Below are 53,493 nucleotides of genomic sequence, written 5' to 3'. Positions count from 1 at the left end.
GCCCCACCGGGCAGGCGCTTTGGCAACGCCCGCGCAAACCTCGAAGGTCGTCCGGACGTGACATCCATAAACCGCACCCGATCCACCGGCGCGGCACCTCCCCGCCGGTCCGGCGTGCGCCCGGCACATCGCTTGAAATCACCCGTCCCGGGCTTGACCCGAGACCTCGCCTAACCCGACCAAACCCTCCAAAAAAAACGCGGCCCCGACCGGGACCGCGTCACATCATACCAAAGCCGATTGGCTTCAGACGAGTTCCAGGTTCACTGCGCTCTCGCGACCGTCACGGCCGGATTCGAGGTCGTAGGTCACTTTCTGGTTGTCGGCGAGGCCGGTCAGGCCCGAACGCTCGACTGCAGAGATGTGCACGAACACGTCCTTGCCGCCTGCATCCGGCTGAATGAAGCCGAAGCCTTTGGTGGAGTTGAACCATTTCACGGTGCCATTGGCCATCCGTCTATTCCTTGTATTTATGCCGCTCGCAGCATGCAGCGGCCCGGCGAAGGCGCGTCTTGATCGAGTGACTGCGTGCCGGTGAAGGAAGACAGGTATCGAAGAGAAGGACTTAGCAAAGTCTCAATCGCAGATCTCGGACGCTCTGGCAAGGATTTCGTGACGAACCGGCGGGGCTTCGCCTCTTTCCCGATCAGGCAAGCCATGCCATGTTGGCGCTATCAGACCGGAACCAGGCCGGAGCCAGACAATGCCCCTCACCGCCTTCGATCACGTCAATGTCCGTACTGCGAACCTCGATGCCATGATCCGCTGGTACGGAGAGGTTCTGGACCTTCATCCCGGTCCGCGCCCGCCGTTCACGGTCGGCGGGGCCTGGCTCTACCTGGGCGACAGGCCCTATGTTCACCTGGTGGACATCCCGGGTCAGCGTGAAGCGGTCCGCGACAACACGCTGGAACATTTCGCCTTTCGCGCCACCGGCATGGCGGGCTTCCTGGCCCGCCTGGACGAGTGGCACGTTCCCTACAGCCTCGACGAGGTGCCGGAATTCCCCATCGTCCAGGTCAATTTCCGCGACCCGGACGGCAACCACATCCATGTCGATTTCGACAAGGCCGAGCTGCCGACCTAGGTAGGCTCAGCTCTCACCACCCGCCACGGTCAGCCCCAGCATCCGCCAGCCCTGCATCCCCCAGCGGTAATAGCTGATCTTGTCGGCGGGATAGCCTGCCTCGATCATGCGGCGGATGGCGGTGGGGGATTGTCCGCACCAGGGGCCGTTGCAGAACAGGACCACCTCGCGCACCGACTCCGGCTCGCAGACGAATCCCTCAAAGTCGATCTCGCAGCCGAGCTCGCCGAGGCGGTCCACCATCTCGGTGTAGGGGATCGAGACCGAGCCGGGGATGGTGCCTGTTTCCCAGTCGGGACGCACGCGGCTGTCGATCACCATGACGTCCGGGTCCTGCAGCGCGGCCAGCAACTCCAGCTCGCCCACGGTGGTGACACCCTCGGCAGGCGAAACGGGCTGGATGCAGAAACTGGGACAGGGGCGGGCGATGCGGGCGAAACCGCCCTCGATCACCGCGTCCGGGTCCTGCACGCGGGAAATCGTGACCTCGCCGCCAGAGGGTGTCGGCACGGTGACAGAGGCCATCCCGCGCGAGATGGCGACCTCATCGGCGCCGGCCGGCACGGCCAGGGCCAAGGCGAATACGGACGATACCAGGTGTTTCATGAACTCCTCCCGAGGCAACATTGGAACCACGCAGAGCCTAGCGCCCGCCCCGGGGGCCGTCAGTCGAAATCGAACAACTCGTCGAGAAAGCCCCGGCGTTTCTTCTTGCGATAACGCCCGTCATCCTCGTGGCGGGCGGACTCGGCGCTCCGAGCCTGTTGTGGCGGCGGGGCCATCTGTTCGGCGCTCCGGTCGATGATCTTGTCCAGCTCTCCACGGTCCAGCCAGACACCCCGGCACTTGGGACAATAGTCGATCTCGACCCCGGCGCGATCCGTGATGACCAACTCGTTTCCGTCGATCGGGCATTTCATGGGCGCTCTCCTCTGCTGCAGGTTCATATCCAGATAGGGGCCGCGCGGCAGGATTTCACCGGGACGATCCTGCGGATTTCCCGACCTGACGATGCCGGGATGAGACGATATCCAGTAAAGAACACCGCCGCCGCAGGGGGCGCGGCCACGCTCCGGCGCCCTTGGCCGCACCGCAACAACCGACCGGAAACGTTCCGGTCACGGGAAAACCGCGCTATGATGCGGGCAATCGCATAAGACAGGGATAATTCATGGCACGCTTCGGATTGATCTTGGCCTTTCTCGTACCTTTTCTGCCCGCCGCCGTCGCGGCGCAGGATTACGACACGCGTACCCTGATGCAGCACCGGCAATGGCAGGTCGACGTGACCTACAGCCAGAGCAGCGACAGCTACTGGTGCACGGCCGGGGTCGAGAACGGCAGCACGCAGAAATTCAACCTGGTCGCCTACCAGAATGAGGCTTTCGCTCTCTTCATCTTCGATCCGCGCTGGAATCTCGAGGCGCGCCCGGTGAGTTTTGTCGTCGATGTCGACCGGAACCGCTGGAACATGGACGGCAGCGGAGAGGGAACCGGCATCGCGCTGAGCATGACCGACGCCGAGAAGGCGGCCAAGTTCCTTGTCCAGCTCAAGCGCGGAAATTCTGTCTACGTCTACAACGATAAACAGCAGCGACAGGCGACCTTCTCGCTCAGCGGGTCGTCGCGCGCCATCGACGCGCTGTTTGAATGCTGGGACACGATCGTCGGATCGCAGGATCCGTTCTGACCGATTGAGCAAGACACCCGAATAACAGGCGCCTCCCAACGGGAAAGCGCCTGCCATCTTGTTCTCAGCCGCGCACCCAGCCGACGATCTGACCGGCAGGCATGGCGCCGGACTGGCGCTTGCGCTCGCGGCCCCCGGCAAAGCTCACCATCGTCGGGATTCCCCGGATGCCATGTTGGGAACCGGCCTGCGGGAAATCCTCCGTGTTCAGCTTGACCAGCCGCGCCTCGCCGTTCAGGGCTGTGGCCGCCTTGCCGAATTCCGGGGCCATCATCCGGCATGGGCCGCACCAGGGGGCCCAGAAATCCACCACCAGCGGCACCTCGTCGGTGCGGGCGGCCTTGGCCAGGGTCGCGGCATCCACCTCGACCGCCTTGCCCGGCATGAGCGCGGCACCACAGGTCCCACATTTCGGCCCGGCACCCAGTTTCTCGGCCGGAACGCGGTTCACCTGGCCACAGTCCAGACAGGTCAGTTTCTTGCCCGGCATCGGAGATCCTCCATTTCACATTCGTATTTTTATATGTGATCAGGCATTGCCCGCATCAAGCGTCCTGATGCAAAAATCCGCACCCGAAGGAAGAGAGAGGATTAGAGGGTCGCCATGACCGAAACCAACCCGTTCCGTCCGGTGGATGCGGAGGCACGCGCGCTGGCGCGGCGCCTGATCGAAGAGGCCAGTTTTGCCGCGCTGGCCGTCACCCAGCCGGACACTGGCACGCCCTCTGTCACCCGCATTGCCCTGACCACCGATCCCGATGGTGCGCCGCTGTCGCTGGTCTCGACCCTCTCGGCCCATACGGCTGCGCTTGTCGCCAACCCGGCCTGTGCGTTGCTGGTCGGAGAGCCGGAGGACAGGGGCGATCCCCTGACTCACCCGCGCCTGACCCTGCATGTGACCGCCGAACTGGTACCCCGCGACGCGCCCGGACATGCGGCCTTGCGCGATCACTACCTGTCGCAGCGGCCCAAGGCCAAGCTCTACATCGATTTCGGCGACTTCCACCTGCTGCGCTTTCGCGTGACGGACGCGCTGATGAATGGCGGGTTCGGCAAGGCCTATCACCTGACCGCCAGCGATCTTGCCCCAGCCCGGTCGCAACGGGGCTAGGCGCCGCAATCGCTATTCCAGCCCCTGCGCGCCGTGTTTGAGCAGGATCGGCACGATCAGGTCTTCCTCGTCGTCCAGGTGACGCAGCAAAAGCGCCTCGAACCCCGCGACATGGCTCTGGAAGGTCCCCGCCTCCACCTTGCCCTGAAGAACGCCGTTCGCAGCATCGCTGAACTGCTGCAACAACCCGTCCATCGCGTGATGATCCCGATCCAGGATCTCGAACCCGCGGGCAAGCGACGCCTCGCGGTCGATCAGCTTGGGGAAATAGTGCATGTCCTCGATCTGGTGGTGGCCATGCAGCTGCTGCAACAACATGCTGCCATAGCGGACAAGCCGCTGCTGCATCTGGCGCGGGTCCATGCTGCCGTCCGACGCGGCCTCGGCATCCTGCCGCAGCGCCTCGCAAAGGCGCCGGAACATCACATGGCGGTCCATCCAGAAGGCCACCAGCCCACCAAAGTTGTCATGGCTTTGCCACGCCTCGCGCGGGTAGTCCTCGCGCAGGGCATACAAGGCGTCCGGCAGGCGGTCACGGCGGGAGAGGTCGATTTCACTGGTCATGGCCCGCAGATTGATGCGGGCCAGTACAAAGTCAACGCAGCACGTGCACAGCACATTGCGCGTGGCGCACAACCTTGGCCGCGGTGGACCCAAGCAACAGGTCCTGCATCCCCGGTCGGTGCGAGGCGATGACGATCAGGTCAGTGTCGTTGTCCGACGCCCAGTCCAGGATGGTCCGCCCGGAATGGCCCGAGACCACCAGGCCGACACCGCCCGGAACCGTTGCGGCCATGTCGTTCAACTCGTCCTCGACCACCTTGCGCGCCTGCGCGGCATAGTCGGCGGGCAGGTAGCTGGCGACATAGCCCGGCACCTGTTCAAGCACGTGCAGAAAGGTGATCCGCGCGCCCTCTGCCGCGAGCCGCCGGGCCACCGAGGTCGCCGCGCCGATCCGCGTGTCGCTTTCCTCGTCGAAGGCGATGGGAACCAGGATGTTCTTGTACATGATGTGTCTCCTCCCGTGTCGCCAAACATGGGACCACAGGGCGCCGATTTCCTTGATACAGGTCATGTGCCAAACGGCGGACATCGCTCGGTCATAATCCCACCACAATCCCCCCATACAACCATAAGCCGGTGTCAGAACGCGCCGCAGACAGGTCCTTTTGCCGTTGCCAGAACGGTCAGGCAGGACCGGAGTGCCAAGTTTGGCGGAGCCGAGGGTGGCCCGCCCGTCTCGTATGGCAAGGAGTTTGCGACGTGCGTTACCTGATCGCCGAAACCAGTTGGTCCCTCATTGCGCTTGCCAAGGAACTGACCAACACCGGGGTGTTGCTGACCCGGACGGACCGGCCCGAAGACATTCCACACTACCTGCGGATGACAGAGGCAGACCTGCTGATCCTCGACGCCGAGGAACTAGCCCTCACCGGCCTGTCCCTGCCTCACCTGCGCCGCAGCCATCCCGACCTGCCCATTGCACTGATGGCGCGGGACGCTTCGCACGGGCAGATCGTCCGCTGGCTGGAAGCAGGGGCCGACACGGTCCTGGACGCATCCGCCCCGCCCGAGGAGGCGGTCATGATCCTCTCTGCCATCGCGCGACGCGCACATGGTCTTGCGCAACCGATGCTGAGCTATGGCCCGCTTGCCGTCGACCTGTTGCGCCGCAAGGCCTACCTGCAGGATTGCCCGGTCAAGCTGAGCCCGAAACTTTACGAACTTCTGGAGTACATCGCGTTGAGACCGCGCCGGCTGGTCAGCCGCGCGGCCCTGCTGGGCCATATCTACGGGCTCGAGGATGAACCGGACCCGCGGGTGTTCGACGTTTACGTCTGCAACCTGCGCGCCTGCCTCGAAGCCTCGGACGGCGCCGTGGACATCGAGACAGTACGCGGGTCGGGTTATCGTTTCACCGCGGCCTGTCTCGACGGGGCCATCGCCGCCTGACCGTCGATCAATAGGTGGCGGCCACCTCGTAGAGCACCGGCTCGAAGCTCCGGCAGAGCGCGTTCAACTCCTTGTTGCGCGCGCGCATCTCGGATGACCGCAACATGGCCAGGAAATCATCCCGGCTTTCCCATTGCGAGTAGTTGGCAATCCGGGTCTGGGCGTCGTTGACGTGCAGGCCCGCGGCGATGAACCCCGGCTGTTTCGAGATGAACTCGGCATAAGCGGCCTGCAGCGCATCCAGCAGGTCCTGGCATTGGCCCGGGCTGGTCTCGAAGGTGGTGATGACGGTCTGGGCGTCAGAGGTCACGGAAATCTTGGGCATGGGCGCTCCTCCTTGTGGTCCGAGTTTGGCACGGATCGCGGGCGTGGCCAAACCCGCGCGATCAGGGAAAGACAGGTTTTGCGCGGGGCGGATTTCCTTGACAGCAAAGGGCGCGACGGGCGACACAGTGCCAATCGCGCGAAAAAACAAGCGCCCAAGCGCAGCACGAGCAGGACAATAGGCCCATGAGCAGCACCCAGCGTATCGAGGAATCCATCCGCGATTCGATCATCTCGCGTCCCGACATCATCCTCGACGACAAGGACCTGATGCAGGCCCTGATCGCCGCGAACGAACGTGCGATGGGCGGCAATATCATCGACCTGCGCGGCATCGCGATGGAACGGCTCGAGGCGCGGCTTGACCGGCTCGAGGACACCCACCGCAGCGTCATTGCCGCGGCCTATGAAAACCTTGCCGGAACCAACCAGATTCACCGCGCCGTCCTGCGCATGCTGGACCCGGTAGAGTTTGAGCCTTTCCTCCACGACCTGGGTGGCGAGGTCGCGCAGATCCTGCGCGTCGATCACATCCGCCTTGTCCTGGAAACCGCGCAGGAGGACGACGATCCGGTGGTCAGCCGCCTGGGCGACGTGCTTTCGGTGGCGGAGCCGGGTTTCGTGGAAACCTATGTCGGCGAGGGCCGCGAAGCACCGCTGCGCCAAGTGGTCCTGCGCCAGCTTCAGCGCGGCAATGAGGCGATCTTTGGCGAACGCGCCGAATGGATCCGCTCCGAGGCCTGCCTGCGGCTGGATTTCGGCCCGGGTCGCCTGCCCGGCCTGCTGGTCATGGGGTCCGAGGACCCGCACCAGTTCACACCGCAACAGGGCACCGACCTTTTGTCCTTCTTCGGCGGCGTCTTCGAACGCGCGATGCGGAGATGGCTGGCCTGAGGCCCGGCATGAGCCTGGACATCTCACCCGCCGCGCGCGACGCCCTGGCCAACTGGCTGGAGGCATGCAAGGCGCTGGACGGGGCGGCGGAAAACACGCTGAACGCCTACCGCGCGGATGTGCTGGATTTCATCGCCTTCCTGACGGCGCATCACGCGGAACCGCAGGGGCTGGCCCCCTTGTCGGCTGTCACCACCACCGACATGCGGTCCTGGATGGCCCATCTGCGACGGCGCGAGGTCGGCGCACGCTCGGTCGCGCGCAAGCTGTCCGCGGTCAAGAGCTTTTACCGCTGGCTGGCCCGTCGCGAAGGGTTCGAAGCCACCGCCGTGCTGTCGGCCCGTGCCCCCAAGTTCCAGAAGAAACTGCCCCGCCCCCTGACCGAAGACGCCGCGCGCGCCATGATCGACACGGTCGAGATGCAAAGCACCGACAGCTGGCAGGGTGCCCGCGATGCCGCGGTGGTCACGCTGCTCTATGGCTGCGGCCTGCGGATTTCCGAGGCGCTGGGGCTGAAGGGGCGCGACCTTCCGTTGGGCAGCACCCTGCGAATCCTCGGAAAGGGTGGCAAGGAACGGTTGGTTCCGGTGCTGCCAGTGGCGATCAAGGCCGTCGACAGCTACCTGGCATTGTGCCCCTATCCCGTCGAACCGGACCAGGCATTGTTCCGGGGGGCACGGGGCGGGCCGTTGAACCCGCGCATCGTCACCAAGGTCACGGAAAAGGCGCGGATGCAGCTGGGCCTGCCCGCCAGCGCGACGCCCCACGCCATGCGCCACAGCTTTGCCACCCATCTGCTGGCTGCCGGCGGCGACCTGCGCGCGATCCAGGAATTGCTGGGCCATGCCTCGCTGTCGACGACCCAGGCCTATACCGCCGTCGACGAGGTGCACCTGATGAAGGTCTACGCGGCAACGCACCCCAAGGCGTGACACCCACGCCCGCAAGTGCTTTGCTGTGCGCAACACGATCAACCACATCCGGATACCCGTCATGCAGCTACTTCAATCGCCGGCCTCGCCCTTTGTCCGCAAGGTGCTGGTCACGCTTCACGAAACCGGGCAGCTGGACGATGTCGAGATGGCGGACATCGCCACCACGCCCATCACGCCCGATCCGGCGCTGATCTCGGCCAACCCGCTGGGCAAGATCCCCGCCCTGATGCGTTCGGACGGTCCCACGCTCTATGACAGCCGGGTGATCTGCCGGTTCCTGGATGCCCGCGCGCAGGCGGGCCTCTATCCGGACAGCCGGGTCTGGGACACGCTGACGCTGGAGGCAACGGGCGATGCGATCATGGAGGCGGCCGTCCTGATCGTCTACGAGGAACGCTTTCGCCCGCCCGAAAAGGTGTCGATGGACTGGATCGAAGGCCAATGGGCCAAGGTGTCCCGCGCGCTGGATGCGCTTGGCACCCGTTGGATGAGCCACCTGCACGGCCGCATGGACATGGGCCATATCGCGATCGGCTGCGCGCTTGGCTACCTGGATTTCCGCCACGAGGCCCGGTCCTGGCGCACCGGCCGCGATACGCTGGCCGCCTGGTACGCCGAGTTTTCCCAGCGCCCTGCCATGATCGCCACCACGCCCAGCGGCTGAACATGAAAAAGGGCGGACCCCGGTCCGCCCTCACGCATGTCCAAAGGCCGGGCTTGCGATCCGGCACCTGACTTAGAAGTGCATCGAAAGCCCGACGTTCAGCGCATTGGTCTTGATGTCGGTCTTGAAGGTGCCGCCGTTCTCGAATGTGCCCTCGTTCACCGAATAGGTGAACTGATACTCGCCGAAGACAGAGAATCGGTCGTTGATCTGGTAGCTGGTGCCAGCCGTCAGGCGCATCGCGGGGCCGGTCAGCTGGAACCCGTAGGTCCGCGATCCGCTGGCGTGATCCGCGTCCACATGCGGAAAGGCGATGCCCAGGCCACCCCCGACATAGGGCGTGAACTGGCCCCACTGGTTTTTCCAGCGCCGCATCACGTTTGCGGTCAGCACGTTGTGCCCGTCGGTGAATTCCAGTTGGGAAAAGCCCAGCGCCTTGAGCGTGCCGTCGTCGGCATAGGCCTTGGTATGTGTATATTCCACGCCAAAGCCCAGCGACTCGCTCCGCCACCAGGTGGCGCGGGCGCCATAATAGGGAGGCATCACAAAGGGTTTGCCCTCCCAGCCGACAAGCTGGTCATAGCTGCCGCCACCATTGGGCAGGTCCCCCGAGATGCGGCTGTGAGGCAGCGTCTGCCAGCCGGTGTAGATCGACAGTTCCATCTCTGCCGCCGCCGGGGCCGCCAGACCGATCAGAATGCCGAGGGAAAGAATCAGTCGCCGCATCGTGCTGCCCCTAACTTTGCTCGCGGGCGAGATAATCACTGCAGAAGGGTGGTTTCAACCGCGACAGATTCGCGCGAGCGTGGAGTGTGAGCCTTTTGCATCCTTTACCCCTTACCGCCTCCCGGCTAGATACCGACCCTGAGCGGGGTCCGGAGTCTTTCGAGGCTCCGGAAACCATGGGTTTTACCGCGGGCCGACGGCCCCTACAGCAATGGAGCGAACCTCGTGTCCCACGCAGAAGACCACGAAGGCACCCGAAGGGATTTCCTCTACTACGCCGCCGCCGGCGCCGGGGTCGTCACGACCGGCGCTGCCGTCTGGCCGATGGTCAACCAGATGAACCCCTCGGCGGACGTGCGTGCACTGTCCACGATCCGGGTCGACGTCTCGGGCGTCGCGCCTGGCACTCAGCTCACGGTCAAGTGGCTGGGCAAGCCGGTCTTCATCCGTCACCGGACCGAGGACGAGATCGCCGAGGCGCAGCAACAGGAAGAGGCATTTGCCGCCGGCCAGAACGTGGTCGACACCAATGCGCGCAACGCCAACCTCGCCGATTCGGCGGCACCGGCCACCGATGCCAACCGTACCCTGCCCTCGCCCGAGGGTCAGCCCGCGCAGGCCTGGCTGGTTCAGATGGGTGTCTGCACCCACCTGGGCTGCGTGCCGCTGGGCAACGCCGGTGACTTTGGCGGCTGGTTCTGCCCCTGCCACGGGTCGCACTACGACCTCGCGGGCCGCATCCGCAAAGGTCCCGCCCCCGAAAACCTGCCTGTCCCGCCCGCCGAGTGGGTCGACGACAGCACCATCCTGCTGGGTTAAGGAGCACAAGACATGGCTGGAATCCCGCACGACCATTACGAGCCGAAGACCGGCGGCGAAAAGTGGCTGCATAGCCGCCTTCCGATCGTCGGCCTGCTCTATGACACGATCATGATCCCCACCCCCAAGAACCTGAACTGGATGTGGGTCTGGGGGATCATCCTGACGTTCTGCCTCGTTTTGCAGATTGCCACCGGGGTCGTCCTGGTGATGCACTACACGCCGCATGTCGACCTGGCCTTTGCCTCGATCGAACACATCATGCGCAACGTGAACGGCGGTCACTTCATCCGCTACCTGCACATGAACGGCGCCTCGCTGTTCTTTGTCGCCGTCTACGCGCACATCTTCCGCGGCCTCTACTACGGCTCGTACAAGGCCCCGCGCGAGGTGACCTGGATCATCGGCATGCTGATCTACCTCTGCATGATGGGCACCGCCTTCATGGGCTACGTTCTGCCCTGGGGTCAGATGTCCTTCTGGGGTGCGACGGTCATCACCGGCCTCTTCGGCGCCATTCCCTTCATCGGTGAGCCGATCCAGACCTGGTTGCTGGGCGGACCGGCGGTGGACAACGCCACGCTGAACCGCTTCTTCTCGCTGCACTACCTGCTGCCGATGGTCATCGCCGCCCTGGTTGCGCTGCACATCTGGGCCTTCCACACCACCGGCAACAACAACCCGACAGGTGTCGAGGTGCGTCGCGGGTCCAAGGCCGAAGCCGAGAAGGACACCGTTCCGTTCTGGCCCTACTACGTGATCAAGGACCTGCTGGCGCTGGCCGTGATCCTGGCGATCTTCTTCGCCATCGTCGGCTTCATGCCGAACTACCTGGGCCACCCGGACAACTACATCGAGGCGAACCCGCTGGCGACGCCCGCGCACATCGTCCCGGAATGGTACTTCCTGCCCTTCTACGCGATCCTGCGCGCCTTCACTTCGGACGTCTGGCTGGTGCAACTGGCTTCCTTCGTGACCGGCGGCATCATCGACGCCAAGTTCTTTGGCGTGCTGGCGATGTTCGGCGCGATCATCGTGATGGCGCTGGCGCCCTGGCTGGACACCTCTTCGGTGCGTTCGGGCCGTTACCGCCCGATGTTCAAGTGGTGGTTCTGGCTGCTGGTCATCGACTTCTTCGCGCTGATGTGGCTGGGTGCCATGCCTGCCGAAGAGCCCTACGCCAGCTTCTCGCTGATCGCCTCGGCCTACTGGTTCGCCTACTTCCTGGTGATCCTGCCGCTGCTGGGTGTCATCGAAAAGCCGCTGGCCCAGCCCGACACCATCGAGGCCGATTTCGACGCGCACTACCCGCCGAAGGATGAGGCCAAGGGCGCAGGCGCTGCGACCCCGGCGGAATAAGACAAGAAGGACCGTAAGAGATGTTCAAGAAACTCACCCTCGCGGCCCTCGTGGCCTTCGGTCTGGCCGGTGGCGCTCATGCCGCCGGCGGCGAGGCCCATGTCGAGGACTTCAAGTTCTCGTTCGAGGGGCCTTTCGGCACCTGGGACCAGAACCAGCTGCAGCGCGGCCTGAAGGTCTACACCGAGATCTGCTCGGCCTGCCACGGCCTGCAGTACGTCCCGCTGCGTGACCTCGAAAAGCTGGGCTACAGCGAAGAGCAGGTCATCGCATACGCCGCCAACTTCGAGGTCTTCGACCCCGAGCTTGACGACTTCCGCACGGCCAAGCCGACCGACCATTTCCCGGCCAACACTGCGGCCGGGGCACCGGACCTTTCGCTGATGGCCAAGGCGCGCGCCGGGTTCCACGGCCCCTACGGCCTGGGCATCAACCAGATGTTCAAGGGCATGGGCGGCGCGGAATACATCGCCTCGCTCCTGACCGGCTACACCGGCGAGGAAAAGACCGAGGCAGGCGCGACTCTCTATGAGAACCACGCTTTCCCGGGCGGCTGGATCTCGATGGCGCCGCCGCTCTACGGCGAAGACACCGAGTTCGACGATGGTCACAGCAACTCGCTGCACCATATCTCGGCTGACGTGGCGGCCTTCCTGATGTGGACCGCGGAACCCAAGATGATGCAGCGCCAGCAGGCGGGCTTTGTCGGGGTGTTCTTCCTGGTGGTGCTCTCGGTGCTGCTGTACCTCGTGAACAAGCGCCTCTGGGCCCCGATCAAGCGCAAGCCGACCGCCTGATCCGGCCAAGCCGAACAAGACAAAGCCCCGCCGATCCGGCGGGGCTTTTCCTTTTGGTCTCGGCGGGTGCGGTGGCCGGGCCTACCCTGCCACGCCGACATAGTCGCGGAAGGCCCGCGGGGGATCGGCAAAGAATGCATCCACCGCCACGGGCGCCTGCGCCTTGCCCTCGGCCACCAGCACGACCTCATGGGCAAACCCCTCTGCGTCGCGCGGATCGTGTGTCACCATGACCACCAATGCCGCCAAGCTGTCTGCAACCTCGCGCACAAGGTCCAGCATCTCGCGTTTCAGGGCTGGACCCAGGGCCGCAAAGGGTTCGTCCAGCAGGATCACCGGACGCGCCATCAAGAGAACCCTGGCCAGGGCTGCGCGCCCCTGCTGGCCACCGGACAGGGTGCCCGGCTTGCGCCCGGCCATGCCGTCCAGCCCCACGCGCCGCAACGCGCCCTCGATACGCGCCCGCGCCTCGGCATCCGGGCGGCGCCCGTCGGGATGCAGGGCAAGGCCCAGGTTTCGCTCCAGCCTCAGGTGCGGGAACAGGTTGCTGTCCTGGAACAGGATCGACACAGGCCGCGCCTGCGGCGGCACATGGGTCAGGTCGCGCCCCTGCCAGGTGACACGACCGCCCGCGACCTCCCTGAAACCGGCGATGGCATCCAGCAGGGTGGATTTCCCGGCTCCGGATGGCCCGACAAGCGCCACCCGGCGTCCCGGCACCAGCGCCATGTCCGCGCGCAGCGTCCCGCTGTCCATCGTCACTTGCAGGTCTTCAAGCTTCAGCACCCAGGCGTCCTCCTCTGTCGAACAGCCAGAACAATCCCAGGCTGGTACACAACAACAGCAGCGCCGCACCGGCCGCCGCCTCCATCTGGTAGGAGCCCATCAGCCGATAGACCTGCAAAGGCAGGGTCGCCCGGTCCGGGTCCGCAAACAATGCGATCACGCCCAGATCTCCCATCGCCAGCGCAGCCGTCAACCCGGCGGCAAAGCCCATCGGGCGCCGCAAGCGGGGCAGCCAAACCAGTCGCAGCCAGGCCAGTGACGTCATCCGCAGGCTTGCCCGCAGCCTCCCATAGTCGCGCGTGACCGCCTCGGCCTCGGGCCGCAGGATGCGCAGGGCAAAGGGCAGCGCCATCAGCGCGTTGACCAGCCCCGTGACCGGCAGCGCCATGTCGAAGGGATTGACGAAGTTGCGCAGGATCAGGAACAGCCCCGTCCCCAGCACCAGCGGCGAAATCGCGATGGCGGGCAGGGCCAGAAACTCGCCCCGCCGCGTTGCCAGCGGCAAGGCCCAGGCCATGCAAAGGGCCGTGGACCCCAGCGCAACCATCAGCGAATGCCCCGCTGCCCGCAGCGTGTCCGGCGTGATCAGCAGAAGGCCCGGCAGACCGCGCAGGACGACCGCCGCCAGTGGCACCAGCAGGAACAGCGCCGCCGCGACGATCCACATGCCATCCCAACCACGCGCCAGGCCACCCTGCCCGTCCCAGCGCGGCAGGATGCGATCACGCCCGGCACCAAATCCGGCCTGTCCCGCAACGCGTAGCGCCACCAGACCAGCCGCCAGCGCCAGGACCAGCTGCATCACCGCCAGCGCCGCCGCGCGTCCAAGATCGAAATCGAACCGCATCGCCTGGTAGATCGCCAGTTCCACCGTCGTCGCCCGTGGCCCGCCCCCCAGCGTCAGCGCCACCGCAAAGCTCGTGAGGCAGATCACGAAAATCACCGTAAACGCCCCCGGCAGCACCCGCAGGATCAGCGGCGCGTCAATCACGCGCCATTGCGCCCGCGGCGACAGGCCAAGGGAGGCCGACAGCCGGAAATGCTCGGCCGGGACCGCCGCCCAGGCGGAAAACAGCATCCTGACCGCCAGCGGCAGGTTGAAAAAGACATGCGCCAGTACGACCCCGTGCAGCCCGTAGATGTCGAGGTTCGGTCCGCCCAGCGCCCCCAACAGCCTGTTCACCAGCCCCGCCTGGCCAAAAACGGCGATCAACCCCATGACCGCCACGATCACCGGCAGGATGAAGGGCGCCCCCAACAGCGTCACCAAGACCCCGCGCCCGGCGAAGCGGCGGCGCGCCAAGGCCTTGGCCACGGGCACAGCCAGGACAACGCTGAACGTGGCCGACAGGAAGGCCTGCCAGAGCGTGAACCGCAATGCCTGCCAATCCCCCGGGCCGAAGGCGCCAAAGCCCCCGGCCCGGGCCAGAACAACGCCCACCGGCCCCAGCGTCAGGACCGCCAGGGCCAGGGCCGCCGCTATTGCGAGAGCGCGCGGCGCCATGCCTCGATCGCCTCGCCACGCAGGGCCGCCGCCTCATCCTCGGAATAGAAAAGCACATTCTCCGGCAGGTCGAGCTTCTGGAAGCCATCCGGCCACTTGTCTCTGTCCAGCGCCGCCGGGATCGACCAGTTGCCCGTGGCGATCATGCCCTGAAAGTCCTCGCTCAAGATGAACTCCATGAAGGCGCCGGACAGTTCGGGCTGGTCGCTGGTGGCCAGCCGGGCGGCAAGTTCGACCATGAAATAATGCCCCTCGGGGAAGATCGCGGCCTTCTTCGTCTCATCTTCTTCGGCGATGATGTGATAGGCGGGCGAGGTCGTGTAGCTCAGCACCATGTCCGCCTCGCCATCGGTGAAGAGGCCGTAGGATTCGGACCAGCCCTTGGTCACGGTGACGATCTTGGGCGCCAGTTTCTCCCAGGCGGCCTGCGCCTCGTCGCCGTAGACCGATTGCACCCAAAGCACCAGCGCCAGCCCCGAGATCGAGGTGCGCGGATCCTGGATCACCAGCCGCAGGTCGTCTGGCGCCTCCAGCAGCGCGTCGAAACTGGCAGGCGGCGCATCCACGCGGGTGCTGTCATAGACAAAGGCAGTGTGCCCGTAGTTGAACGGCAGGAACACCTCGTCCGTCCAGTCGATCGGCAGGGTCAGCGGCGACAGGTCCACCCCGTGTTCGGCGAACAAGCCCGATTCACGGGCCTTCTTCGTCACGTCGGTGTTCAGGCCGATCACGACGTCGGCCTCGGTCCGGTCGCCTTCCAGCAGGATACGGGGCAAGAGGTCGCCGGGCTTGAATTGCAGATCGCAGTCGCAGCGCGCCTCGAACAGCTCTTCGATCCTTGGCCCCGGCCCCCATTCGGAAACGAAGTAGTCGGGCGCATAGACCGTCAGGACAGGCGTTTCGGCCAAGGCAAGGCCGGCGCTCAGACATCCCGCGGCAACAGTGAAGGCAAGTGACTTCATTGAGTCCTCCAATATTGCGGCGCAAGGGCAAGATTGGAGTCCCGTCATCGGGCCCATACCTTCCCTCCGCCGGTGTTAACCGGTTCAGGTTCAACGGGTTGATCCGTGGTACGGAAATCTCAGACGGCTCATGCGCCGCCACCCCGAGGTAGGCCGGACCCTAGTCGCGACGTCACGGAACATCAAGAAAAACCGTGATATTTTCCGTGTATTATGGTAAGGAATGCGTATCCCGAAAATTCAGGAGAAAGGAGGCGCCCTTGGGGAAACGCGTTTGATCATTCTGTGTCTCGAGCTGGGGGTTATCTGGCTCATCTATCTTATTTTCGGCTGGATCGCGGCCTTTGAAATGCCGCTCTGGCTCTCCACCTTCATCGTGATTGCCGTGGACCGGGCGACGGACGCCGTGGGCGATTTGGCCCAGAGGCGGCGCGACGGCCTCGAATAGTCTTGGCATTGTGCCCCGGCTTGCGTATCCCGCGCGGAAACGAAGGGGACGCAGCCATGAGCCTGAACACATTCGGACATCTCTTCCGTGTGACCACCTGGGGCGAAAGCCACGGGCCGGCTCTGGGGGCCACGGTCGATGGCTGCCCGCCGGGAATCGAGATCGACGAGGCGCAGTTGCAGCACTGGCTGGACAGGCGCAAACCGGGGCAGAACAAGTTCACGACACAACGCCGCGAACCGGATGCCGTGCGCATCCTGTCCGGCGTCTTCGAGGGCCGGACCACCGGAACCTCGGTTCAGCTGATGATCGAGAACACCGATCAGCGGTCCAAGGATTATTCCGAGATCGCGCAGAAGTTCCGCCCCGGCCACGCCGACATCACCTATTTCCAGAAATACGGGCTGCGCGACTATCGTGGCGGCGGGCGCTCTTCGGCGCGGGAAACCGCGGCGCGTGTGGCCGCCGGCGGGCTGGCGCGCGCGGCGCTGACGGCGCTGGTGCCGGGGATCGAGATCCGCGGCTACATGGTGCAGATGGGCAGCCACGGCATCGACCGGGCGCGTTTCGACGATGCCCAGATCGATGCCAACCCCTTCTGGTGCCCGGACCCCCAGGCCGCCGAGACCTGGGCCGACTACCTGGATGGGCTGCGCAAGTCGGGCGAGAGCGTGGGCGCGGTGATCGAGGTCGTCGCCCGCAATGCGCCTGCCGGCCTGGGCGCCCCCGTCTATGGCAAGCTCGACACCGACCTTGCGGCCGCGATGATGTCGATCAACGCGGTCAAGGGCGTCGAGATCGGCGAGGGCATGGCCTCGGCGGCGCTGACCGGCAGCCAGAATGCCGACGAGATCTTCATGGGTGAGAACGGCCCGGTCTACAGCTCCAACCACGCCGGCGGCATCCTGGGCGGCATTTCGACCGGACAGGAAATCGTCGTGCGTTTCGCGGTCAAGCCGACCTCGTCCATCCTGACCCCGCGCAAGACCATCACCCTGAGCGGCGAAGAGACCGAGATCGTCACCAAGGGGCGGCACGATCCCTGCGTGGGCATCCGCGCCGTCCCGGTTGGAGAGGCTATGATGGCCTGCGTTCTGCTCGATCACTTGCTGCTGCATCGCGGCCAGGTGGGGGACGCGGGCGGACGCATCGGGGGCTAAGCCCCCTCAGAAATCCTTCCACAGGGCATCGTCACCAACGGCCTTCTTGTAGGCCGGTGCCGGCTCCGGCGCGGTTTGCTCGAAATTGTCGATCTCCTCGACCTCCACTTCGACGGGTGACGGCTCCAGGTCTTCAGCAGCCCAGCTGCCATGCACCAGGGTTTCCGTGTCCGGGATCATGTCACCATAGGCATCGTCCGCATCGTAGGGCGCGGGGTCTTGGTCCTGTTCCAGGACAGGCGCCTCCGGCTCGCCGCTGTCCACCGTGTATGGCTCATCTGCCGGTTCTTCCCAGGTGTTCGCGGCAACGGGCAGATCCCGGACAGAGAACCGCGCCAGGACATCGGACAGGCGCGTGGCCTCGACACGCAGTTGCTGGCTGGCGGCATTGGTCTGGCTGACCATCGCGGCGTTCTGCTGTGTCACCTTGTCCAGTTCACCCACGCCGACATTGATTTCCTGCACGCCGCTGGCCTGGTCACGGGCCGAGGTCGCGATACCAGAGACCATCTCGGACACTTCGGTCACGCTTTGCACGATATGGGTCAGGGTTTCGCTGGTCTCCTGGACCAGCTTTTCACCGTCTTCCACCTGCTTGCTGCTGTTCGTCACCAGTTCCTTGATCTCGCTAGCGGATTCCGAGGCGCGCTGCGCCAGCCCCCGCACCTCGGAGGCAACCACGGAAAAGCCCTTGCCGCTCTCGCCGGCGCGCGCGGCCTCGACCCCCGCGTTCAGGGCCAGCAGGTTGGTCTGAAAGGCGATGTCGTCGATGACGGTGATGATCTGCGAAATCTGGTCAGAGGACTTTGCGATCGACCCCATCGCCTCAAGCGCCCTTGCCATGACCTCGCCGCCTTGTTCCGCCCGGCGACGGCCTTCGACCACCTTGGTATCGACCTCCTGGGCCCGGGCCGAGGCCGACTGCACGCTGGCTGACAATTCGTCGAGCGCAGCGGCCGATTCCTCCAGCGTTGCCGCCTGAACCTCGGAGCGGCGCGACATCTCGTCGGACATGCTGGACAATTCGTTGGCGTTGCTCGCAACCGCGTCGGCGCTTTGCCGCAGCGAGCCGACCAGATCGTCAAGCGTGTCGGCCAGGCTGTTGAAATCGGCGCAAAGCTGCACGTAGCTGTCCCCGAGATCGTGCCATTCACCCTCGTCGATACGATTCTGCAGATCGCCGCCGCGCAATTGGCTCATCGCGGCGCTGAAGGCCTGGAACAGGTCCACCCGTCGGCCATTCTCTGCGACCATTCGCTTTTCGGCGGCGTCCGCAGCCAGCAGCTTGGCCCTCAGATCCTCGAGGTTGCGCGAGATCATCCCCACCTCGTCGGCCCGGGAGGTATCGGAAAGCTCGAACTCGTAGTCGTGCTGGGCAAGGCGCCGGACAGCATCGCGGGCGCGCTGGATCGGCAGGGACAAGGATCTGCCAAAGATGAAAGCCAGGATCAGCGCAACCGCCACCACCAGCCCGTTCCCGAGCAGCTGCTTGATGTCGGAGGCCGCAGCCACGGCAGCCGCCTCGGATTCCAGCTGCGTCACATCGGCGGCCAAGGCGTCGGTCATCGCCAACAGCTCGCTGCGGGTTTCCTCCAGCGAGGGCAGAATGGTCCTGTAGGCAAAGGCCTTGCGGTCGAACAGGGTCAGCCCGGCCAGCGTCTCGACTTCACCGTCCAGGGCGGCCAGCCGTTCGGCCATTTCAGCCAGGCGGGTCGCCATTTCGGGGCGCTGCGCCCCGGACACGCGGGTGTCGGCAAAGCTTGTCCGCACCTCTGCAAAACGGTCGGACATGGCCGTCAACTCGGCCCGCATGTCCGCCATCTTGGCGTCATCGCCGGCAACGAACAGCATCATCGCCAGTTCCGCGCTCTGCATCCTGTTCGTTAGGTCGCCCAGAAGCCGGCTTTGAGAGAACATGTCGGAAGTGTGGTAGAGCTTGGCCGTGAGTTCGGATTTCACCGTCCAGGAAATGACCGAGAGTACCAGCAGTGTCGCGATAAAGGCCGATGCCAGCAGCATCACCTGAATTCGGATCGAAAACCTTCCCATGAATCGCCCTCACATCTGTTTTGCGGGCAAATTGCCCACGCGTCAGAGCGGGTGTAGCGGGGAGCCGGTAAACAAAACTTTCCGCAGCGGCGGAATTTCACATTCAATTCTTGGCAGTTTCGCGGCCGGTGGCGGGGATCTTGGCCAATTGCACCGCCAGGATGCCGGCTGCGATCACCGCCACGCCCAACAGGTCGAGCGGTCGCAACGCCTCTCCCAGGAAGGCTGCGGCGATGGCCACGCCCAGGAACGGGTTGAGAAAGTGGAAGGTCGCGGAACGTACCGCGCCGATGCGGTTGACCAGCAGCACCCAGACAAAGGTCGCCGCCAGGCCAGGCACCAGCGTGGTATAGACAAAGGCCGCGATCAGCGAGGCAGACCAGTCGATCTGCACGGTCTCCAGCGTCAGGGCCGGCACCCAGAGCACGGCACTGCCGATCAGCATCTGCAGGCCAACCACCATCATGAAGTTCCCGCCCGAGGTCGCCCCGCGCAGCGACAGGGTGGCAACGGTCAGCGCGATGACGCCAAGAACACAGAACAGCACACCCACCATGTCCAGCCCGCCGCCGAACCGCGCGCCCATGATGATGGCCACGCCGGCCATGCCGGCGACCAGCCCGAACAGCGCCTGCGGACGCAGGGTCTCTCCCAGGAACAGCCACCCGGCCAGCGCCACCAGCAGCGGCATTGTCGAGGCGATGATGGCCGCCAGAGAGGCCTCGACCGTCTGCATGGCGACGAAGTTCAGCCCCAGGTAGAGCGCGTTCTGGCAGACCCCAAAGACGATCGTCGCACGCCATTGGCCCCGGGTCAGCCGCCAGCTCTGCCCCATCGCCCAGGCGATCGCCACCGCCAACAGGCCCGAGATCAGGAAGCGCAGGGCCAGCGCCGAGAGCGGCGGGGCCGCCGCGACGATGATACGGGCAGAGGTGAAGGCCGAGGACCACATCACCGCGAAGGCGAGGCCCATCAAGATCGCGCGAATATCCATGCCAAAGCATTAGGCGCTTTCGCGGGCGACCGAAAGGCCGCTCTGCGCGTGCCCGCGCTACTCTGCCGCCCGGCTCCCGTCCGCGACGGCAGGCAGGTGGCCGGTCTTGATATAGAGGAGGCAACCGTCGTCCGAAAAAGGCGTGTGGCCGGAACCGTCAGGGCTGCGGATCCAACTGCCAGCCGGATAGCTGCCGTGTTCGTCCTGCAACCGCCCCTCGATCACATAGACCTCTTCCCCGCCGCGGTGCGCATGGGGCCCCAGCCGCGTGCCCGGCGCAAAGCGGACGATCCGCACGCGTTCCCCGGGGACGTCATGGACCAGCAGCTGACTCAGGCCCGGCGCCACGTCCTCGAACGCCGCAGCCCGCGTGGCGACGGCCTTCTGTTCGGTATCGGCGGGATCGAACTGGCACAGCTTGACCAGGATGGTCGCGCCGTCTGGGCCGATATGAGGCGTGTGCGCGGTGCCGATCGGGTTACGAACATAGCTGCCGACCGGGTAGTCCGCGTGTTCGTCAGAGAACACACCCTGCAGCACCAGGAATTCCTCGCCGCCGCCATGCGTATGCGCGTCGAACTGGCTGTTCGGCGCGAAACGGACGATGGTCGTGGCGCGGGCCACCTCGTCGCCGATCCGGTCCAGCATCATCCGCTCTACCCCGTTGGCCGGCGAAGGACGCCACTGGTAATCCTCGGGCCGGATCACCACCCGTTTCGAGAAATCGGCATTCAGTTCCATCTCGCGCCTCCTGCGGCTGATCCCCGTGCAGACCCTGTGCATCCCAGTCTAGCCTGTCCACCCCTGCTGACCAGCCTTGGCGCGCAAATCCCGTTGAGACCCGCCCGCTCCGGGACTAGCGTGGCGCCAGTTTCGTTTAGGTGGAATGGATTGGATGAGTTTCGCCCTGATTTTCGATTGTGAGTTCCTGACGGTCGAGGGGTCCCCCTCGCGTTTCTGGTGCGGGCCCTACGATCCCGACCCCGTCGTCGCCCAGATCGGCGTGGCCAAGTTGGGTCTGGACGGGGACTTCCCGCTGCTCGACACGCTGCGGCTGTATGTGACCCCCCGTGACCGGCAGGGCGCGCCCTGGCAACTGGACTCTTTCTTTACCCGCCTGACCGGGATCACCCAGGAACAGATCGACACAGAGGGCCTTCCCCTGGCCGAAGCCCTAGCCCGGACGCGGGACTTTGCAGAGGACAAGCGGCTGTGGTCCTGGGGCAAGGACGAATTCAACATGGTCGCCATCAGCTGCTACGTCGAAGGCATCCCCGCGCCCCTGCCCGCCTCGCGGTTCGGCAATGCCTGCGACCTGCTGCTGAAGGCCGGGATGCCCTACGAGGATCTGCGGCAGACCCGCAGCGACCGGCTGGCCGATTACTACAAGCTGGATCACCCGCCGCTGCGCGGCCACGATGCCTTGGATGACGCGCTGTCGGTGACCTATGTCCTGCAACACCACCTGCGGGAAAACCGGCTGACCGCATCGGATTTCGGCTGAGGCCAGGACAGAAAAATGCCCCGCCTGCCAAAGGGCAAGCGGGGCCAGTTCGTGCCGCGGGCTATGCGCGGCATCGGCGGTGTTCATGGTGATTTCGGGTAAGGGTCAGTCCTACCGTTCGGCCATTTCAGACCGGATCTGCTGGCGCAGGACGTCGATCGGCACGGTCTTGCCGTCACGCTTGAAGCACCAGTAGGTCCAGCCGTTGCACGAGGGCGCACCTTCGAGCTTGGCCCCCACCTGGTGGATCGAACCCTTGACGTCATTGCCCACCAAGGTTCCATCGGCGCGCACCTTGGCCCTGTGGCGGCCGTTCATGCTCCACAGTTCCTCGCCCGGGCGCAGCATGCCGCGTTCGACCACCTGGCCAAAGGGCACGCGCGGCTCGGCGCGTTTCGAGGCGCTGACCTCCAGCGCGACCTTGTCAAAGGCCCGCACGCTGGCGATGCGCTTTTCCGCGACGTCGCGATAGGCGGCCTCGCGTTCGATCCCGATCCAGTCGCGTCCCAGCATCTTGGCCACGGCGCCGGTCGTGCCGGTGCCAAAGAACGGGTCAAGCACCACGTCACCCGGGTTGGTCGAGCCGATCAGCACACGGTGCAACAGGGAGGTCGGTTTCTGCGTCGGATGCGCCTTGTCGCCGTTGGCGTCCTTGATACGTTCCCCGCCGTTGCAGATCGGCAAAACCCAGTCGCTGCGCATCTGGATGCCTTCGTTCAGCGCCTTCAGCGCCTCATAGTTGAAGGTGTATTTCGCGCCTTCGCCCTTGGACGCCCAGATCATCGTCTCATGCGCGTTGGTGAACCGCTTGCCACGGAAGTTCGGCATCGGGTTGGACTTGCGCCAGACAACATCGTTGAGAATCCAGAATCCGGCGTCCTGCAACGCGGCCCCGACCCGGAAGATGTTGTGATAGGAGCCGATCACCCAGATCGCCCCGTCGGGCTTGAGCAATCGGCGCGCCGCTGCGAGCCAGTCTTGGGTAAACTTGTCGTAGGCGGCAAAACTCGAAAACTGGTCCCAGTGGTCATCTACCGCGTCCACCTGGGAGTTATCCGGTCGATGCAGCGCGCCCTTCAGCTGCAAGTTGTAGGGCGGATCGGCAAAGATCAGGTCCACCGAAGACTCCGGAAGGCTCTGCATCACCTCGATGCAGTCCCCGGACAGGATCGTGTTGATAGGGAGCGCATCTGCGCCCGTTACCTTGGTCATCGTCGTCATTCTCTGCCTCTGTCCCGCGGCGCTTGTGCGCTCATTGGTTGGGCAAAAGATGAGTCAAAGGTGATTCGCGGTCAATTCTATTTTTGAATCAGTCACTTGTGTTTTTCGCTTGCCACAAGATATCGCGCACGGGGGCGAAGGAACGTCTATGATATGGGGTCACCCCCAAATCTCGGAGTGCAGATTTGTGACACTTCGTCGGGTAGCCTGCGTTTGTTTCCCAGCCGTATCCGGGAAACTGTGTCGCGGCCTCCTTCATGACATTATCGCGCCAAGTTTTCGCCACAATTGAGGCCGCCGCAATGGATGGAGAGCGCCCGTCCCCGCCCACGACCGGGGTCGCCGGGCAGGGCAGATCCACCGGAAGGCGATTGCCGTCGATCAAGAGATGGTCGGGCACGACCGGCAGATCCGCCACCGCGCGCCGCATCGCCAGCAGGCTGGCCTGAAGGATGTTGAGCGCGTCGATTTCCTCGACGCTGGCCACGCCAAGCCCCACCTGCGCGCTTTGGCGCAACAGGGGCGTCAGCAGGTCCCGCCGCTTCGCCGTCAGTTTCTTGGAGTCGTTCAGCCCCTCGGGGATCGAGGCGCGGTTCAGGACGACCGCTGCGGCCACCACAGGCCCTGCCAGCGGTCCGCGTCCCACCTCGTCGACCCCGGCCACGCAGGTACATCCACGCGCCCAGAGCGACTCTTCCAGTTCCATCGTCAGTCCCATGTCCCGGTTGAACCCGAAGGCCCGCCCCGAGGCAAGCCCGGGATCAGTCCGCCAGCCGCGACAGGATCGGCAGGCGTTTCGACAAGACCCCGGCGCCTGCCGTCAGGATGGCCATCACGACGATCCAGCCCAAGAAGGGCACGAGTCCGATTACCGCCGTCAGCATGGCCCCGACAAACCCCGCCAGGACCCGAAAGATCCAGGACTTGGGCAGAGAGAATGCGGCACCAATTACTGTGGCGCCCAAGCCGTAGGCGCCCACCACGAGGCCCGCCAGCCCCAGCGCCAGCGCCGCCAGCCAAAAAAACGGCGTCAGCAGGGCGCCGATCAGGGTCAGTGCCACCAGCACGCCACCGCCCAGCAAGACTGAAAGCCCAAGGAACCCCGACAGCACATTGCGGAAGGGGCGCGCAGCCAGGTCATCGGCAAAGCCCCCCATTGCCCTGGGCGCGATCAGCGCCGCCAGCGCGGCGATCAGGCCGATGATGACGCCCCAGGTCAGGTAGTCGGCGGCTTCATCGGCAAAGCTGCGCTTGTCGCCGCCGCCGGGATGCTGGAAGGCGCCGCTGACGCGCTTGAACCGCAGCTTGACACGGGTGATCCGTTCCGCCGGCACCACCTCCTCGGGCACCAGCAGCGTGCCCACCTCTTCCTCGTACAGAGTCAAGGTGCCGTCGATCCGGGCGCCGGGCCCGAAGGTCAGTTCGCGGGTCGAAATCACCGCGTCGCCCGCCACCGGGGCGTCCAGTTCAACGATCTCGCTGTTCAGGATCATGCTTTCGCCGATCGGGGCCGTCACCGACACCTCCGAACCGAAGGCCCGCAGGTCGCCCCCAACCGGGGCATCGACCGTGATCGTGTAGCCCGCCACCGCGGCATCACCGGCCACCGCGCCCTCGATCCGGACACGCTGACCCGCCGCATAGAGGCTTCCGCCCAGGTCGGCCGCGATATCGACCCAGCGTCCCGCCATATGCGCGTTGCCGGTGATCGGCGCGGCCAGTCGGACCCCTTCGCCCGCCAGGAAGGCATCGTCACGGCCGTCCTCCCCCATGCGAACGGACTGGCCCGCCTTGTAGACGTCGTTGCCCAGCACGGCCTCTTCGTCCTGCGCCAGGGCCGGAACGGCCAGCATCAGGCTCAGGATCACCAGCAGATTCTTCAACATGCGCAAACTCCCTGCCGCATCGGGCATCTTCCGGGCGACGCATCACCACAGACACCCTGCGCTGCCTTAAAGCGCGGGTCAGGGAGCAGGCTCAACCCTTTTTGGTATCGGTTGCGGTGGCTTCTTCGTCCAGCAGGGCCGAGATCAGGGACAACACAGCTTCTTCCTCGGACACCTTGCGCGACGAGATCCACATTTCCAGCCGCGCGCGTTCCTCGCAGCTGAGCTGGACAAGGATCGGACGACGGTCACCCGAAGAAACGGTTTTCTCCCAGCCGATCCCGGCATCCAGGGCACGGCGCAGGGTCTGGCGCACTAGATAAGCCAAGGGGACATGCGCCACGGACTGGCGGACAAGCGCCTTGCGCAGGGGCTCCGGCAGCCCCAGGACAAGGGCTTTTCTCGCATCGCGCCGACTCATGGCTTCCTCGTTATCGTATTGAGAGAGTCTAACAGATTGCAGGCCCGCGACGAGCCCCGATCTCGTGAAAGTTGTATGCGCGCCCGGCCTGCGGCGGCAAGTCGGAACGCGCCGGACCCGTTCCCGAATACGGCAAAGCGACGGCAGGGAACAGGGGTGTTGCGGCTTTTCTATTCTTCTCGCTCGGTGGTGAAGGTCAGCGGATAGCCCGCCGACTGGCCTGCATCATTGCCCTGCTGCGCCTTGGTTTCGGCCACTTCACGGGTAAAGACGGCCACCACGCTGGCACCCCGCCGATGCGCGGTCAGCATGACGCCCAGCGCCTCGGACTCGGTCATGCGAAAGATACCCTTCAGCACCGCCACCACGAAATCGCGCGGGGTGAAATCATCGTTCAGCAGGATGACCTTGTAGAGCCTGGGCCGCTCGGTCCGGGTCTTCTTCTCGGTCTTGGGCGGCGCTGCAATCCCGCTCATGGCGCATCTCCCCGGCTGACGGTCGCTGTCAGGCCAGAGTGACAGGTCCCCCTGTCCCGGTCCAGTCCACCCCGGAAACGAACAGGGGCGCCCGAAGGCGCCCCTGCGTGATCTGATGGCGGTGCGGCAGATGGCGTATACCCGCCTGCCGCCCGGCTGGCCTCCCCGAAGGGAAAGCAGCCGTACTACATCATGCCGCCCATGCCGCCCATGTCGGGCATGCCGCCGCCGGCGCCTGCGCCTTCTTTCTGCGGCTTGTCGGCCACCATCGCTTCGGTGGTGATCAGCAGGCCGGCAACCGAGGCTGCGTCTTCCAGAGCGGTGCGGACAACCTTGGCCGGGTCGATGACGCCGAACTTGAACATGTCGCCATATTCATCGGTCTGCGCGTTGTAGCCGAACTTGAGGTCGTCGGATTCGCGGACCTTGCCAGCCACGACCGAACCGTCGACACCGGCGTTCTCTGCGATCTGGCGCAGCGGAGCTTCCAGCGCCTTGCGCACGATCGAGATGCCTGCGTTCTGGTCGCTGTTCGCGCCGGTCAGACCGTCGAGCACCTTGCCACCCTGAACCAGGGCCACGCCGCCGCCGACGACGATGCCTTCCTGCACGGCTGCGCGGGTCGCGTTCAGAGCGTCGTCCACGCGGTCCTTGCGCTCTTTCACTTCGACTTCGGTCATGCCGCCAACGCGGATGACGGCCACACCGCCGGCCAGCTTGGCCACGCGTTCCTGCAGCTTTTCACGGTCGTAGTCGCTGGTGGTTTCTTCGATCTGGGTGCGGATCTGCGAAACGCGCGCTTCGATCTCGGCCTTCTCGCCAGCACCGTCGACGATGGTGGTCTCGTCCTTGGTGATCGTGACCTTCTTGGCGGTGCCAAGCATGTCCATCGTGACGTTTTCCAGCTTCATGCCGAGGTCCTCGGAGATGACCTGGCCGCCGGTCAGGATCGCGATGTCCTGCAGCATGGCCTTGCGGCGGTCGCCGAAGCCCGGTGCCTTGACGGCTGCGATTTTCAGGCCGCCGCGCAGCTTGTTGACCACGAGGGTCGCCAGCGCTTCGCCTTCGACGTCTTCCGCGATGATCAGCAGCGGCTTCTGCGACTGGATCACCGATTCCAGCAGCGGAACCATCGGCTGCAGCGACGAGAGTTTCTTCTCGTGCAGCAGGATCATGCAGTCTTCGAGATCTGCGATCATCTTGTCGGGGTTGGTGACGAAGTAGGGCGACAGGTAGCCACGGTCGAACTGCATGCCTTCGACGACGTCGGTCTCGGTCTCGAGGCCCTTGTTCTCTTCGACGGTGATGACACCTTCGTTGCCGACCTTCTGCATCGCGTCAGCGATCTGGCGGCCGATTTCGGCTTCGCCGTTGGCCGAGATGGTGCCGACCTGCGCAACTTCGTCCGAGTTCTCGACGGTGCGGGCAGCGTTCTTGATCGCGTCCACGACCTTGGCGGTGGCCAGGTCGATGCCGCGCTTGAGGTCCATCGGGTTCATGCCGGCGGCAACCGCCTTCATGCCTTCCTTGACGATGGCCTGGGCCAGAACGGTCGCGGTGGTGGTGCCGTCACCGGCTTCGTCGTTGGTGCGGGAAGCGACTTCCTTCACCATCTGCGCGCCCATGTTCTCGAACTTGTCTTCCAGTTCGATTTCCTTGGCGACAGACACACCGTCCTTGGTGATGCGCGGGGCGCCGAACGACTTGTCCAGAACCACGTTGCGGCCCTTGGGGCCCAGGGTCACCTTGACCGCGTCGGCCAGGATGTTGACACCCTTCAGCATCTTCGTGCGGGCGTCGGTATCGAATTTCACGTCTTTTGCGGACATTTATCTTCTCCAGTAGACAGATGGGGTCATATCAGGGGGCCGTCGGGCCGCCCTCGATCACGACAGGCGTTCAGGCCGCGGCTGCGGCTGCGTCGTCCGTGATGATGCCCAGAATGTCGCTTTCCTTCATGATCAGCAGCTCTTCGCCACCGACGCTGACTTCGGTGCCGGACCACTTGCCGAACAGGACCTTGTCGCCCTCTTTCACGGCCATCTCGATCAGCTCGCCGCTGTCCTTGCGTGCACCTTCGCCACACGCGACAACCACGCCTTCTGCCGGCTTTTCCTTGGCGCTGTCGGGAATGATCAGCCCACCAGCAGTCTTTTCGTCGCTCTCGACGCGACGGACCAGCACGCGGTCATGAAGCGGTTTGAATGCCATCTTCGAGTCTCCTAGCTCAAAGTTACTCCCGTGAGGTCCCCCGTCGTGGGCAGACCCCGTTATCACTCACACCAGGCGAGTGCTAACGGCGCTGAGGTAAGGAATGGCATGGCGCGAGTCAACAAGAGCGTGAGAGAAAATTATCGTCAATCGGCCCTGGCCGGACGGGAACCGGCCCTCCGGCGGCGCAACTTGATCCCCAGCGCCAGCGCAAATGCCGCCGCCACAGCCAGCGCCGAAACCAGCCCGCCCCAGTCGCTGACCACCTCGGCCACGCGGTCGATCTGGGTCCCGAAGGCAAAGCCCAGGCCGACATAGGCCGTCACCCAGATCGTCTCTCCCGCCGTGTCCCAGAGGGCGAACCGCCAGCGCGACAGACCCAGAGACCCGGCAACGAGGTTGACCCAGGGACCAAGCGGCGCCAGCAACCAGGTCGACAGAAAGACACCGACGCCACCCCGCGCTTCGACCACCGCCTCGCCCCGGGCGATCAGCCTGTGCCGCCCGGTGCGACGTGCCATCCATCCCAGGAAAGGCCGACCGCCCCAGCGCCCGACCTGGAACCCGGTGTTGTCGCCGGCCAGCGCGGCCAGCCAGCCCGACAGCCAGACCTGCCACAGCACAAGGTCTCCCGCCGCGGCAAAGGCCCCCGCTGCCAGCATCACCAGCGAGGTCGGCACCGGCACCGCCAGGCAGGACACGAAAGCAGAGCCCGCCACCACCCAGAGCCCCCAGGCGGACACCAGTTCGAAGGCCCAGTCACTCATCCGGATGCGCCATGCGCCAGGCGGCAATGGCCGCTTCCAGGTCGTCGATCAGCACCTGTACCGGAACGCCGCGCTCCGCCGCCATGCGCTCCAACGGCCTCGGCCCTTCGCCGTCCGGCACCATCTGAAGGGCCTCGATCACCACCTCGCGCGGGACGTCCCAGCTCATTGCGACAAAGCGGGGCGACATCCAGGCCGCGATGGGCATGTCCTGATGACGGGGGTCTGCCCAGTACAGCATCCCCGAGACCAGGCGAACGGCAAAGACCGCCGCTACCAGCAGCGCAACGGTCAATCCCGCCGTCAGAAAGGGCGCCTCGCGCCACAACCGTCGCATTCCCCGCCTCCTGCATGATTGCCCACAGCCTAACCCCAACCTGCCGCCTGACGCAGCAGTGACACGCCGCCGCGCGCAGTTTCCGTCGCAGCGTTTGCCCTTTGGGCGGGCGCGTCCCTAGGCTGGCAACAGGTCAACACGGGGGAATCGCGCCATGAAACTGGGAATCATCGGCAGCGGCATGGTCGGCGCCGCCGCCGCCTATGCCTGCACCCTGCGCGGGGCCGCCTCGCGCATCGTGCTGGTCGACATCGACACGGCCCGCGCCCGGGCCGAGGCAGAGGACATCGCCCATGCCGCCCCTTTCGCCGGGGCCACCCAGATCGACGCGGGCGACTACGACGACCTGGCCGGTTCCGGCATCGTGATCCTGGCCTGCGGTGTCGGGCAGAAACCGGGCGAAACCCGGCTGGAACTGCTGAGCCGCAACGCCGCCGTGTTCCGTTCGGTGGTCGGTGAGGTGATGCGCGTCTGCCCCGACGCGATCCTGCTGGTCGCATCGAACCCGGTCGACATCATGGGCCAGATCACGCAGGTGCTCTCGGGCCTGCCACCGGGGCGCGTCATCGCCTCGGGCACGATCCTCGATACCGCGCGCTTTCGCTGGCTCTTGGGCCGTCACCTCGGGATTGCGCCCCGGTCCGTCCATGCCTACGTCCTGGGAGAACATGGCGACAGCGAGGTGCTGGCCTGGTCCGCCGCCCGTGCCGGGTCCGTCTCCGTACAGGGGTTCGCCGAACAGGTCGGCGCGCCGCTGACGCCCGAGGTCCGCGACCGGATCGACAATGGCGTGCGCCGCGCCGCCTATACCATCATCGAGGGCAAGGGCGCGACCTGGTACGGCATCGGCGCCGGTCTGGCCCGGATCGTGTCCGCCATCGCGCAGGACGAGGGCGCGGTGCTGACCGTCTCGACGCTGGGAGACGTCATGGGCGTGCAGGACGTCGCCTGTTCGGTGCCCCGGGTGGTGGGCGCGCAGGGCGTGACAGAGGACCTGGTGCCCGACCTTTCGCCAGCCGAGGCCGACGCCCTGCGCGCCTCGGCCGAGGTGTTGCGCGATACCGCTGCCGCCGTGCCGGTCTGAGCCCCCCTTTCATGTCGCCGCCAAGAGGTCTAGGCTGTCAGGCAATGCGCAAGCCGCGCAGTCCCCAGCCAAGAGCTCCCCATGCCAGCGCCCACCGTCGCGCCCTTGCGCAGTGCCCCGCCGCCGTCGCGATCCGACAACCTACGCGGTATCGTCCTCATGCTGTCAGGCTTTTTTTGCTTTGCCGCCTGCGACGTGCAGGCCAAGTTCCTGACCGACAGCCTGCATCCGGCTCAAGTGGTCTGGTTCCGCCAGATCGGGCTGGCGCTCGGGGTGCTGGTCCTGATCGCACTGCGTGGTCCGCATATCCTGCGCTCGCGGCTGCCGGGCCTTCAGATCATGCGCGGGCTGACGGCGGTCTGCTCTGCCCTCTGTTTCGTCCTTGCGGTCAGCTTCGTGCCACTGGCGGACGTCGTGGCCGTGACGTTCATCGCGCCCTTCGTCGTCACCGTCCTTGGCGCGGTCGTTCTGCGCGAACCCGTGGGCGTCCGGCGCTGGGTCGCTGTGGGCATCGGGTTTGTCGGTATGCTGATCGTGATCCGCCCTGGGATGGGCGTTTTCCATCCCGCCATCGGCTTTGCCGTGGCCGCCGCCGGCTTCTTTTCGCTGCGCCAGGTGCTGTCCCGCAGCCTCAGCGGCACGGATTCGGTGATGACCACGGTCGCCTATACCTCGCTCACCGCGATCACCGTGGTCAGCCTGACCTTGCCCTTCGTCTGGCGCACGCCGGACGGGTTCGGCCTCTGGCTCATCGTGGCGGGCCTCGCCGTCACCGCCGCCCTGGGCGAAATCCTGGTGATCCGTGCCCTCGACATCGCGCAGGCGGTTGTCGTCGCGCCGATGCATTACTCGCTGATCATCTGGGGCACGTTTTATGGCTACGTCGTCTTTTCGGATCTGCCCGACGGCTGGACGCTGCTGGGCTGCGGGATCATCGTCGCCTCGGGGCTGTATACGCTGCACCGGGAACGGCTGGCGGCCAAGCGCGGCACGGACTAACGTCCGACCTCCCAGCTGTAGGCCCAGTGTTTCAACCCCTCGCGGCCGGTCTCGGTCAGGGCGTAGACGCCTTTGCCCTGACGTTCGAACCAGCCATAGTGGTTGTCCCGCATGATCCGCGTGGCCATCGCAACACCGGTGGCGCTGGCCACGTCGCGCCCGCGACAAGCCCCGTGTTCGGCCAGATGCGCCGCACAGGCCAGCGAATCCTGACGATAGCCGGTCACGATGCCGTGCCGCGTCGCCCCGCCCTCGTTCGGATCGCCGCGCAGCCGCTCGAAGGCGCGCAGCAGCTTGGCCGCCTTGGCCTTGTTGCGCCGCGGTACATAGGGGCCGGGATCGCATTGCACCTCGACCGTGCCATCCGCGCGCACGGTGATGAAACCCAGGCCAAGACGGCGGCACATGGCAAGGTTGTCCTTCAACGCCCTTCGCGTGCTGGGCCCGGTCGGGCGCGGCACGGCGATATAGACATGATCGCTGACCGACAGCCGCGCACAGGCCTGGTGATACAGCGACAGGGTGATCCGCAGTTTCAGCTCGACGATGACGGGCGGCTCGTCGCCGCGCAGGGCGACAAGGTCCGCCGCGCCGACCTCTCCCTTGACCGTATAGCCTTGCGTTTCCAGCAAGGCCTTGACCGGCGCATATAAATCGCTCTCCCGTTCCATCCCTGCAGTCTCTGCGCGGGGCTTCCCCTTGTCCAGAACCTGCCCGCCGGACTATGCACAAGGGGCCCAAACCGGAAAGCGAACCCATGCGCCTGATCCTGATCGCCCTGACCCTTCTGGGCCTCTGTACCGCCCCGCTCTACGCCAGTTGCCAGGGGCGCGACCTGATGGGTACGCTGACCGACAGCGAAAGGGCACGCTTCGAGGTTCAGCTTGCCGCGACGCCCTATGCCCAAGGCAACCACTGGCGCGCCACGCGCGGCGACCAGACCCTGCACCTGGTCGGCACGCTGCACCTGGGCGACCCGCGCATGGACGCCCCGGCAGAGCGGCTTGCCCCGCTGGTCGAAGGCGCGGACCTCTTGTTGCTGGAAATGGCGGCGCCGGAAAAAGAGGCGCTGGAAACCGCGCTGAAAACCCGGATGGACATGTTGCTGCTGCCCGACAGCACCCTGCCCGAACTCCTGCCTGAAGACGAATGGAACCGCCTGTCCCAGGCCATGCGCCTGCGCGGGATGCCGCCCTTCATGGCCGCCCGGATGCGGCCCTGGTATGTTTCGATCCTGCTGGCGATCCCGCCCTGCATGACCGCGCAACTGGCCGAGGCCAACGGGCTGGACGCCCGTCTGGAACGCGCGGCGCTGGCCGCCGGCGTGCCGACAGAGTCGCTGGAACCCTATGAAACCGGGTTCGCAGCCTTCTCTGACATGCCCCTGGACACGCAGCTCTTGATGGTCCGGTCCGCCCTCAGCACCCCCGAGGATGGCGAGAACCTGTTCGAGACCATGCTGACCGCCTATTTCGGCGAGGCCCACGCCGCCAGCCAGATCGTGCTGGAGGTGCTGTCGCCCCGGCTGACGCCGCTGACGCCCGCGGAAAACGCCCAGGTCTTCGAAGTGCTGGACGATGCGCTGATTTCCGGCCGCAACCGCGCCTGGATTCCGGTCCTGACAGAGGCACTGGAAAACAGCGAGGGCTATGTCGTCGCCGCCTTCGGCGCCGCGCACCTCGCCGGTGAGCAAGGCGTGCTGAAACTGCTCGAGAACGAGGGCTTTGCGCTGGAGCGGGTGCCGTTCTGACCTGATAGAACCCAGATCAAGGACATCCGTCCTCAGCGCCGTTTACCCTGCCGCCGATCCGAAAAAAGGAGTCGGCAATGAACCTCAGGGCGAAACGAAAGGAATTGCAGGGTGTGAACGGCGCTCTCGGGCTGGTCGCCGGGTTGGGCGGCTACATCGGGAACCTGTATTCCTACGGGCTGGCCACTTTCCTGATGCTGGCCATCTGGATCGTCGGAGCAACCGTGATCAACCTTCTGACCGACCCGCCCGAGAAATGAACAGGGCGCCGCGCGTCGCCGCGCCCCTGCCATGATCAGGCCGCCAGCCCGCGCCCTTTCAGCAGCGCCTCGACCCCCGGCATCCGGCCCCGGAACTGCATGTAAAGGTCTTCGGCCTCCACCGATCCACCACGGGACAGGATGAACCGTTCCAGCTTTTGCGCGGTTTCCGGATCGAAGGCGCTGCCTGCTTCCTCGAAAGCCTCGAAGGCGTCCGCATCCATGACCTCGGACCACATGTAGCTGTAATAGCCAGAGGAATAGCCGTCCCCGGCAAAGACATGGGCGAAATGCGGCGTCGCGTGGCGCATCACGATGGCGCGCGGCATGCCGATGCTTTCCAGCACCTCCGCCTGTTTCTGCATCGGATCGGCAGGCGCCGCGCCGGAATGGAACTCCAGGTCCACCAGCGCCGATGCGACGTATTCGACCGTCTGGAACCCCATGTCGAAATTCGCCGCCTTCAGCACCTTGTCCAGCAGCGCCTTGGGCATCGGCTCTCCGGTCTCGGCATGGGTGGCGAATTCCGCCAGAACCTCCGGCACCTCCAGCCAATGCTCGTACAGCTGCGACGGCAATTCGACGAAATCGCGCGCAACGGACGTCCCGGCAACAGATCCGAATTCCACATCCGACAGCATCTGGTGCAGCGCGTGGCCGAACTCATGGAACAAGGTGCGCGCATCATCATAGGACAAAAGCGCGGGTTTGCCCGCCGACGGCTTGGCGAAGTTGCAGACATTGACCACGATCGGCGTCTTTTCCTGGGGCCGTTTCGCCTGCATCCGAAAGGCCGAACACCAGGCGCCGGAGCGTTTCGAGGACCGCGCGAAATAGTCCCCGATAAAGACCGCAACGTGTTTCCCGTCCCGTGTCACCTCGAAAGCGCGGCAATCGGGATGGTACATAGGCACCTCCAGCGGCGCGAACTCCAGCCCGAACAGGCGGTTGGCGCAGGCAAAGGCCGCCTCGATCATCCGGTCAAGCTGCAGGTAGGGCTTCAGCTCGGCCTCGTCGAGATCATGTTGCGCCTTGCGCCGCTTTTCCGCGTAGTAACGCCAGTCCCAGGGTTCCAGCGGCCCCGGTATGCCATCGGCGTGCAGCATCTGCTCCATCTCGGCGGCATCCTTCAGCGCCGCCGCCTTGGCCGGCTCCCAGACCGCCATCAACAGCTCACGCACCTTGTCGGGCGTGCCCGCCATCTCGGTCTCCAGCTTGAACCCCGCGAAATCGGCATAGCCCAGCAGCTTGGCCCGCTCCTCGCGCAGCTTCAGCACCTCGCCCGCGGTCCCGCGGTTGTCCGTCTCGCCGCCGTTCTCTCCGCGCATCACCCAGGCCCGCCAGGCCTTTTCGCGCAAGGCGCGGCGCGGCGAGAATTGCAGGAAGGGCACAATCAGCGACCGCGACAGGGTCACCACCGGGCCGCCCGTGCCTGCCGCCTCACCGGCGGAACGCGCCGAATCCACGACAAACTCCGGCAGGCCTTCAAGATCATCCTCGGCAAGATCCATCGACCAGGCGGATTCGTCCTTCAGCAGGTTCTGGGTGAACTGCGTCCCCAGAACCGCCAGCCGCGACTTGACCTCTTTCATCCGCTCCGCCGCATCGCCTTCCAGCGCCGCACCCGCACGGACGAAATCGCGGTGCGTCAGGTACAGCACCCGCGCCTCTTCCTCGGAGAGGTCCAGCGCCTCACGCTGGTCCCAAAGATCCCGGATGCGGGCAAAGAGCGCCGCGTTGGAATAGATCGCCGAGGAATGCGCCGACAGCCTGGGGCTGAAATCGCGCTGCAATTCCTGCCGCTTGTCGTTGCTGTCTGCCCCTGCCAAGTTGAAGAAGGTGCCCAGCACCTTGTCCAGCGCTGCGCCCGATCCTTCCATCGCCAGGATGGTGTTGTCGAATGTCGGTGCCTCGGGATTGTCGGCGATCGCCTCGATCTCGGCCAGGTGCGCGGCCAGCGCCTCGTCCAGCGCCGGGGCAAAATCCTCGTCCGAGATATCGGCGAAGGGCGCGATGCCAAAGGGCGTGTCCCAGTCGACAAGCAAGGGGTTGGTCATGAGGCTCTCTCCTGTCTCGATACAGCAAAGCTAGGCGCCCGCGCCGCCCGCTTCAATCGCAACAAGGGTTTCTCCGGACGTGAACCCGCGTAGGGCGGGGTTCACCCCGCCGTCCCGCCACAGACCGGGCAATCCTCGCGGCGCTTCAATGTGATCTTGCGGGTCTCGCTCCAGAGCGCGTCGTAAATCAGCATCTCGCCCCGCAACACGGCCCCCGCGCCGGAGATCAGCTTGATACATTCGACCGCCATCATGCTGCCGACGACGCCCGGCAAGGGCCCCAGCACCCCCGCCACCGCACAGCTCGGCGCCAGCCCCGGCGCCGGGGCCTCGGGGAAGATGCATTGGTAACAGGGCCCGGAATGGGTGGGATCAAAGACCGACACCTGCCCTTCCCACTGGCTCAGCGCGCCGGAAATCAGCGGTTTGCCCGCCGCCACGCAGGCCCGGTTCACCAGGTAACGGGTGTCGAAATTGTCGGTCCCGTCCAGCACCACGTCATACCCTTCCAACAGCGCCGCCGCGCTCTCGTCGTCCAGGCGCCGCCTGTAGGGGCGCACCGCGATATAGGGGTTCAGAGCCTCCATCGCCGCCTGCGCGGAAAAGACCTTGGCCATGCCGATCCGCGCATCGGTGTGGATCACCTGCCGCTGCAGGTTGCCGCTGTCGACCTCGTCATCGTCGATCACGCCGATGGTGCCCACACCCGCCGCCGCCAGGTACAACAGCGCCGGAGAGCCAAGCCCCCCCGCACCGACCACCAGCACCTTCGCCTCTTTCAGCCGTTTCTGCCCCGGACCACCCAGCTCGCGCAGCACGATATGCCGGGCATAGCGTTCCAGCTCCCCTTCGCGGAATTTCGACGGATCGGGCACCGGCGCGTCCGCGGTCGCCTTTTCCACTGCCCGCGCCTTCAACCGGCGGAGGCCCAATGCATAGGCAAATCCCAGCACCACGAAGCCGCCCAGGATCAGCCAGAGCGCCGCGCTGCTACCCGTCGCCTCGCGCAGGGGATGGCCTGGGGGCAGCACCACCTGCACCATCAGAACAACGACATAGAGCAGGCCCAGCATGTAAAAGCGCGCCACTTTCGGCACCTTCATCAGGTGCCCGATGCCCCAGATCACCGCAGCCAGTGCCAGCACGAATACCATCAGCCGCGCCCCGTCGACCCGAAACCGCCCGCGCCACGCGCGGTCTCGTCCAGCGGCCCTTCCCGGAACACCGCCCGCACCACCGGCGCCACAACCATCTGCGCGATCCTGTCGCCATGGGCGATCACGAATTCCGCCTCACCCGCATTCATCACGATCACGCCCAGGGGACCGCGATAATCGCTGTCGATGGTCCCCGGCGCATTGGGCAGGGTAATCCCGTGTTTCAGCGCCAGCCCCGAGCGCGGCCGCACCTGCACCTCGAACCCGTCCGGAATCGCGATCCGCAACCCGGTCGGCACCAACACCCGCGCCCCCGGTGCCAAAACGATTTCCCCGCGATCAGGCAGGTTGGCACGCAGGTCCGCCCCCGCCGCGCCCGCCGTGGCATAGCGCGGCAGTCCCAGTCCCTTGTCCGCCCCCGCAACCCAATCGAAGGCAATCGCGATCTGTGCTTCTTCTTGGTTCAAATACCTAAACTCCGCCCGTGCCACGCGCACCGTCCCAGGGCCCCGGCGCGCGCGGGGAGACACCCAGCGCCTCGGCGATCCGCCCCGCCAGCCGCGCGCCCACCTCGCGTTTCGACGCGCGCGGCCAGGTCTCGGCGCCCCCCTCCGAAATCAGGACAACCGCGTTCTCCGCCCCGCCCATGATCCCGGTCGCCGGCGAGACATCGTTCGCCACGATCCAGTCACAGCCCTTGCGCGCGCGTTTCGCCGTGGCATTGGCGACCACGTCATCCGTCTCTGCCGCAAAGCCCACCACAAGCCGGGGGCGCCCTTCGGCAAGCTGCGACACCTCGGCCAGAATGTCGGGGTTCTCGGCGAACTCCAGCACCGGCAACTTGCCCCCCTGCTTCTTGATCTTCGACCCCGAGGCGCTGGCCACGCGCCAATCCGCCACCGCCGCCGCGAATATCCCCGCCTCGACCGGCAGCGCGCCCATGACCGCCGCGCGCATCTCACGCGCGCTTTCGACCTCGATCACCTCGACGCCCGCCGGGCGGGGCGCCTCGGCGGGTCCGGTGACAAAGACCACCTCGGCGCCCATGTCGCGCAGGGCCTCGGCGATCGCCGTGCCCTGTGCCCCGGACGAGCGGTTGGCGATATAGCGCACCGGGTCGATGGGTTCATGGGTGGGGCCGGAGGTGATCAGGATACGCCGCCCGGCCAGAGGACCGTCGGAAAGGAAATCCTCGACCGCAGCGACGATTTCCATCGGTTCGGCCATGCGGCCCGGCCCATGTTCGCCGCAGGCCATGTCGCCCGCGTTGGGGCCGACGACCCGCACTCCGTCGCCGCGCAGAACCTCCAGGTTGCGCTGCGTCGCGGGATGTTCCCACATCCGCAGGTTCATGGCCGGGGCAATCATCACCGGCGTGTCCGTCGCCATCAGCAATGTCGTGGCCAGGTCATCCGCGTGGCCGCCCGCCATCTTCGCCATCAGGTCGGCGGTCCCGGGCGCCACCACCAAGAGGTCCGCCACGCGGCTCAGCTGGATATGGCCCATCTCGGCCTCTTTCGTCAAGTCAAAGAGATCGCGGTGCACCTCTTCGCCCGCAAGCGCCGAGACCGACAGCGGCGTCACGAACTGCTCGGCGGCACGGGTCATCACCGGCGTGACCGCCGCGCCACGCTCGCGCAGGCGCCGGATCAGGTCGAGGCATTTGTAAGCCGCGATCCCGCCCCCGATGATCAGAAGAATGCGTTTCCCGTTCAGCATGGCCCCGCCCCACTCGCTTTGATGCGGTTGTAGGCCCAGCCGCGAGCCGAGACAATGGCCGGGCACGCCGGCGGCAATCGCGCGTCGTCCGGATGTCACCGCGCGCGAAATGCCTCGCAGGGGTCCGGGCGATCCACGGGCGGCGCGCTTTCGATCAGGTCGAACCCACCGTCCGGCGCCGCCCCCTCGTTTTCGCCCTGCCCCAGGGCCAGGATCGAAACATCGGGCGCCGCCAGCGCCAGCAGGGCCGGGGCGCCCCAGTCCTTGCGAGCGTGCCCGTTGCCGGTGATGACCGCCACGGGGCCACCGGTGGCCTCAAGCGCCTCCAGCGCGGCAGCGGCCAGGCGCGCGTCGCGCAGGCGTTGGATGTCCACCATCATGGGCAGGATATCGGCGGGCAAAGCATCGCAATGCGCCGCCATCTGCAGGGCCTCGCGCCTTTCCTGCTGCCCGACCGGCAGCGGCCGGTCCAGCCCGAACCGTGCGGCGTTTTCGCCAAAAGCCTCGACCAGGGTTTGCGACATTGCCGCCCGTGCGGCATCGCGCGGCACCTGCGCCCCGAAATGCGCGGCCTCGGGGGCCGCCACAAAAATCGGGTAGTACATGGAAAACGCGGGCCAACCGCTGTCGGCCCAGTTCAGCGCCGCGCCAAGCGCGGCCTCGTCGGCAATCAGGTCGGGTGTGATCCGGGGCGTGGCCTCGGGGTCCAGCATCTCCCAGACGATGGCGCGGGGCTGAACCTCAGACACGATCTCGGCCTGACGCGCGTGATGGGCAGGGTTGTCGTGCACCTCGCCAAGAAAAAGTACGTCGGCGTCAGAAAGCGTGTCCGCCACAGCAGACCCGGCGCACAGCAACAGGCCGAGGATCACATGTCTCATGCCAGGAAGTGATGCACTTCCCCGCTTTGCGCCTCAAGCGCCTTGCGCATCTTTCCGAAGGCCGCCGCCTCCAGCTGGCGCACGCGCTCCTTGCTCAGCCCCAGTTCGGTGCCCAGCGATTCAAGCGTCCGGGTCTCCTCGCGCAGCTTGCGTTCGCGCACGATGAACCGCTCGCGTTCATTCAGCGCGCCCATCGCCTGAACCAGCCAGTCGCGCAATTGTTCGCGGTCGTGTTCATTCTCGACAATCTCCGAGGCCTGCGCACCGTCATCCTCGATCGTGTCGATCCACTCCCGGCCCTCGTCCTCGACCGACTGCGTGGCGTTCAGCGAGTAATCCGACCCGGACAACCGTCCTTCCATCATCTCGACATCCCGCAGCGGCACGCCGATTTCGGTGGCGATCTTGTGGCGCAGCTGATGCCCGTCCAGTTCCTCCCCCGAGGCCGCCGCCTCACGTTCGATCCGGGCCTGAACTCGGCGCATGTTGAAGAACAGCGATTTCTGCGAAGAGGTCGAGCCGGTGCGCACCATCGACCAGTTGCGCATCACGTAATCCTGGATCGAGGCCTTGATCCACCAGACCGCGTAGGTCGAAAACCGCACGCCACGGTCCGGGTCGAACTTGTCGGCGGCCTTCATCAGGCCCAGCCCCGCCTCCTGGATCAGGTCGTTCATCGGCGCGCCGTAGCGTTTGAATTTTGCGGCCATCGAGATGGCCAGCCGCATGTAGGCCTGGATCAGCCGGTGCAGCGCCTCCTCGTCACGGTCGTCCCGCCACGCGTAAGCCAGTTTCAACTCGGTTTCCGCGTCCAGCAGTTCGGCCTTCATGGCCCGGCGCGACAAGCTCTGGTCATTGAATGAATCAAGTGCCATTTCCGCTCCCCTGGTGATCTCGGGCCCCCGATTTTCCGGGCCTCCTGATCGTAATACGCGCGTGGCGGACACGCAGATCACTTTTGTGTCTGTGGGTTTTCGATCAATCTGCACGCATCCATCTGCCGGCGTGATCCCGATCGCCACGAATCCTGATTTCCAGCCGCGCCACACGTGCTGTAGTGCAACGCACAATCGATTGGAGAGGTTCCATGTCCGACAAGCTTTTTCTTGGCGATTACAGTTATTCCAGCTGGTCCTTGCGGGCCTGGCTGCTGTTCCACCGCTTCGGCATTCCCGCGACGATCGAGATCGTCGATTTCATGAAGGCCGGCGTGGCGGAACAGATGTCGCGCTTTTCCCCGGCCCGCACGGTGCCGACTCTGGTCCTGTCTGACGGCACCGTGATCTGGGACAGCCTCGCCCTGGCCGAGGAACTGGCCAGCCGCCACCCAGACGCGGGCCACTGGCCCAGCGATCCCGCGATGCGCGCCACCGCCCGCAGCCTCGCGGCCGAGATGCACTCCAGCTTCGGCACCCTGCGCGAGCTTTGCCCGATGAACCTGCGCGCCGCCTATTCCGACACGCCCGTGTCCGAGGCGCTGCAGGCCGACCTGGCCCGCATCGAGACGATCTGGGGCTTTGCACTGGATCGTTCGCGCGGGCCCTGGCTTTGCGGCGATTACTCGGTCGCCGATGCCTTCTTTGCGCCGGTCGCGGCCCGGATTGCAGGCTATGCCCTGCCAGTGGGCGACCAGGCGCGCAGCTACGTCGCCGCGCACCTGGCAGACCCGGCCTTCCGCCGCTGGCGCGCTATGGGCCTGGCGCGCGGTGCGACCCTGCCCTGGTACGACCGCGACTATGCGCAACTGCCCTGGCCCGGCCCGACACCGCGTCCCGCCCGCGCCATCGACAAGGGCGAGGCCGAAAACACCACCTGTCCCTATTCCGGGGATCCGGTGACGCACCTGATGGAAAGCGAGGGGCGCATCTTTGGCTTCTGCAACGCCTTCTGCCGAGACAAGACGGTGAACGATCCGGACGCCTGGCCGAAATTCGTGGCGATGCGCGACGGCACCAACTGACCCTTTCGGCGGAAATTCTTAACCCCGCCCGCCACGCGTTAACCAGTTGCTAACCACGTCCGGGGCAGGCTAGCCCCGGTCTGACGTGGGGAGTTTCATGGTTGCGCGCGCCCATACGGTCGCTTTCGAGGGGGTCAATGCGCGCCCGGTCGAGGTGCAATGCGCCGTCACTCCGGGTCTTCCCGCCTTTTCCATCGTCGGCCTGCCGGACAAGGCCGTGTCAGAGGCGCGCGACCGTGTGCGCACGGCCCTGAGCGCGCTGGCCATCGCGCTGCCGTCGAAAAAGATCACCATAAACCTCGCCCCTGCCGACCTGCCCAAGGTCGGCTCTCACTTCGACTTGCCCATTGCCCTGGGGCTGCTGGCGGCGCTCGACATCCTGCCCCGGGACGCGGTGGCACAGACCGTCGCCCTGGGCGAACTGTCGCTGGACGGCGACCTGTTGCCGGTGGTCGGCGCCCTGCCCGCCGCGATGGCCGCCGCCGAGGAGGACCGCATCCTGCTCTGCCCCCGCGCCTCGGGGGCAGAGGCCGCCTGGGTCGATGCCTGCACGGTGATCGGCGCCGGGAACCTGCTGGAAATCGTGCGCCACTTTTCCGGCGACAACGTGCTTGAACCGGCCCGCCCGGGCGAGGTGACGACAGATCCGGCAACGCGCGACCTGCGCGATGTCAAGGGACAGGAACGGGCCAAGCGGGCGCTGGAAATCGCCGCCGCCGGGCGCCACCACCTGATGATGATCGGCCCGCCCGGCGCGGGAAAATCCATGCTCGCCGCCCGTATGCCCGGCATCCTGCCGCCCCTGACACCCGTCGAGGCGCTGGAAACCTCGATGATCCATTCCATCGCGGGCCTTCTGACCGATGGTGGCATCTCGCGCACGCGGCCCTTTTGCGAACCGCATCACACCGCCTCGATGGCGGCCCTGATCGGCGGCGGGCGCACCGCGCAGCCGGGGCAGGCCAGCCTGGCCCACAACGGCGTCCTGTTCATGGATGAATTCCCCGAGTTTCCGCGCAACGTGCTGGAAACCCTGCGCCAGCCCATCGAAACCGGCGAGGTCGTGGTGGCCCGCGCCAATGCCCATATCCGCTATCCCGCGCGTTTCCTGCTGGTCGCCGCCGCCAACCCCTGCAAATGTGGCTATCTCACCGATCCCGCACAGGCCTGTTCGCGCGCGCCCAACTGCGGCGAGGACTACCTGGGCCGCATCTCAGGCCCGCTGATGGACCGCTTCGACCTGCGGCTGGAGGTGCCGCCGGTCAGTTTCACGGACCTCGACCTGCCCGCCACGGGGGACAGTTCCGAAACCGTGGCCGCCCGCGTTGCCGCCGCCCGCGCCGTCCAGGCAAACCGGTTCGCCGATCACGACGCGCTGCGCACCAATGCCGACGCCGAGGGCCAGCGCCTCGAAGAGATCGCAACCCCCGACGACGAGGGGCGCGACCTTCTCACCCGCGCCGCCGACCGCTTTGGCCTGACCGCGCGCGGCTATCACCGCGTGCTGCGCGTCGCCCGCACCATCGCCGACCTCGACGAAAGCGCGACGGTCCGCCGCCCGCACGTGGCCGAGGCGCTCAGCTATCGGCTGCTGTCTGCGAAAGAGAATTGATCCAGCGCGCGATCCGCCGCAGCGTGGTCCGCGCCTCCGGCAGGATGTTCTGAAAGATGGGCCAGACATGCGGCAAGTCCCGCGCGATGTCCTCCTGCACCGTCACCCCCTGTTCGCGCAGCCGCGCCGCCATGCGCCGCGTGTCGTCCAGCAGGAATTCCCTGTCCCCCGCCGACAGCCAGACCGGCCCCGCGCCAGCGAAGGCGGCCCAGAGCGGGGAAACCCGCGGGTCGCGCCGATCCATGTTTTCCGGCAGATAGTGCATCGCCGTTTCATGCGTGCGGCTCGCCGGCAGGACCACGTCGCTCTGTGCATTGCGGGTCACGCTGTCGCCCGAAAACGTCATGTCCGTCAGCGGAGACAGCGCGAAACTCCCAAGAGGCTGCGGCAGACCCTGCCGCAGGATCTCGCCCAGCAGGGCCAGCGCCAGCCCGCCGCCGGCGCTGTCGCCGCCCAGCACGACCCCGGCGGGATGCGCCATGACCGCACGATAGGCCGTCAGCGCATCCTCCAGCGCGGCGGGAAAGGGATGGTCCGGCGCCAGCCGGTAATCCACCAGGCAGGCCGGGCACCGGGCTGCGCGCGACAACCACGCGACCATCGCCCGATGCGTGTCGGCAGAGCCCATGACGTAGGCACCACCGTGAAAGTAGAGGATCAAAGGCCCCGGCAGATCCTCGTTGACCAACAGCACCGGCACGCCGTCCAGCACGTCGCGCCGCTGGCGGGTGCCCCTGGGGGCAAAGAAGAAAAAGCGCGCCTTCCTTTCAAAGGAGGCGCGCAGCCGTGGCACCGATTTGCCCCGTTCCAGGTGCGGCCGCTCCGTCATCCGCAACCAGCGGTTCAGGATCGGCCGCATCAGGCTCATGCCAGCTTGGCCTCGATTGCCTGCCAGATTGTCTCGGCCACGTTGATGCTGTCGAACCGCTCCAGCTCCTGGATGCCCGTGGGCGAGGTCACGTTGATCTCCGTCAGCCAGTCGCCGATCACGTCGATCCCGACAAAGACCTGGCCCTTGTTGCGCAGCACAGGCCCGATCCGCGCGCAGATCTCGCGGTCACGATCGCTCAGCGCGATCTTCTCGGGGCGGCCGCCCACATGCATGTTCGAGCGCACCTCGCCCTTGGCGGGCACCCGGTTGATCGCACCCACCGCCTCGCCATCGACGAGGATCACCCGCTTGTCGCCCTTGGACACGGCGGGCAGGTATTTCTGCACGATCAGCGGCTCGCGCGAGAACCCGGTGAACATCTCGTAGAGCGAGCTGAGGTTGCCGTCCGCGGCGCCCAGCTTGAACACCCCGGCGCCGCCGTTGCCATACAGCGGCTTGACGATGACATCGCCGTGTTTCTCGCGGAAGGCGCGCAGCACCTCCAGGTCGCGGGCAATGGCGGTGGGCGGCGTCAGGTCGGGAAAGTTCAGGACCAGCAGCTTTTCCGGCGAATTGCGCACCCAGAAGGGATCATTGACCACCAGGACATCGTCCTTGAGCCGGTCCAGCAGGTGCGTGGTGGTGATGTAATGCATGTCAAAGGGCGGATCCTGGCGCAGCCAGATCACGTCCATGTCCGCCAGGTCGACCGCCACGCGGTCACCGAGGACGGCGGGTTTCTCCGCCACCCGCTGCACGGTCATCCAGTGCCCGCGCGCGGTGATCCGCCCCTCTTCGTAGGCGAGCTGGTCCGGCCCGTAGTAGAACAGTTCGTGCCCGCGCGCCTGCGCCTCTTCGGCCAGGCGGAACGTGCTGTCGGCGTTGATGTCGACCCCGGTGATCGGGTCCATCTGAAAGGCGATCTTCATCGGCGTCCCCTGCAATCTTCCCGCCATAGATGGCGCAGGACGGGGCCGGGTGCAATGCACCGCAGCCCTGCACGGGCGCAGGGCCAGCGCTCAGTAAAGCGCGTTTTCGATCACCCTGATCTCACCGTGACCGTTCACCAGCGCCACGTCGAAACGGATATCCGTGAGCGACCCGCGCGGCATGGTGCCAAGGAATTCCTCGCCCGCCCGCATCAGGCGACCGATCTGGCGTTGCGACAGACGTGCGACGGCGCGGTCGAAACTGCGGCTTTTCTTGACCTCGACGATGATGACGCCGTCGCCATCGCCCAGCACGAGGTCGATCTCACCAGATCGACCGCGCCACCGCCGCGCCAGCAGCGGATAGCCCCGGCGGGCATAGTCCGCGGCCACGCCATCCTCTGCCGCAAGGCCCGCGTGATAGCCGCACCGCCCGGTGTCGGCCCGCCCCGCCACACCCGCGAAATCAAGCGCCATCGCTTTCCCCTTTTGCCGAGAGGCGCATGGCCAGTTGATAGACCGGGCGCCGTTTCACCCCGAACCGCGCCGACACGAAATCCGCAGCATCGCGGACCGACATCGTTTCCAGCGCCTTGTTCACCTCCTGTTCTAGATCGATTTCCTTAACGGATCCTGAATCCCCTTTGCCGATCAGAACCACCACCTCGCCCTTTGCCGGGGTCTCGCGGTAGTGATCGGCCAGCTCTGACAGGGGTCCGCGCCGGACCTCCTCGAATTTCTTGGTCAGTTCCCGGCAGACCGCCGCCTCGCGGTCTCCCAGCACATCCTGCGCGGCCAGCAGCATCTCCGGCAGGCGCCGGGGCGATTCGTAGAACACCAGCGTCGCCGGCACGCCCGACAGGTCGCGCAGCGCCGATTTGCGCGGCCCGCCGGCGTTGGGCAGGAAACCGGCGAACAGGAACCTGTCCGTGGGCAATCCGGCCAGCGTCAGTGCCGTGACCACCGCGCTGGCCCCCGGTGCGCTGGTGACCGCGAACCCCGCTTCGGCGGCGGCGCGCGCCAGGTCGAACCCGGGGTCCGAGATCATCGGCGTCCCCGCCTCCGACGCGTAAAGCACCGATTTTCCCGCCGCCAGCTCTGCCAGCAGGCGCGGACGCGCCCGCGCGCCGTTGTGATCGTGGTAGGCCACCAGCGGGCGATCCCCCAGCGCCACGCCATGCAGTTCCATCAGCCGCCGCAGGCTGCGCGTGTCCTCTGCCGCCAGGACGTCCGCCGTGGCCAGCATGTCCAGCGCGCGCAGGGTGATGTCGCGCGCATTGCCGATGGGTGTGGCCACAAGGTACAGTCCCGGCGTCAATCCGCCGCCCTGTCCGGCGCTTTCCGGATTCGTCACTGGTCCCCCCTTTCGCCCTTCTCTATGATCGTCGCCAAATCGCTCAGCGCGCCGCCCGTGCCGCGCATGTCGCGCAAGAAACGAGGGAGTCCACCGTCCATGTTCGCCATTTTTTCCAATTTCCGCAAGGCGCTGCGCCCGCTGGCCGGTCTGGCCGCCGCGGCCGCGCTTGCCGCCTGTGACCCCTCTGCGCTGACCAATATCGGCGGAGGCGGCGACGGTCCACGCATCAATACCGGCAAACCGATCCCCGTGGCGCTCCTGGTGCCGCAGTCCGACCAGGGCGCCGCGCCGATCGCCACCTCGCTGGAAAATGCCGCCCGGCTGGCGATGGCCGACCTGGGCGAGGGTGTGACCATCGACCTGCGCGTCTACGACACCGCCGGCCAGGCCCCCGCCGCCGCGGCCGCCGCGCAAAAGGCCGTCGACGAGGGCGCCAAGATCATCCTGGGCCCGCTGCGTGCCGACGCGGTGAACGCCGCCGGTCTCGCCGTCGCCGACGAAGGCGTGAACGTCCTGGGCTTTTCCAACAATCCCACCATCGCCGGCGGCAACGTCTTCATCCTGGGCGCGACCTTTGACAACACCGCCCGCCGGATGATGGCCCATGCCCGCCGCAACGGCAAATCCAACATGGTGGTGATCTACTCCGAGGACGTGGCCGGACAGCTGGGCAAGCTGGCAATCGAGAAGGCGGCCGTGGAATACGGCGTCAACATCGTCGGAACCCAGGGCTACCAGCTCTCGATCGAGGGCGTCTCGGCCGCCGCCAGCGCCGCGGGCCGCGTGGTGTCCTCGGGCGCCGCCGACAGCATCTTTATCACCACCGCCGCCAGCAACGAGGCCATGCCGATCCTGCTGGACCGCCTGCCCGGATCCGGGGTGGACCCCGCGAAGGTGCAATACATCGGCCTGACCCGCTGGGACGTGCGCCCCGATCTCTTTGGCTTGCCGGCCTCTGACGGGGCCTGGTTCGCGGTGCCGAACGTGGCCCGGCTGGAAAGCTTCTCTGGCCGCTACAACAGCACCTACGGCACCGCGCCGCATCCGCTGGCCGGCCTGGCCTACGACGGGATTTCCGCCATCGGCACACTGGCCGCGCAGGGCCGCAACGATGCGCTGTCGGCCACGGCGCTCACCTCGACTGGCTTTACCGGCACGGGCGGTGTATTCCGCCTGATGAGCAATGGTGCCAACCAGCGCGCGCTGGCCGTCGCCACGGTAAAAGACAAACAGATGGTGATCCTTGACCCTGCCCCCAGCAGCCTCCCAGGCGGCGGCCTCTGAGACCGAGACGCTTCCCGACAACCTGATCGCGCCCGCCGCCGAGATCTTTGATCTGCCGGCGGTGCGCGGCACGCTTTTCGCCGGGATGCCCAAGGGCGCGCCGGAAACGGACGTGCGCAAGCACACGGTCAAGACATTGCGCGCGGCCTTCGACGCGGGCCGCGTCAAGGTGGCAGAAGCCTTTGCCGCCGAACCCTTCGGCTCGCGCCGCACCACGCGGTCCTATACCTGGATCACCGACTGCATCGTGCATCTGGCCTTCGAGGTCGCAACCGAGGTGCTTCACCGCCTGCCCAACCCGACGGAATCCGAACGCCTGTCGGTGCTGTCGGTCGGCGGCTACGGACGCGGGGAAATGGCGCCCTTCTCGGACGTCGATCTGCTGTTCCTGACCCCCTACAAGATCACCCCCTGGGCCGAGAGCGTCATTGAATCGATGCTCTACATCCTCTGGGACCTACGGCTGAAGGTCGGCCACAGCTCGCGCACCGTGCGCGACTGCCTGCGGCTGGGGGCCGAGGATTTCACCATCCGGACCGCCATGCTGGAAAGCCGGTTCCTGACCGGCGACGCCGGCCTGGCCGAGGACCTGGACCGCACCCTGTGGAACGACCTGTTCAACGCCACCGCCCGCGAATTCGTCGAGGCGAAACTGGCCGAACGCGACGCCCGCCACGACAAGCAGGGCCAGCGCTACATGGTCGAACCCAACGTCAAGGAGGGCAAGGGCGGGCTGCGCGACCTGCAGTCGATGTTCTGGATGATCAAATACGTCCACCACACCGACGATGTCTCGCAACTGGTGACCACCGGCGTCTTCCGGCCCGAGGAATACGAAACCTTCGTCCAGGCAGAGCGTTTTCTCTGGGCGGTACGCTGTCACCTGCACCTGGCCGCCGGACGCGCCAACGAATTGCTGAGCTTCGACATGCAGGTCGAAGTGGCCAGCCGCTTGGGCTACAATGATCGCGGCGGACGCCGCGCCGTGGAATGGTTCATGCAGGACTATTTCCGCCATGCCACCTCGGTGGGTGACCTGACGCGCATCCTGCTGACCTCGCTCGAGGCCGATCACACCAAGGGCGCGCCGCTGATCCAGCGCCTGTTCCACCGTCCGCCCCAGGTCAAGGACGGGTACAAGGTCGTACACAACCGGCTGGCCATCACCGATGACGCGGCCTTTCTGTCCGACAAGCTGAACCTGCTCAGGGTCTTCGAGGAAGGGCTGCGCACCGGCCTGCTGATCCACCCGGACGCCATGCGGCTGGTCAAGGCCAACCTGCACCTGATCGACAATGCCTTCCGCGAGGATGACGAGGCCCGGACCCTGTTCCTGGACCTGCTGCTGAAACACGGCAATCCCGAACGCGCCCTGCGCCGGATGAACGAACTGGGGGTGCTGTCTGCCTTCATCCCCGAATTCGCACCCATCGTGGCGATGATGCAGTTCAACATGTACCACCACTACACGGTGGACGAACACATCATCCAGTGCATCTGGAACCTGTCCGAGATCGAGCACGGCAACCTGACCGAGGAACTGCCCGTCGCCTCGACCATCCTCAAGGAAGGCATCAATCGCCGCGTGCTTTACGTCGCGCTCTTGCTGCATGACATCGGCAAGGGACGGAACGAGGATCACTCGATCCTGGGCGCCCGCATCGCGCGCACCGTCGCGCCGCGCCTGGGCCTGTCGAAATCCGAAAGCGCTACCGTCGAATGGCTGGTCCGCTATCACCTGCTGATGTCGGACATGGCCCAGAAACGCGACATCGCCGACCCGCGCACCGTGCGCGGCTTTGCCAAGGCGGTGCAAACGCGCGAGCGGCTGGACCTGCTCTGCGTGCTGACGGTCTGCGACATCCGCGGCGTCGGCCCGGACACCTGGAACAACTGGAAGGCCGCGCTGATCCGCGCGCTGTATCGCCAGACACGCCGCGCGCTCGAAGGCGGGATGGAGGCGCTCAACCGCGAGAACCGCGGCACCGAGGCGCGCGAGAACCTGCGCGAGGCGCTGTCGGACTGGGACACGCTGGCGCTGGCTGCGGAAACCAGCCGCCACTACGACCCCTACTGGCAGGGTCTGCATGTCACCGCCCATGTGGTCTTTGCCCGGCTGCTGCGCGACCTCAAGGACAACGAGATCGCCATCGACATCCACCCCGACGAGGACCGCGACGCCACCCGCGCCTGTTTCGCGCTGCAGGATCACCCCGGCATCTTCTCTCGCCTGACCGGCGCACTGGCGCTCTCCGGGGCCAATGTCGTGGATGCGCGCACCTTCACCACCAAGGACGGCTACGCCACCGCCGCCTTCTGGATCCAGGATGCCGAGGGGTCGCCCTACGAGGACACCCGCATCCCGCGCCTGCGTGACACCATCCGCAAGACCCTGATGGGAGAGGTCGTCGCCCGCGAGGCGATGAAGCCCAAGGACAAGCTCAAGAAGCGCGAGAAGGCCTTCAAGGTTCCGACCCACATCACCTTCGACAACGACGGGTCCGAGATCTTCACCATCATCGAGGTCGACACCAGAGACCGCCCGGGCCTGCTGTTCGACCTGGCCCGCACGCTGGCGGGGCTGAACATCTATGTCGCCTCCGCCGTGATCGCGACCTATGGCGAACAGGTGGTCGACACCTTCTACGTCAAGGACATGTTCGGGCTGAAACTGCACTCGAAGGTCAAGCGCGACCAGATCGAGAAAAAGCTGCGCTCGGCCATCGAGGAAGGCGCCGAGCGCGCGCGCGGCTAACGGCCCGCGTTCCAGATCGCCCGCAGGCTTGCGCCCTGCGGGCTTTCGGGGGCGACGTCCACGAATGCCATCGCCTCGTCCCGAGTGCGAAAGACCCCGGTTTCCCAGGGGCTGAGGCCGTCGGTGATCGACTGGTACATCCGCGACATGCCATAGACCACGTCGCCCGGCGCATATACCGAGGTGCGCGAGGCATGATCGCGCTCCGCGTAATAGCCCTTCAGCCGGTAGGCCAGCCGCTGCATATCCGCGAAATAGGCGTCGTGCAGCGTACAGTCTGCCATGTCCACCAGAGCGTGCTGATGCCGGTCGTAAAGCGGATGCGCCGCATATTCGAGAAAGGACTCGATATGCTCTTCGGTCCCGACCTCTCCGCGGAAATGCACGAGTACCAGGTTGAACCCGGGCAGGACCTCGAAAGTGACTGGCACGCGAACACGACCTTTTGGGGTGACTTCAGGGGCAACCAGCGACATCACCCGTCACGAGATATTGGGCAGCACCGGATCATCACTCCGGTTGATTAATCCTGCCGGAACTCTACCCGATAAATCAACCCGCTTCCCCTTGGCTTTTTTCACCGATGACCGGACCCGATGTCTCGAAAGGGTCCGGGGTTGACTTGCGATGCCGCATCAATTGGGCTGTGGCCCCATTGACCAAGGTGAATTGAAAAGGAGGCTTTGCATGACAGGGGGTCCGCACGACAAAGCGGCACAGGGCTATCACAGCGGCCGCCCGACCGTCGGCGCCGCAATAGCCATCGCGCTGATGCGGACGCTGCTCTGATCCACGCCCCTTCCGCCCTTCGGCCCTTTCGGCTAAGCGAGGGACCAGAGCAGCAAGCGAGCACGCCCATGAAACCCATCCGCCTTGTCGCCGGTGTCATGACCGTCGGCTTCTGGACTCTGATGAGCCGGGTTCTGGGTGTCGTCCGCGAGGTCATGATCCTCGCCCTGATCGGCCCCGGCCCGGTGATGGATGCCTTTGTCGCGGCCTTTCGCCTGCCCAACCTCTTTCGCCGCTTCTTTGCCGAGGGTGCCTTCAACGCCGCCTTCGTGCCGCTGTTTTCCAAGAAATACGAAGGCGAGGAAGACCCGCTGATCTTCGCCCGCGACGCGCTCAACGGGCTGGCCACGGTGCTGCTGGCGCTGACCGCGCTGGCGATGATCTTCATGCCGGCGCTGGTCTGGGCCACCGCGGGCGGCTTTGCCGGGGATGCGCGCTTTGACCTGACCGTGGGCTTCGGGCGGGTGGTCTTTCCCTATATCCTGCTGATCTCGCTGGCGGCACTGTTCTCCGGCGCGCTGAATGCGACCGGCCATTTCGCCGCTGCCGCCGCCGCGCCCGTGCTGCTGAACATCCTTGTCTGCCTGGCGATGGGGATGGGGGCGGCGCTTGGCGGGGACGTGGTGCAATACCTGATCTGGGCGGTGCCCGTGGCGGGTGTGGCGCAGCTGGCGCTGGTCTGGGTGGCCGCCGACCGCGCGGGCGTGCGCATCCGTCCCGGGCGCCCGCGCCTGACACCGGACATGAAGCGGCTCGTGGTGATCGCGGTGCCTGCCGCGCTGGCAGGCGGGGTGATGCAGATCAACCTGCTGGTGGGCCAGCAGGTCGCCAGCCATTTCGACAAGGCGGTGGGCTGGCTCTATGCCGCCGACCGGCTGTACCAGTTGCCGCTGGGCGTGGTGGGCATCGCCGTGGGCATCGTGTTGCTGCCCGACCTGTCGCGCCGCCTGAAAGCGCAGGACGACAGCGGCGCGCGCAACGCCTTTTCCCGCGCGGGCGAACTGAGCCTTGCGCTGACCGTGCCCGCCGCCGTGGCGCTGGTGGCGATACCGCTGCCGATGGTTTCGGTCCTCTTCGAACGTGGCGCCACCACGGCCAATGACAGCGCCGCCATCGCCGTGGCGGTGGCGATCTACGGCCTCGGCCTGCCCGCCTTCGTGCTGCAGAAGGTGCTGCAACCGCTCTACTTCGCGCGCGAGGACACGCGCAGCCCGTTCCGTTTCGCGGTCTGGGCTATGGTGATCAACGCAGCCGTGGCCATCGGGCTGGCGCCGGTGATCGGCTGGCTTGCCCCCGCCATCGCCACCACGCTGGCGGGCTGGGTCATGGTCTGGCAACTGGCGCGTGGCGCCAAGGCGATGGGCGAGGTGGCGCATTTCGATGACCGTTTCCGCCAGAGGCTCTGGCGCATCGTGGCGGCCTCGCTGGTCATGGGCGCGGTGCTCTGGGGGCTGAACATCGTCCTGACCCCCTGGCTGGCCCTGCCCTACCTGCGGCTGGCCGTGCTTGCCGGGCTGATCGGCATGGGCATCCTCACCTACGGCGTCGCCGGGCAGGCCCTTGGCGCCTTCCGCCTGGCCGAGATCAAGGCGATGTTCAAACGGTCCCGCGCATGACAGTGCGCGCGCTGCTCTCTGCCGACGAGACGGCCGCCGCGCTCGAAACCCTTGCCGCCAGCACCCGGTCAGAGCTGCTGCTCTGCCTGCCGCGCCTTGCACCCGACAGGCCGCTGGTCCTGCCGGAGTTGCGCGAACGCGGGCTCGAGACCTGGGGCGACCTGCTGGCGCTCTTGTCCCGGCGCGGTCTGTCGCTGCGCATCCTTGTACCCGATCCCGATCCCCTGCTGGCCGTGCAGGCCCACCGCGCCGCCTGGCGCCGGGTCTCGGGCCTTGCCGATGTCCTGCAGGGCAGCGCGCAACTGGTTTGTGCCCCGCATGGACATGTGGCGCACGGCCTGCGCGGTGCCCTGTTGCGCCGCCGCCTTGGCCCCGCACTGACCGCACTCCGGGCCGAGGACCCTGCGCGCCTGACCCCGGTCCAGCGCGCCCTTGTCCAGGACGGGGCCAACCCCCGCCCCGCCGGTATCCATCAGGGGTTTGCCTTGGCCGATGGCGCCAATGCCGTGATCGGCGGGCCGGAGCTCGGGACAGATGCCGCCTCTGTCATAGGCCTGCAGATCGCGGACGATGATTTCTGCGGCGCCCTGCGGGGCCATTTCGCCGATTGCTGGGCCGATGCGCTCAAGACCGGCGCCAGCCTCGCCGCCCCGGCCAGCGCGCTGGACAGCCCCTCCCGCCCGCAAAGCCGCGATGACCTGCGCCTGCTGCGGACCCTGTCGCGCCCCGCGCGCGGGTTTGCCCCCCGCACGCTTGCCAACGACGCCGAACCGGCCCTGATCCGTCTGTTCAGCCATGCCCAGCGGCGCATCCTGATCCGCACCGGCGCTCTTTGCCACGACGGCCTGACACAGGCGCTGGAACAGGCCGCGCGGCCCCCGGAACTGCACTTGATCCTGCTGCTGCCCCCCGAGACGCAGGGCACATGGGACGATGTCCGCGCCGCCGCCCTTCAGGGCGCCGCGCTGACCCGCCTGCGACATGCCTATGGCGACCGCCTCGCGCTGGTTGCCGATCCGCAGGCCGAGGGCGTGCTGTGCCTGGTGGACGGCGCCACCGTCATCGGCTCACAGACGCTGACCCGCCGCGCCTGCCGCTGGAACAGCGAGGCGGCGGCCCTGGTCCGCGACGAGAGCCTGACAAGGTCCCTGCTGGCCCACCTGGGCGCCGGCCTGTCCGGGGACCCGGACCGCGCCGCCACCTGGGCCGCACGTGGCCCGGCCCTGCGCGTCTCCACAGGCACCCCCGGTCGCAGCCTGCTGCCCGACGACCTGTTCTGAACCACGCCTAGCGGCGCCGGATACGCTCCAGCACCCGCGCCACGCCGC

The 53,493-nt window shown here is 66.1% G+C and carries 59 protein-coding genes and 1 riboswitch (1 of these 60 running past the window's edge); of the genes, 23 read left to right on the top strand and 36 right to left on the bottom strand.

What is annotated here, in order from left to right:
• Positions 1 to 246: 246 nt before the first annotated feature.
• A complete protein-coding gene (locus BLQ71_RS20945) occupies positions 247 to 453 on the bottom strand; it encodes a cold-shock protein (RefSeq protein ID WP_043141202.1) in 207 nt (68 codons plus the stop codon).
• 250 nt (positions 454 to 703) lie between these two features.
• Between BLQ71_RS20945 and BLQ71_RS20940 the strand changes: the two genes are divergently transcribed.
• Entirely contained in the window at positions 704 to 1,087 is a 384-nt protein-coding gene (locus BLQ71_RS20940) for a VOC family protein (protein ID WP_074623114.1), read from the top strand.
• A 6-nt stretch (positions 1,088 to 1,093) separates the two neighbouring features.
• Here the strand turns inward: BLQ71_RS20940 and BLQ71_RS20935 are convergent, their stop codons facing one another.
• Together BLQ71_RS20935 and BLQ71_RS20930 are read right to left on the bottom strand one after the other, a co-directional pair.
• A complete protein-coding gene (locus BLQ71_RS20935; protein WP_074623113.1) occupies positions 1,094 to 1,693 on the bottom strand; it encodes a rhodanese-like domain-containing protein in 600 nt (199 codons plus the stop codon).
• Positions 1,694 to 1,752: 59 nt separating this feature from the next.
• The gene (locus BLQ71_RS20930; protein ID WP_074623112.1) at positions 1,753 to 2,007 is read right to left on the bottom strand and encodes a TFIIB-type zinc ribbon-containing protein; all 255 of its coding nucleotides are present in this window, start codon (positions 2,005 to 2,007) and stop codon (positions 1,753 to 1,755) included.
• Positions 2,008 to 2,258: 251 nt separating this feature from the next.
• Here BLQ71_RS20930 and BLQ71_RS20925 point away from each other — a divergent pair, with 251 nt between their 5' ends.
• Entirely contained in the window at positions 2,259 to 2,777 is a 519-nt protein-coding gene (locus tag BLQ71_RS20925) for a hypothetical protein (protein WP_074623111.1), read from the top strand.
• A 64-nt stretch (positions 2,778 to 2,841) separates the two neighbouring features.
• On the opposite strand, the gene trxC is transcribed toward BLQ71_RS20925, so the two are convergent.
• Entirely contained in the window at positions 2,842 to 3,267 is a 426-nt protein-coding gene (trxC, locus tag BLQ71_RS20920) for a thioredoxin TrxC (RefSeq protein ID WP_074623110.1), read from the bottom strand.
• A gap of 114 nt (positions 3,268 to 3,381) precedes the next feature.
• Between trxC and BLQ71_RS20915 the strand changes: the two genes are divergently transcribed.
• Entirely contained in the window at positions 3,382 to 3,888 is a 507-nt protein-coding gene (locus BLQ71_RS20915; protein ID WP_074623109.1) for a HugZ family pyridoxamine 5'-phosphate oxidase, read from the top strand.
• A 12-nt stretch (positions 3,889 to 3,900) separates the two neighbouring features.
• Here the strand turns inward: BLQ71_RS20915 and BLQ71_RS20910 are convergent, their stop codons facing one another.
• Together BLQ71_RS20910 and BLQ71_RS20905 are read right to left on the bottom strand one after the other, a co-directional pair.
• The gene (locus tag BLQ71_RS20910; RefSeq protein ID WP_043141182.1) at positions 3,901 to 4,452 is read right to left on the bottom strand and encodes a hemerythrin domain-containing protein; all 552 of its coding nucleotides are present in this window, start codon (positions 4,450 to 4,452) and stop codon (positions 3,901 to 3,903) included.
• A 31-nt stretch (positions 4,453 to 4,483) separates the two neighbouring features.
• A complete protein-coding gene (locus BLQ71_RS20905) occupies positions 4,484 to 4,897 on the bottom strand; it encodes a universal stress protein (protein ID WP_043141180.1) in 414 nt (137 codons plus the stop codon).
• 254 nt (positions 4,898 to 5,151) lie between these two features.
• Between BLQ71_RS20905 and BLQ71_RS20900 the strand changes: the two genes are divergently transcribed.
• Positions 5,152 to 5,841 carry a winged helix-turn-helix transcriptional regulator gene (locus tag BLQ71_RS20900; protein WP_043141176.1) on the top strand — a complete coding sequence of 230 codons (690 nt, stop codon included), beginning with the start codon at positions 5,152 to 5,154 and terminating at the stop codon, positions 5,839 to 5,841.
• Between the two features lie 7 nt (positions 5,842 to 5,848).
• Here the strand turns inward: BLQ71_RS20900 and BLQ71_RS20895 are convergent, their stop codons facing one another.
• On the bottom strand, positions 5,849 to 6,166 hold the full coding sequence (locus tag BLQ71_RS20895; protein WP_043141174.1) for an antibiotic biosynthesis monooxygenase family protein: 318 nt from the start codon (positions 6,164 to 6,166) through the stop codon (positions 5,849 to 5,851).
• A gap of 185 nt (positions 6,167 to 6,351) precedes the next feature.
• Here BLQ71_RS20895 and BLQ71_RS20890 point away from each other — a divergent pair, with 185 nt between their 5' ends.
• From BLQ71_RS20890 to BLQ71_RS20880, 3 genes are all read left to right on the top strand, one after another.
• Positions 6,352 to 7,059 carry a DUF484 family protein gene (locus tag BLQ71_RS20890; RefSeq protein WP_043141171.1) on the top strand — a complete coding sequence of 236 codons (708 nt, stop codon included), beginning with the start codon at positions 6,352 to 6,354 and terminating at the stop codon, positions 7,057 to 7,059.
• 8 nt (positions 7,060 to 7,067) lie between these two features.
• Positions 7,068 to 7,991, top strand: a complete 924-nt coding sequence (locus BLQ71_RS20885) for a tyrosine recombinase XerC (RefSeq protein WP_043141169.1) — start codon at positions 7,068 to 7,070, stop codon at positions 7,989 to 7,991.
• Positions 7,992 to 8,052: 61 nt separating this feature from the next.
• Positions 8,053 to 8,658, top strand: coding sequence for a glutathione S-transferase (locus tag BLQ71_RS20880; protein ID WP_069208268.1), 606 nt, complete (start codon positions 8,053 to 8,055; stop codon positions 8,656 to 8,658).
• Between the two features lie 72 nt (positions 8,659 to 8,730).
• Here BLQ71_RS20880 and BLQ71_RS20875 read toward each other — a convergent pair whose 3' ends face one another.
• Positions 8,731 to 9,384: an outer membrane protein gene (locus BLQ71_RS20875; protein WP_043141167.1), complete on the bottom strand. Its 654-nt coding sequence runs from the start codon at positions 9,382 to 9,384 to the stop codon at positions 8,731 to 8,733.
• Between the two features lie 225 nt (positions 9,385 to 9,609).
• On the opposite strand from BLQ71_RS20875, the gene petA reads away from it, so the two are divergent.
• From petA to BLQ71_RS20860, 3 genes are read left to right on the top strand one after another with little or no spacing between them, the layout of a single operon-like run.
• On the top strand, positions 9,610 to 10,203 hold the full coding sequence (gene petA, locus BLQ71_RS20870) for a ubiquinol-cytochrome c reductase iron-sulfur subunit (RefSeq protein WP_043141165.1): 594 nt from the start codon (positions 9,610 to 9,612) through the stop codon (positions 10,201 to 10,203).
• A 12-nt stretch (positions 10,204 to 10,215) separates the two neighbouring features.
• Positions 10,216 to 11,562, top strand: a complete 1,347-nt coding sequence (gene petB / locus BLQ71_RS20865; RefSeq protein WP_043141163.1) for a cytochrome b — start codon at positions 10,216 to 10,218, stop codon at positions 11,560 to 11,562.
• 20 nt (positions 11,563 to 11,582) lie between these two features.
• Entirely contained in the window at positions 11,583 to 12,359 is a 777-nt protein-coding gene (locus BLQ71_RS20860) for a cytochrome c1 (RefSeq protein WP_043141161.1), read from the top strand.
• Between the two features lie 81 nt (positions 12,360 to 12,440).
• Here BLQ71_RS20860 and BLQ71_RS20855 read toward each other — a convergent pair whose 3' ends face one another.
• The 3 genes from BLQ71_RS20855 to thiB are packed head-to-tail and all read right to left on the bottom strand — an operon-like array spanning position 12,441 to position 15,611.
• Positions 12,441 to 13,145, bottom strand: coding sequence for a thiamine ABC transporter ATP-binding protein (locus tag BLQ71_RS20855; protein WP_074623127.1), 705 nt, complete (start codon positions 13,143 to 13,145; stop codon positions 12,441 to 12,443).
• A complete protein-coding gene (locus tag BLQ71_RS20850) occupies positions 13,132 to 14,649 on the bottom strand; it encodes a thiamine/thiamine pyrophosphate ABC transporter permease ThiP (RefSeq protein WP_074623108.1) in 1,518 nt (505 codons plus the stop codon). The genes BLQ71_RS20855 and BLQ71_RS20850 overlap by 14 nt, the downstream gene beginning before the upstream one ends.
• Positions 14,625 to 15,611 carry a thiamine ABC transporter substrate binding subunit gene (gene thiB, locus BLQ71_RS20845; RefSeq protein WP_074623107.1) on the bottom strand — a complete coding sequence of 329 codons (987 nt, stop codon included), beginning with the start codon at positions 15,609 to 15,611 and terminating at the stop codon, positions 14,625 to 14,627. The genes BLQ71_RS20850 and thiB overlap by 25 nt, the downstream gene beginning before the upstream one ends.
• 44 nt (positions 15,612 to 15,655) lie before the next feature.
• Positions 15,656 to 15,767, bottom strand: a riboswitch (TPP riboswitch).
• A 67-nt stretch (positions 15,768 to 15,834) separates the two neighbouring features.
• Between thiB and BLQ71_RS26505 the strand changes: the two genes are divergently transcribed.
• Complete coding sequence (locus tag BLQ71_RS26505; protein WP_074623106.1) at positions 15,835 to 16,059, top strand: hypothetical protein; 225 nt, start codon at positions 15,835 to 15,837, stop codon at positions 16,057 to 16,059.
• A 56-nt stretch (positions 16,060 to 16,115) separates the two neighbouring features.
• Positions 16,116 to 17,219 carry a chorismate synthase gene (gene aroC, locus BLQ71_RS20835; protein ID WP_074623105.1) on the top strand — a complete coding sequence of 368 codons (1,104 nt, stop codon included), beginning with the start codon at positions 16,116 to 16,118 and terminating at the stop codon, positions 17,217 to 17,219.
• Positions 17,220 to 17,225: 6 nt separating this feature from the next.
• Here aroC and BLQ71_RS20830 read toward each other — a convergent pair whose 3' ends face one another.
• From BLQ71_RS20830 to BLQ71_RS20820, 3 genes are all read right to left on the bottom strand, one after another.
• Complete coding sequence (locus BLQ71_RS20830) at positions 17,226 to 19,268, bottom strand: methyl-accepting chemotaxis protein (RefSeq protein WP_074623104.1); 2,043 nt, start codon at positions 19,266 to 19,268, stop codon at positions 17,226 to 17,228.
• A gap of 103 nt (positions 19,269 to 19,371) precedes the next feature.
• Positions 19,372 to 20,262, bottom strand: a complete 891-nt coding sequence (locus tag BLQ71_RS20825; RefSeq protein ID WP_074623103.1) for a DMT family transporter — start codon at positions 20,260 to 20,262, stop codon at positions 19,372 to 19,374.
• Positions 20,263 to 20,319: 57 nt separating this feature from the next.
• On the bottom strand, positions 20,320 to 21,003 hold the full coding sequence (locus BLQ71_RS20820; protein ID WP_074623102.1) for a cupin domain-containing protein: 684 nt from the start codon (positions 21,001 to 21,003) through the stop codon (positions 20,320 to 20,322).
• Positions 21,004 to 21,157: 154 nt separating this feature from the next.
• Here BLQ71_RS20820 and BLQ71_RS20815 point away from each other — a divergent pair, with 154 nt between their 5' ends.
• On the top strand, positions 21,158 to 21,766 hold the full coding sequence (locus BLQ71_RS20815; protein WP_074623126.1) for a 3'-5' exonuclease family protein: 609 nt from the start codon (positions 21,158 to 21,160) through the stop codon (positions 21,764 to 21,766).
• Positions 21,767 to 21,877: 111 nt separating this feature from the next.
• On the opposite strand, the gene BLQ71_RS20810 is transcribed toward BLQ71_RS20815, so the two are convergent.
• From BLQ71_RS20810 to BLQ71_RS20770, 9 genes are all read right to left on the bottom strand, one after another.
• Complete coding sequence (locus BLQ71_RS20810; RefSeq protein ID WP_074623101.1) at positions 21,878 to 22,987, bottom strand: site-specific DNA-methyltransferase; 1,110 nt, start codon at positions 22,985 to 22,987, stop codon at positions 21,878 to 21,880.
• A gap of 88 nt (positions 22,988 to 23,075) precedes the next feature.
• Positions 23,076 to 23,693, bottom strand: a complete 618-nt coding sequence (gene rnhB / locus BLQ71_RS20805; RefSeq protein ID WP_082024627.1) for a ribonuclease HII — start codon at positions 23,691 to 23,693, stop codon at positions 23,076 to 23,078.
• A 55-nt stretch (positions 23,694 to 23,748) separates the two neighbouring features.
• The gene (locus BLQ71_RS20800) at positions 23,749 to 24,873 is read right to left on the bottom strand and encodes a hypothetical protein (RefSeq protein ID WP_083342324.1); all 1,125 of its coding nucleotides are present in this window, start codon (positions 24,871 to 24,873) and stop codon (positions 23,749 to 23,751) included.
• Between the two features lie 91 nt (positions 24,874 to 24,964).
• Positions 24,965 to 25,294, bottom strand: coding sequence for a hypothetical protein (locus BLQ71_RS20795; protein WP_043141140.1), 330 nt, complete (start codon positions 25,292 to 25,294; stop codon positions 24,965 to 24,967).
• Positions 25,295 to 25,464: 170 nt separating this feature from the next.
• Positions 25,465 to 25,770: an ATP-dependent Clp protease adapter ClpS gene (gene clpS, locus BLQ71_RS20790; RefSeq protein WP_069208226.1), complete on the bottom strand. Its 306-nt coding sequence runs from the start codon at positions 25,768 to 25,770 to the stop codon at positions 25,465 to 25,467.
• Between the two features lie 185 nt (positions 25,771 to 25,955).
• Positions 25,956 to 27,599 carry a chaperonin GroEL gene (gene groL, locus BLQ71_RS20785; RefSeq protein WP_043141135.1) on the bottom strand — a complete coding sequence of 548 codons (1,644 nt, stop codon included), beginning with the start codon at positions 27,597 to 27,599 and terminating at the stop codon, positions 25,956 to 25,958.
• Between the two features lie 70 nt (positions 27,600 to 27,669).
• On the bottom strand, positions 27,670 to 27,981 hold the full coding sequence (locus BLQ71_RS20780) for a co-chaperone GroES (protein ID WP_043141133.1): 312 nt from the start codon (positions 27,979 to 27,981) through the stop codon (positions 27,670 to 27,672).
• Between the two features lie 146 nt (positions 27,982 to 28,127).
• Positions 28,128 to 28,748: a DedA family protein gene (locus BLQ71_RS20775; RefSeq protein ID WP_074623100.1), complete on the bottom strand. Its 621-nt coding sequence runs from the start codon at positions 28,746 to 28,748 to the stop codon at positions 28,128 to 28,130.
• Entirely contained in the window at positions 28,741 to 29,085 is a 345-nt protein-coding gene (locus BLQ71_RS20770; RefSeq protein WP_074623099.1) for a hypothetical protein, read from the bottom strand. The genes BLQ71_RS20775 and BLQ71_RS20770 overlap by 8 nt, the downstream gene beginning before the upstream one ends.
• Before the next feature lie 154 nt (positions 29,086 to 29,239).
• Between BLQ71_RS20770 and BLQ71_RS20765 the strand changes: the two genes are divergently transcribed.
• Positions 29,240 to 30,169, top strand: a complete 930-nt coding sequence (locus tag BLQ71_RS20765; protein WP_074623098.1) for an L-lactate dehydrogenase — start codon at positions 29,240 to 29,242, stop codon at positions 30,167 to 30,169.
• Positions 30,170 to 30,250: 81 nt separating this feature from the next.
• On the top strand, positions 30,251 to 31,168 hold the full coding sequence (locus BLQ71_RS20760) for a DMT family transporter (protein WP_223306195.1): 918 nt from the start codon (positions 30,251 to 30,253) through the stop codon (positions 31,166 to 31,168).
• Here the strand turns inward: BLQ71_RS20760 and BLQ71_RS20755 are convergent.
• The gene (locus BLQ71_RS20755; protein ID WP_043141125.1) at positions 31,165 to 31,839 is read right to left on the bottom strand and encodes a DUF2161 domain-containing phosphodiesterase; all 675 of its coding nucleotides are present in this window, start codon (positions 31,837 to 31,839) and stop codon (positions 31,165 to 31,167) included. The genes BLQ71_RS20760 and BLQ71_RS20755 overlap by 4 nt on opposite strands.
• 86 nt (positions 31,840 to 31,925) lie before the next feature.
• Between BLQ71_RS20755 and BLQ71_RS20750 the strand changes: the two genes are divergently transcribed.
• Complete coding sequence (locus tag BLQ71_RS20750) at positions 31,926 to 32,918, top strand: TraB/GumN family protein (RefSeq protein WP_074623124.1); 993 nt, start codon at positions 31,926 to 31,928, stop codon at positions 32,916 to 32,918.
• A gap of 77 nt (positions 32,919 to 32,995) precedes the next feature.
• Complete coding sequence (locus tag BLQ71_RS20745) at positions 32,996 to 33,178, top strand: hypothetical protein (RefSeq protein WP_074623097.1); 183 nt, start codon at positions 32,996 to 32,998, stop codon at positions 33,176 to 33,178.
• 35 nt (positions 33,179 to 33,213) lie between these two features.
• On the opposite strand, the gene BLQ71_RS20740 is transcribed toward BLQ71_RS20745, so the two are convergent.
• From BLQ71_RS20740 to BLQ71_RS20715, 6 genes are all read right to left on the bottom strand, one after another.
• A complete protein-coding gene (locus tag BLQ71_RS20740) occupies positions 33,214 to 35,235 on the bottom strand; it encodes a M3 family metallopeptidase (protein ID WP_074623096.1) in 2,022 nt (673 codons plus the stop codon).
• Positions 35,236 to 35,336: 101 nt separating this feature from the next.
• Positions 35,337 to 36,389: a HesA/MoeB/ThiF family protein gene (locus BLQ71_RS20735; protein WP_074623095.1), complete on the bottom strand. Its 1,053-nt coding sequence runs from the start codon at positions 36,387 to 36,389 to the stop codon at positions 35,337 to 35,339.
• Positions 36,389 to 36,859 carry a dUTP diphosphatase gene (gene dut / locus BLQ71_RS20730; RefSeq protein ID WP_229754940.1) on the bottom strand — a complete coding sequence of 157 codons (471 nt, stop codon included), beginning with the start codon at positions 36,857 to 36,859 and terminating at the stop codon, positions 36,389 to 36,391. Before dut ends, BLQ71_RS20735 begins: the two co-directional genes overlap by 1 nt.
• Before the next feature lie 4 nt (positions 36,860 to 36,863).
• Entirely contained in the window at positions 36,864 to 38,111 is a 1,248-nt protein-coding gene (gene coaBC / locus BLQ71_RS20725) for a bifunctional phosphopantothenoylcysteine decarboxylase/phosphopantothenate--cysteine ligase CoaBC (protein WP_074623094.1), read from the bottom strand.
• Between the two features lie 95 nt (positions 38,112 to 38,206).
• Positions 38,207 to 38,992, bottom strand: coding sequence for a ChaN family lipoprotein (locus BLQ71_RS20720; protein WP_074623093.1), 786 nt, complete (start codon positions 38,990 to 38,992; stop codon positions 38,207 to 38,209).
• Positions 38,989 to 39,867, bottom strand: coding sequence for an RNA polymerase factor sigma-32 (locus BLQ71_RS20715; protein WP_043141111.1), 879 nt, complete (start codon positions 39,865 to 39,867; stop codon positions 38,989 to 38,991). The genes BLQ71_RS20720 and BLQ71_RS20715 overlap by 4 nt, the downstream gene beginning before the upstream one ends.
• Positions 39,868 to 40,079: 212 nt before the next feature.
• Between BLQ71_RS20715 and BLQ71_RS20710 the strand changes: the two genes are divergently transcribed.
• Together BLQ71_RS20710 and BLQ71_RS20705 are read left to right on the top strand one after the other, a co-directional pair.
• Positions 40,080 to 40,952 (top strand): glutathione S-transferase, encoded by an 873-nt coding sequence (locus tag BLQ71_RS20710; protein WP_043141109.1) that lies wholly within the window; start codon positions 40,080 to 40,082, stop codon positions 40,950 to 40,952.
• Positions 40,953 to 41,049: 97 nt separating this feature from the next.
• Positions 41,050 to 42,564, top strand: a complete 1,515-nt coding sequence (locus BLQ71_RS20705) for a YifB family Mg chelatase-like AAA ATPase (RefSeq protein ID WP_074623092.1) — start codon at positions 41,050 to 41,052, stop codon at positions 42,562 to 42,564.
• On the opposite strand, the gene BLQ71_RS20700 is transcribed toward BLQ71_RS20705, so the two are convergent.
• The 4 genes from BLQ71_RS20700 to rsmI form a co-directional block, all read right to left on the bottom strand.
• Entirely contained in the window at positions 42,530 to 43,432 is a 903-nt protein-coding gene (locus BLQ71_RS20700) for an alpha/beta hydrolase (protein WP_074623091.1), read from the bottom strand. The two genes, BLQ71_RS20705 and BLQ71_RS20700, sit on opposite strands and share 35 nt — an antisense overlap.
• On the bottom strand, positions 43,429 to 44,364 hold the full coding sequence (gshB, locus tag BLQ71_RS20695; protein WP_074623090.1) for a glutathione synthase: 936 nt from the start codon (positions 44,362 to 44,364) through the stop codon (positions 43,429 to 43,431). Before gshB ends, BLQ71_RS20700 begins: the two co-directional genes overlap by 4 nt.
• Positions 44,365 to 44,454: 90 nt before the next feature.
• Positions 44,455 to 44,841 carry a YraN family protein gene (locus BLQ71_RS20690; RefSeq protein ID WP_069208239.1) on the bottom strand — a complete coding sequence of 129 codons (387 nt, stop codon included), beginning with the start codon at positions 44,839 to 44,841 and terminating at the stop codon, positions 44,455 to 44,457.
• Positions 44,831 to 45,718 (bottom strand): 16S rRNA (cytidine(1402)-2'-O)-methyltransferase, encoded by an 888-nt coding sequence (gene rsmI / locus BLQ71_RS20685; protein WP_074623089.1) that lies wholly within the window; start codon positions 45,716 to 45,718, stop codon positions 44,831 to 44,833. Before rsmI ends, BLQ71_RS20690 begins: the two co-directional genes overlap by 11 nt.
• Positions 45,719 to 45,817: 99 nt before the next feature.
• Here rsmI and BLQ71_RS20680 point away from each other — a divergent pair, with 99 nt between their 5' ends.
• Positions 45,818 to 47,005, top strand: a complete 1,188-nt coding sequence (locus BLQ71_RS20680; RefSeq protein WP_043141100.1) for a penicillin-binding protein activator — start codon at positions 45,818 to 45,820, stop codon at positions 47,003 to 47,005.
• Complete coding sequence (locus BLQ71_RS20675) at positions 46,965 to 49,760, top strand: [protein-PII] uridylyltransferase (protein WP_074623088.1); 2,796 nt, start codon at positions 46,965 to 46,967, stop codon at positions 49,758 to 49,760. The genes BLQ71_RS20680 and BLQ71_RS20675 overlap by 41 nt, the downstream gene beginning before the upstream one ends.
• Here BLQ71_RS20675 and BLQ71_RS20670 read toward each other — a convergent pair.
• Positions 49,757 to 50,191: a hypothetical protein gene (locus tag BLQ71_RS20670; protein ID WP_043141098.1), complete on the bottom strand. Its 435-nt coding sequence runs from the start codon at positions 50,189 to 50,191 to the stop codon at positions 49,757 to 49,759. The genes BLQ71_RS20675 and BLQ71_RS20670 overlap by 4 nt on opposite strands.
• A gap of 426 nt (positions 50,192 to 50,617) precedes the next feature.
• Here BLQ71_RS20670 and murJ point away from each other — a divergent pair, with 426 nt between their 5' ends.
• The gene (gene murJ, locus BLQ71_RS20665) at positions 50,618 to 52,165 is read left to right on the top strand and encodes a murein biosynthesis integral membrane protein MurJ (RefSeq protein ID WP_074623087.1); all 1,548 of its coding nucleotides are present in this window, start codon (positions 50,618 to 50,620) and stop codon (positions 52,163 to 52,165) included.
• A complete protein-coding gene (locus BLQ71_RS20660) occupies positions 52,162 to 53,445 on the top strand; it encodes a phospholipase D-like domain-containing protein (RefSeq protein WP_074623086.1) in 1,284 nt (427 codons plus the stop codon). The genes murJ and BLQ71_RS20660 overlap by 4 nt, the downstream gene beginning before the upstream one ends.
• A 7-nt stretch (positions 53,446 to 53,452) precedes the next feature.
• Here BLQ71_RS20660 and BLQ71_RS20655 read toward each other — a convergent pair whose 3' ends face one another.
• Positions 53,453 to 53,493 carry the 3' portion of a rhomboid family intramembrane serine protease gene (locus BLQ71_RS20655; protein ID WP_074623085.1) on the bottom strand. 643 nt of this gene lie beyond the right edge of the window, so 41 of the gene's 684 nt are visible here — the last part of the coding sequence; the start codon falls outside the window, past its right edge — the gene reads right to left on this strand; its stop codon occupies positions 53,453 to 53,455.

It is taken from the genome of Antarctobacter albus (assembly GCF_900101505.1).
Taxonomy (GTDB): domain Bacteria; phylum Pseudomonadota; class Alphaproteobacteria; order Rhodobacterales; family Rhodobacteraceae; genus Antarctobacter; species Antarctobacter albus.
Note: the sequence above shows the minus strand (reverse complement) of the source record. Positions and strands in the feature narration are given on the sequence as shown.

What these genes read in the sequence shown, in the direction of transcription:
- coaBC (WP_074623094.1), bottom strand. Translation starts at nt 38,111, where the DNA reads ATGCTGAACGGGAAACGCATTCTTCTGATCATCGGGGGCGGGATCGCG.
- BLQ71_RS20825 (WP_074623103.1), bottom strand. Translation starts at nt 20,262, where the DNA reads ATGGATATTCGCGCGATCTTGATGGGCCTCGCCTTCGCGGTGATGTGG.
- BLQ71_RS20750 (WP_074623124.1), top strand. Translation starts at nt 31,926, where the DNA reads ATGCGCCTGATCCTGATCGCCCTGACCCTTCTGGGCCTCTGTACCGCC.
- BLQ71_RS20915 (WP_074623109.1), top strand. Translation starts at nt 3,382, where the DNA reads ATGACCGAAACCAACCCGTTCCGTCCGGTGGATGCGGAGGCACGCGCG.
- BLQ71_RS20925 (WP_074623111.1), top strand. Translation starts at nt 2,259, where the DNA reads ATGGCACGCTTCGGATTGATCTTGGCCTTTCTCGTACCTTTTCTGCCC.
- BLQ71_RS26505 (WP_074623106.1), top strand. Translation starts at nt 15,835, where the DNA reads ATGCGTATCCCGAAAATTCAGGAGAAAGGAGGCGCCCTTGGGGAAACG.
- BLQ71_RS20765 (WP_074623098.1), top strand. Translation starts at nt 29,240, where the DNA reads ATGAAACTGGGAATCATCGGCAGCGGCATGGTCGGCGCCGCCGCCGCC.
- BLQ71_RS20780 (WP_043141133.1), bottom strand. Translation starts at nt 27,981, where the DNA reads ATGGCATTCAAACCGCTTCATGACCGCGTGCTGGTCCGTCGCGTCGAG.
- BLQ71_RS20755 (WP_043141125.1), bottom strand. Translation starts at nt 31,839, where the DNA reads ATGGAACGGGAGAGCGATTTATATGCGCCGGTCAAGGCCTTGCTGGAA.
- BLQ71_RS20885 (WP_043141169.1), top strand. Translation starts at nt 7,068, where the DNA reads ATGAGCCTGGACATCTCACCCGCCGCGCGCGACGCCCTGGCCAACTGG.
- BLQ71_RS20940 (WP_074623114.1), top strand. Translation starts at nt 704, where the DNA reads ATGCCCCTCACCGCCTTCGATCACGTCAATGTCCGTACTGCGAACCTC.
- BLQ71_RS20890 (WP_043141171.1), top strand. Translation starts at nt 6,352, where the DNA reads ATGAGCAGCACCCAGCGTATCGAGGAATCCATCCGCGATTCGATCATC.
- BLQ71_RS20905 (WP_043141180.1), bottom strand. Translation starts at nt 4,897, where the DNA reads ATGTACAAGAACATCCTGGTTCCCATCGCCTTCGACGAGGAAAGCGAC.
- BLQ71_RS20770 (WP_074623099.1), bottom strand. Translation starts at nt 29,085, where the DNA reads ATGCGACGGTTGTGGCGCGAGGCGCCCTTTCTGACGGCGGGATTGACC.
- BLQ71_RS20795 (WP_043141140.1), bottom strand. Translation starts at nt 25,294, where the DNA reads ATGAGTCGGCGCGATGCGAGAAAAGCCCTTGTCCTGGGGCTGCCGGAG.
- BLQ71_RS20860 (WP_043141161.1), top strand. Translation starts at nt 11,583, where the DNA reads ATGTTCAAGAAACTCACCCTCGCGGCCCTCGTGGCCTTCGGTCTGGCC.
- BLQ71_RS20935 (WP_074623113.1), bottom strand. Translation starts at nt 1,693, where the DNA reads ATGAAACACCTGGTATCGTCCGTATTCGCCTTGGCCCTGGCCGTGCCG.
- BLQ71_RS20735 (WP_074623095.1), bottom strand. Translation starts at nt 36,389, where the DNA reads ATGGTATTCGTGCTGGCACTGGCTGCGGTGATCTGGGGCATCGGGCAC.
- petB (WP_043141163.1), top strand. Translation starts at nt 10,216, where the DNA reads ATGGCTGGAATCCCGCACGACCATTACGAGCCGAAGACCGGCGGCGAA.
- aroC (WP_074623105.1), top strand. Translation starts at nt 16,116, where the DNA reads ATGAGCCTGAACACATTCGGACATCTCTTCCGTGTGACCACCTGGGGC.
- BLQ71_RS20660 (WP_074623086.1), top strand. Translation starts at nt 52,162, where the DNA reads ATGACAGTGCGCGCGCTGCTCTCTGCCGACGAGACGGCCGCCGCGCTC.
- BLQ71_RS20720 (WP_074623093.1), bottom strand. Translation starts at nt 38,992, where the DNA reads ATGAGACATGTGATCCTCGGCCTGTTGCTGTGCGCCGGGTCTGCTGTG.
- BLQ71_RS20820 (WP_074623102.1), bottom strand. Translation starts at nt 21,003, where the DNA reads ATGGAACTGAATGCCGATTTCTCGAAACGGGTGGTGATCCGGCCCGAG.
- murJ (WP_074623087.1), top strand. Translation starts at nt 50,618, where the DNA reads ATGAAACCCATCCGCCTTGTCGCCGGTGTCATGACCGTCGGCTTCTGG.
- BLQ71_RS20850 (WP_074623108.1), bottom strand. Translation starts at nt 14,649, where the DNA reads ATGGCGCCGCGCGCTCTCGCAATAGCGGCGGCCCTGGCCCTGGCGGTC.
- thiB (WP_074623107.1), bottom strand. Translation starts at nt 15,611, where the DNA reads ATGAAGTCACTTGCCTTCACTGTTGCCGCGGGATGTCTGAGCGCCGGC.
- BLQ71_RS20690 (WP_069208239.1), bottom strand. Translation starts at nt 44,841, where the DNA reads ATGGCGCTTGATTTCGCGGGTGTGGCGGGGCGGGCCGACACCGGGCGG.
- BLQ71_RS20745 (WP_074623097.1), top strand. Translation starts at nt 32,996, where the DNA reads ATGAACCTCAGGGCGAAACGAAAGGAATTGCAGGGTGTGAACGGCGCT.
- trxC (WP_074623110.1), bottom strand. Translation starts at nt 3,267, where the DNA reads ATGCCGGGCAAGAAACTGACCTGTCTGGACTGTGGCCAGGTGAACCGC.
- BLQ71_RS20810 (WP_074623101.1), bottom strand. Translation starts at nt 22,987, where the DNA reads ATGACGACGATGACCAAGGTAACGGGCGCAGATGCGCTCCCTATCAAC.
- BLQ71_RS20680 (WP_043141100.1), top strand. Translation starts at nt 45,818, where the DNA reads ATGTTCGCCATTTTTTCCAATTTCCGCAAGGCGCTGCGCCCGCTGGCC.
- BLQ71_RS20875 (WP_043141167.1), bottom strand. Translation starts at nt 9,384, where the DNA reads ATGCGGCGACTGATTCTTTCCCTCGGCATTCTGATCGGTCTGGCGGCC.
- BLQ71_RS20880 (WP_069208268.1), top strand. Translation starts at nt 8,053, where the DNA reads ATGCAGCTACTTCAATCGCCGGCCTCGCCCTTTGTCCGCAAGGTGCTG.
- BLQ71_RS20775 (WP_074623100.1), bottom strand. Translation starts at nt 28,748, where the DNA reads ATGAGTGACTGGGCCTTCGAACTGGTGTCCGCCTGGGGGCTCTGGGTG.
- BLQ71_RS20710 (WP_043141109.1), top strand. Translation starts at nt 40,080, where the DNA reads ATGTCCGACAAGCTTTTTCTTGGCGATTACAGTTATTCCAGCTGGTCC.
- BLQ71_RS20895 (WP_043141174.1), bottom strand. Translation starts at nt 6,166, where the DNA reads ATGCCCAAGATTTCCGTGACCTCTGACGCCCAGACCGTCATCACCACC.
- BLQ71_RS20705 (WP_074623092.1), top strand. Translation starts at nt 41,050, where the DNA reads ATGGTTGCGCGCGCCCATACGGTCGCTTTCGAGGGGGTCAATGCGCGC.
- BLQ71_RS20830 (WP_074623104.1), bottom strand. Translation starts at nt 19,268, where the DNA reads ATGGGAAGGTTTTCGATCCGAATTCAGGTGATGCTGCTGGCATCGGCC.
- BLQ71_RS20700 (WP_074623091.1), bottom strand. Translation starts at nt 43,432, where the DNA reads ATGAGCCTGATGCGGCCGATCCTGAACCGCTGGTTGCGGATGACGGAG.
- BLQ71_RS20715 (WP_043141111.1), bottom strand. Translation starts at nt 39,867, where the DNA reads ATGGCACTTGATTCATTCAATGACCAGAGCTTGTCGCGCCGGGCCATG.
- BLQ71_RS20740 (WP_074623096.1), bottom strand. Translation starts at nt 35,235, where the DNA reads ATGACCAACCCCTTGCTTGTCGACTGGGACACGCCCTTTGGCATCGCG.
- BLQ71_RS20800 (WP_083342324.1), bottom strand. Translation starts at nt 24,873, where the DNA reads ATGTTGAAGAATCTGCTGGTGATCCTGAGCCTGATGCTGGCCGTTCCG.
- BLQ71_RS20760 (WP_223306195.1), top strand. Translation starts at nt 30,251, where the DNA reads ATGCCAGCGCCCACCGTCGCGCCCTTGCGCAGTGCCCCGCCGCCGTCG.
- groL (WP_043141135.1), bottom strand. Translation starts at nt 27,599, where the DNA reads ATGTCCGCAAAAGACGTGAAATTCGATACCGACGCCCGCACGAAGATG.
- rnhB (WP_082024627.1), bottom strand. Translation starts at nt 23,693, where the DNA reads ATGGAACTGGAAGAGTCGCTCTGGGCGCGTGGATGTACCTGCGTGGCC.
- BLQ71_RS20930 (WP_074623112.1), bottom strand. Translation starts at nt 2,007, where the DNA reads ATGAAATGCCCGATCGACGGAAACGAGTTGGTCATCACGGATCGCGCC.
- gshB (WP_074623090.1), bottom strand. Translation starts at nt 44,364, where the DNA reads ATGAAGATCGCCTTTCAGATGGACCCGATCACCGGGGTCGACATCAAC.
- BLQ71_RS20945 (WP_043141202.1), bottom strand. Translation starts at nt 453, where the DNA reads ATGGCCAATGGCACCGTGAAATGGTTCAACTCCACCAAAGGCTTCGGC.
- clpS (WP_069208226.1), bottom strand. Translation starts at nt 25,770, where the DNA reads ATGAGCGGGATTGCAGCGCCGCCCAAGACCGAGAAGAAGACCCGGACC.
- BLQ71_RS20815 (WP_074623126.1), top strand. Translation starts at nt 21,158, where the DNA reads ATGAGTTTCGCCCTGATTTTCGATTGTGAGTTCCTGACGGTCGAGGGG.
- BLQ71_RS20910 (WP_043141182.1), bottom strand. Translation starts at nt 4,452, where the DNA reads ATGACCAGTGAAATCGACCTCTCCCGCCGTGACCGCCTGCCGGACGCC.